This window comes from Enterobacter sp. H2G27, from assembly GCF_054403075.1.
In genome coordinates, this window is sequence record NZ_JBSVSI010000001.1 from 226,784 (window position 1) to 284,454 (window position 57,671).

Sequence of the window (57,671 nt, forward strand, 5' to 3'; positions counted from 1 at the left end):
ACAACTCTCACTTTGCCCGCGAGCTGCGCGCTATTCCAGGGTTTGTAGCTAAACTTATCATTGTCGAGAATCAATTCTCCCCGGTCAGCAATGCCGACTGGCGGTACACGTTGTCCTTTTTCAATGTTGTGAGCGGAAGCCCACAGAGGCAGCAGCAGGCAGGCTGCTGCAAGGATATTACGTAGGGTCATGGCGTTTCCTTATTGTTTGCAGGTGATCCGACCACTTGGTCTTACGCTTTAATCATAAGTGCGATCAATGTGGTTTTCCCGCAATCCCGATGCCAGTTTGCGGGTGAACGCACATATCCATGAAAAAACGACGGCTTATACTGCGCCCGGTCACGCTTTGCAAAGATTATTCTGAATAATTGTAATCAAACGGTAAATAAACTTATGCACACTGGGTAACACCGTAGTTCTGGTCTATAGTCATTGGGCATTAAAATTTGCGCTCAGGACAGTCGGGCCGATTGTGGCACCGCAAGAGCGTATGATTCGCAGGAGATACAAGAATGAAAATTTTCCAACGCTACAACCCGCTTCAGGTGGCGAAGTACGTGAAGATCCTGTTCCGTGGACGGTTGTATATCAAGGATGTTGGCGCTTTTGAGTTTGATAAGGGCAAGATCCTTGTCCCAAAAGTGAAGGACAAACAGCACCTGTCTGTGATGTCCGAAGTCAACCGTCAGGTTATGCGTCTGCAAACTGAGATGGCTTAACCAACGTGCTACGCAGTAGTTAAAAAAACGGCTCCCAATGGGAGCCGTTGATGTTTGTGGAGGCTGGAACCTTACGCCGATACCTTCTCTTCCGCATCCGGCAGCTTCGGAACCAGTACGGTCGGTTTGTTGTCGATGCGCGTCACCAGCAGCTGGTCGATGCGGTAGTTATCAATATCCACCACCTCAAACTTGTAGCCGGAGAACTTCACCGAGTCGGTACGTTTCGGGATTTTACGCAGCATAAACATCATAAAGCCGCCGATGGTCTCGTAGTTACCGGACTGCGGGAACTCGTCGATATCCAGCACGCGCATCACGTCTTCAATCGGCGTGCCGCCATCAATCAGCCATGAATTATCGTCACGCTGAACAATCTGCTCTTCCAGCCCCTGGCCAACCAGGTCGCCCATCAGCGTGGTCATCACGTCGTTCAGGGTGATAATACCCACCACCAGGGCGTATTCGTTCATGATAACCGCGAAGTCTTCCCCGGCGGTTTTGAAACTTTCCAGCGCTTCTGAGAGCGTCAGAGTGTCCGGCACAATCAGGGTGTTGCGGATCTGCACGCCGCTGTTGAGCGCCAGGCTCTGGTTTGCCAGTACGCGGTTCAGCAGGTCTTTGGAGTCGACGTAACCGATGATGTGGTCGATATCTTCATTACAGACAAGGAACTTAGAGTGTGGATGCTGCGCCACTTTGTTCTTCAGGCTCTGCTCATCTTCATGTAAATCGAACCAGATAATGCTTTCACGGCCCGTCATGGAAGACGGTACGGTACGGGATTCCAGTTCGAACACGTTCTCAATCAGCTCGTGTTCCTGCTTGCGCAGCACCCCGGCCAGCGCGCCGGCTTCCACTACCGCATAGATGTCGTCAGACGTGATGTCGTCTTTACGCACCATAGGCAGCTTAAAGATGCGGAAAATCACGTTCGCCAGGCCGTTGAAGAACCACACCAGTGGACGAAACACGTACAGACAGAAGCGCATCGGGTTGATGATACGCAAAGCCACAGCTTCTGGCGCAATCATACCGATGCGTTTCGGGGTCAGGTCTGCAAAGAGGATGAACAGGCCGGTTACCAGCGAGAAGGAGAGGATAAAGCTGAGCTGTTCGGCCAGTTCAACGGACATGTACTTAACAAACAGGCTGTAAAACGCCGGAGAAAACGCCGCATCACCCACGATACCGCCGAGTATGGCGACCGCATTGAGGCCAATCTGCACCACGGTGAAGAACATGCCAGGGTTTTCCTGCATTTTCAGGATGCGGGTGGCATTGATGTTGCCTTCATCGGCAAGCAGCTTCAGTTTGATTTTACGGGACGCGGCCAGCGAGATCTCAGATATCGAGAAAAATGCGCTGACGGCAATCAGACAAAGTATTACTAAAATACTGTTTAACATAGTTTATCCGGCTTCTCGCCAGATCCTCGGAAGGGAAGTTGATACCATTTGTGTGAAAACACATTGAACGTCAGCTCGTAGCGTTGAGCCGATTATTTCAGCGGGTAGTATAGCGTAAAGAGATGTAAATCTGCCAGAGGTCACATTTTGACGAAGATAGCCGGAGGGGGCGGCCACGCGTGGTGGCTATGTTATGAGACAACGCTGTCGCTGCCGTGTGCGCCACGCTGCTCGCGTGGCGCTGGAACGGAAATCAGGCCAGCTGTGGCGGCAGGCAGACGCCGATGCCCCCGATACCGCAGTAGCCGTACGGGTTTTTATGCAGATACTGCTGGTGATCGTCTTCCGCATAGTAGAATGGTTTCGCGGTTGTGATTTCCGTCGTCACCTCGCGCGTGTCGCCCGCTTCACGCATGGCCTGCTGGAAACGCTCAAGGCTGGCGCGCGCGGCGGCATCCTGCTCCGGCGTGAGCGGATAAATGGCCGAGCGATACTGTGTGCCGTGGTCGTTGCCCTGACGCATGCCCTGCGCCGGGTCGTGGTTCTCCCAGAAGACCTGCAGCAGCTGCTCGTAGCTGATTACCGCAGGGTCATAGACCACGCGCACCGCTTCCGCATGCCCGGTTTCGCCGGAGCAGACTTCGCGATAGGTAGGATTCGGCGTGTAACCGCCCGTGTAGCCAGCCGCCGTGCTGTAAACGCCGGGGAGTTGCCAGAAGAGGCGCTCAACGCCCCAGAAACAGCCCATGGCGAACAGGGCGATTTCCATTCCCTCCGGCACGTTGGTCATGGAGTGGTTATTGACGGCGTGTAAGGTCGCCACAGGCATAGGGGTGTTGCGTCCCGGTAATGCATCAGCTTGTGAAACCAGATGCTTTTTGTCGAATAAACTCACGATGGGGCCTCCCGGGGTGCGATGTTTCAGTTAAGGTTGTCACGAAGCGTTTAATTGAACACAATAAATGCGCTGAATCAGTCTAGATTTAATCATAAGAAATATTTGGGTGTTACACCCATTTTCAACCCGCGATTCGGGTTTTTGGCCACAGGCCGTATTTTGCCGCGGAGCGGCACTTCATTTGCTTCCAGGGTGGAAACAGGGATATTCAGGAGAAAACGTGACAAAAATCCGCCAGTTATGTTTAGTCAGTGTGTTGCTGACAAGCGGGATTGCCAGCGCGGCGAATGTCCGTTTGCAGGTTGAGGGGTTATCCGGGGCGCTACAAAAAAACGTGCGTGCGCAGTTGTCGACCATCCAGAGTGATGAGGTGACGCCGGACCGGCGTTTTCGCGCGCGCGTAGATGATGCGATCCGTGAAGGGCTGAAAGCGCTGGGGTATTACGAACCCACCATTGATTTTGACCTCCGTCCGCCGCCAAAGAAGGGGCGCCAGGTCCTTATTGCCCGCGTTTCGCCGGGTGAGCCGGTACTGATTGGCGGTACGAACGTCATCCTGCGCGGCGGGGCGCGTACCGACCGGGATTATCTGGACCTGCTCAGCACGCGGCCGAAAATCGGTACCGTACTTAACCACGGTGACTACGACCATTTCAAAAAAGAGCTGACGAATGTTTCCCTGCGTAAGGGCTACTTTGACAGCCAGTTCAATAAAAGCCAGCTGGGCATTGCGCTGGAGAGACGTCAGGCCTTCTGGGATATCGACTACGACAGTGGAGAGCGCTACCGCTTTGGCGACGTGACGTTTGAAGGTTCGCAAATTCGCGAAGAGTACCTGCAAAACCTCGTGCCGTTCAAAAAAGGGGATTACTACCAGTCGAGCGATCTCGGAGAGCTGAACCGACGCCTCTCCGCTACCGGCTGGTTTAACTCCGTAGTTGTCGCACCGGAATTTGATAAGTCTCGCAAAACCAAGGTGTTGCCGCTGCATGGCGTTGTCTCGCCGCGCACCGAGAACACCATTGAGACCGGTGTTGGCTACTCGACGGATGTTGGGCCACGCGTGAAAACCTCGTGGAAAAAACCGTGGATGAACTCGTACGGTCACAGCCTGACCACCAGCCTGAGCCTCTCTGCGCCCGAGCAGCAGCTGGATTTCAGCTACAAAATGCCGCTGCTGAAAAATCCGCTTGAGCAATATTACCTTCTGCAGGGCGGTTTTAAGCGCACCGATTTAAACGACACCAAGCAGGACTCCACGACGCTTGCGGTCTCCCGCTTCTGGGATCTCTCCAGCGGCTGGCAGCGCGCCATTAACCTGCGCTGGAGCCTGGACCACTTTACCCAGGCCAACGTCACCAATACCACCATGCTGCTTTATCCGGGCGTCATGATCAGCCGAACCCGCTCGCGCGGGGGGCTGATGCCGACCTGGGGCGACTCACAGCGCTACTCGATCGATTATTCCAACTCCGCCTGGGGCTCCGACGTGGACTTCTCCGTCCTGCAGGCGCAAAACGTCTGGATCCGCACGCTGTATGACAAACACCGCTTTGTGATGCGCGGCAATCTCGGCTGGATTGAAACGGGAGACTTCGAGCGCGTTCCGCCGGATCTGCGCTTCTTCGCCGGGGGCGACCGCAGCATTCGTGGGTATAAGTACAAATCGATCTCACCTGAGAACGAAAAGGGCCAGCTAACCGGTGCGTCAAAACTGGCGACGGGATCGCTGGAGTATCAGTACAACGTCAGCGGAAAGTGGTGGGGCGCCATGTTTGTTGACGGCGGTGAAGCGGTGAACGATATCCGCCGCAGCGACTTTAAAACCGGCGCGGGCGTGGGCGTACGCTGGCAGTCACCCGTCGGACCCATCAAGCTCGACTTCGCCGTGCCTGTCGGCGACAAAGATGAACACGGATTACAGTTTTACATCGGTCTGGGGCCTGAATTATGAGTTTATGGAAGAAAATAAGCCTCGGGGTGCTGATTTTTATCGTGCTGCTGCTCGGTACGGTGGCGTTTCTGGTAGGAACGACGACCGGGCTGCATTTGCTGTTTAACGCCGCGAACCGCTGGGTGCCGGGGCTGGAGATTGGTCAGGTGACGGGTGGCTGGCGCGATCTGCGTCTGAAGAATATCCGCTACGAGCAGCCGGGCGTGGCGGTGAACGCCGGGGAGTTCCATCTCGCGGTGAAGCTGGGCTGTCTGCGTGACAGTAGGCTCTGCGTCAACGACCTGTCGCTTAAAGACGTCAACGTGGCGATAGATTCGAAAAAAATGCCGAAGTCTGCGCCGGTCGAGGAAGAGGACAGCGGCCCGCTGAATCTCTCCACGCCTTACCCGATCGCGCTCTATCGGGTGGCGCTCGATAACGTCAATATCAAAATCGACGACACCACCGTGTCCGTGATGGATTTCACCTCCGGCCTGCGCTGGCAGGAGAAAAACCTGACCCTGACGCCCACGTCGTTGCAGGGCTTGCTGATCGCGCTGCCGAAGGTGGCCGACGTGGCGCAGGAAGAGATCGTCGAGCCGAAAATTCAGAACCCGCAGCCGGAAGAGAAGCCGCTGGGCGAAACGCTGAAAGATCTCTTCTCGAAGCCTGTCCTGCCGGAAATGACCGACGTTCACCTGCCGCTGAACCTCAACATTGAGGAGTTCAAAGGCGAGCAGCTGCGCCTGACCGGCGATACCGATCTGACGGTCTACACCATGCTGCTGAAGGTCAGCAGCATTGACGGCAACATGAAGCTCGACGCGCTGGATATCGACACCAACCAGGGCTCGGTGAATGCGTCAGGGAATGCCCTGCTGCGCGATAACTGGCCGGTAGATATTACGCTGAACAGTGCCCTCAACATCGATCCGCTGAAAGGCGAAAAGGTGAAGGTTAAAGTGGGCGGGGCGCTGCGCGACAAGCTCGATGTCGGGGTGAATCTCTCCGGCCCGGTGGACATGGTCCTGCGCGCGCAAACCCAGCTGGCGGAAGCCGGGCTGCCGCTCAATCTTGAGGTGGTCAGCAAGCAGCTTTCCTGGCCGTTCACCCGCGAAAAACAGTTCCAGGCCGATGACCTGAAGCTGAAGCTGAGCGGCAAGATGACCGACTACACGCTTTCGTTCCGCACCGCGGTGAAGGGGCAGGGCGTGCCGCCCGCGAACATCATCCTGGATGCGAAGGGCAACGAACAGCAGGTCAACCTCGACAAGCTGACCGTCGCGGCGCTGGAAGGTAAAACCGAGCTGACCGCTCTGCTCGACTGGCAGCAGGCGATCAGCTGGCGCGGCGAGCTGAAGCTGACGGGCATTAATACCGCCAAAGAGGTGCCGGACTGGCCGTCGAAGCTGGATGGCCTGATCAAAACCCGCGGCAGCCTGTACGGCGGCACGTGGCAGATGGACGTGCCGGAAATTAAGCTCACCGGGAACGTGAAGCAGAACAAGGTGAACGTTGAAGGCTCGGTGAAAGGCAACAGCTATCTGCAGTGGGTTATCCCGGGGCTGCACGTAGCGCTGGGCCGCAACACGGCGGATATCAAAGGCGAGCTGGGGGTGAAAGATCTCAATCTGGACGCCACCATCGACGCGCCGAATCTGGATAACGCCCTGCCGGGGCTTGGCGGCACGGCAAAAGGACTCGTGAAGGTTCGCGGCACGGTAGACGCGCCGCAGCTGCTGGCGGATATCACCGCCAATAACCTGCGCTGGCAGGAGCTGAGCGTTGCCCGCGTCCGCGTGGAAGGGGATGTGAAATCCACCGATCAGATTGGCGGTAACCTGAACCTGCGCGTGGAGCGCATTTCTCAGCCGGACGTGAACATTAGCCTTGTCACCCTGGACGCGAAAGGGAACGAGAAGCAGCACGATCTCCAGCTGCGCGTGCAGGGCGAGCCGGTCTCCGGCCAGCTTCACCTGACCGGCAGCTTCGACCGCAAAGAGGAGCGCTGGAAAGGTACGCTGGATAACACCCGTTTCAATACGCCGGTCGGGCCGCTGGCGCTCTCGCGCTCCATCGCCCTGGACTACCGCAACGCCGAGCAGAAGATCAGCATTGGGCCGCACTGCTGGACCAACCCGAATGCGGAACTGTGCGTGCCGCAGACCATCGATGCGGGCGCGGAAGGGCGGGCGCAGATCAACCTCAACCGCTTCGATCTGGCGATGCTGAAGCCGTTTATGCCGGATACAACACAGGCGAGCGGCGTCTTCAGCGGAAAAGCCGATGTCGCCTGGGACACCACCAAAGAGGGGCTGCCGCAGGGCAGCGTCACGCTGTCCGGGCGTAACGTGAAGGTGACGCAGGAGGTCAACAACGCGCCCCTTCCGGTAGCGTTCGATACTCTGAACCTGAGTGCCGATCTGCATAACAATCGCGCACAGCTGGGGTGGACAATCCGCCTGACCAACAACGGCCAGTTGGATGGGCAGGTCCAGATTACCGATCCGCAGGGACGGCGTAATCTGGGCGGTAACGTCAACATCCGTAACTTCAACCTGGCGATGGTGAACCCGATTTTCGCCCGCGGGGAAAAAGCCGAGGGCATGCTGAACGCTAACCTGCGCCTGGCCGGCAACGCGCAAAGCCCGCAGCTGTTCGGTCAGATGCGGCTTAGCGGCGTGGATATTGACGGCAACTTTATGCCGTTTGACATGCAGCCCAGCCAGATCGCGATGAATTTCAACGGCATGAGCTCGACGCTGAGCGGCTCGGTACTGACGCAGCAAGGGCAAATCAACCTGAGCGGTGACGCGGACTGGAGCCAGCTCGATAACTGGCGCGCGCGTATTGCCGCGAAAGGCAGCAAGGTGCGCATCACCGTACCGCCGATGGTACGCCTGGACGTCTCGCCTGATGTGGTCTTTGAAGCCACGCCAAGCCTCTTCACGCTTGACGGACGCGTCGACGTGCCGTGGGCGCGCATCGTGGTTCACGACGTGCCGGAAAGCGCGGTCGGCGTCTCAAGTGATGAAGTTATGCTCAATGAAAATCTGAAACCTGTCGAACAGAAGAGCGCGGGCATACCGATCAATAGTAACCTTATCGTGCACGTGGGGAATAACGTGCGGTTGAATGCGTTTGGGCTGAAGGCGAGGCTCACGGGCGACCTGAAGGTGGCGCAGGATAAACAAGGGCTTGGCCTGAACGGGCAGATCAATATTCCTGAAGGGCGTTTCCACGCCTATGGTCAGGACCTGATTGTGCGCAAAGGCGAGCTGCTGTTCTCCGGTCCACCGGATCAGCCTCTGTTGAACATCGAAGCGATTCGTAACCCTGAAGCGACGGAAAACGACGTTATTGCTGGCGTACGCGTTACCGGTTCCGCCGACGAACCGAAGGCGGAGATCTTCTCTGACCCGGCGATGTCGCAGCAGGAAGCCCTCTCTTATCTGCTGCGTGGACAAGGCCTGGACAGCGGTCAGAGCGACAGCGCGGCGATGACCTCGATGTTAGTGGGTCTGGGGGTTGCACAAAGTGGGCAGGTTGTGGGTAAAATCGGCGAGACGTTCGGCGTAAGCAATCTGGCGCTGGACACCCAGGGCGTGGGTGACTCCTCGCAGGTGGTGGTCAGCGGCTATGTACTGCCGGGTCTGCAGGTAAAATATGGTGTGGGGATCTTTGACTCACTGGCAACACTCACGTTACGCTATCGCCTGATGCCTAAGCTATATCTGGAAGCAGTGTCCGGCGTAGACCAGGCACTTGATCTGCTCTATCAGTTTGAGTTTTAGCAATGCGAATATTTGTCTACGGCAGTTTACGAACCAGGCAAGGCAACAGTCACTGGATGACCAATGCCCAGCTACTGGGGAATTACGATATCGAGAACTACCAGTTGTACAGCCTGGGCCACTATCCAGGCGCGGTTCCGGGCGAAGGAACAGTACAGGGTGAAGTTTATCGTATTGATAACGCGACACTTGCCGAACTTGATGCCTTGCGCACCAGGGGCGGTGAATACGCACGCCAGTTGATCCAGACGCCGTACGGAAGCGCGTGGATGTATGTCTATCAGCGTCCGGTCGAAGGGTTAACGCGGATTGTAAGCGGTAACTGGTTAGACAGAGACCAGTACTGAAAAAAAACAGCGCCACCGTGAGGTGGCGTTGTTTTTTTGCACTTTCAATTCTCTTCTGTATCCCTGCGTCGGGTTAAAAACAGAGGAACAAACAGCATGATGTATGGGGCAATAAGCCATAAAAAACACAAGGCGCGTGAACGGCCATAGTAGTTTATGCACCGCGTATTGCTTGATATGACGGGCAGGAAAAACAGTAAAAACAGCAGAATCGCATAATCGCTTCGATAAGGGATCCATAAGTAAAACAAAAACCAGGCAAGCTGGAATGTCATGATGCAGAGATACTGCCATTTACTGTCTTTACCGTAACAGTCAAACGCCTTTATGTAGCCCATCTTTATGCTTTGAAGAAAGAAACTTAGCATGTATAACGCTCACGATCGCGACGGTCAGGAGTGTGCTCATCAGCAACGCCCCTAAAAAATAGCTGTGGGTGATATCAGTAGCACCCGAGCCTAAAGTATGCAATTTACTATAACCTCTATCTACTGCAACAAAAAGCGTATATAGCCCTATGTTAATAAAGAATTGCAGAAGACAAGAAAAGAAGATATTTCTGGGAATTGTTTTTAATAGAGAGAGTAACGCATAAATAATGCTTGATGATAGCGCGAAGTAAAGTCCGTTAAGTAAACCAGATAGTAATGCGCTATTTATTTGACTGAATATTAAATGATCGCTTCCATAGTACCATGACAGATATTCAATATAAGTACTTCTGCCAAAGACAAAGGAGGCAATAATAAGGACGAATAGGCTCATGGCATGGCTTTTCTTACTCATAATTTTGCTCCCTTAGATAGCAGCTCCTTCATCGTTTTACTGGCTTCAAGCTGATCTTTGATTATGGCAAGGTCACGAGTATTGTGGTTATATTTTGCAATAGCGGTTGGTGTACCCTTACCACCATTATCCATAAAGAAGACTATATCCTTACGACCATAAAGAAGGACTTGTGGGATGGGATCACGCCCATAACTCACCGCCTGTGGAAGGGAGTGGATAGACTCTGTCGTGAGGAAGCGAGGAATATTTTCATGCTCAATATTACCTAAAGGCGTGGTGGCAACAAGGGAGCCGATAAAATCGGTCGTATACACTAACGCATCTGTATCCTTGGTCGTTACTTTTGAACCCGTAATATATTTTATCTGTTGCCAAAGGGTAATATCTTTGGGGTAACCTTAACACCATCCATAAACATATCCTGCTTGCGTTTTAGCTGAATGACAGTACGGTGCACCTGTGTCAAAGAGGGGCTGATTTCCCCAATAGAAGGCATAAAACCATCGCGGGAATACAACCGTTCAATGATAAAATAAATTCCAGTTGGGCGGGCAACATCAATGTTAATGGATGACATATGAATCCTGTACTGAATGGGGATTAATGATCATCATGACAGTATGTTGTGAACAGCCAGGCTATTCAACCACTCCCACTATAAATGATAGGGTGTCATTTTTGTTTTTAATATTCAAAACAAAAGTAATGGGATTATTCTTAAAAATTAAGTTTGTACTACTCTCAACCAGGGAAATAAAAAAGCCCCGACTCGCGGGGCCTTCATTAACAGCGGTAAGAATTACTTCTTAGCAGCGCGTTCGAAAGAGGAGATGATTTCCGCTTTCGCTGCTTCTGCGTTGTCCCAGCCGTCAACTTTAACCCACTTGCCTTTTTCGAGGTCTTTGTAGTGCTCGAAGAAGTGAGTGATCTGCGCTTTCAGCAACTCTGGCAGGTCGTTCACATCTTTGATGTGATCGTACTCTTTGCTCAGCTTGGTGTGCGGTACCGCAACCAGCTTCGCATCTTCACCGGATTCGTCGGTCATTTTCAGCACGCCAACTGGACGGCAGCGAATGACGGAGCCTGGCTCCAGTGGGTACGGCGTTGGGACCAGCACGTCAACCGGGTCACCGTCCAGAGACAGGGTATGGTTGATGTAACCGTAGTTGCACGGATAGAACATCGCGGTAGACATGAAACGGTCTACGAACAGGGCGCCGCTCTCTTTGTCCACTTCGTATTTGATCGGATCTGCGTTAGCCGGGATTTCGATAACTACGTAGATGTCTTCTGGCAGTTCTTTACCCGCTGGGACGTTGAGTAAGCTCATGTCGGTGTCCTTTAAAATGGATGGTAAACAAGTGGCAGGTATTATAGCCAACTCGCGCTGAATGTCTCCGCCTGTTTTCGCCTTCTCTCCACGTTCTTCCCACTTTTCAGACCGATTCCATGACAGAAAAATCCATAAACTCAGCCGCATTTTTCATGGAGAAATGAAAGCGATTACAAACTTGTGATTAACGTTTTATTCACTTTTCTGAAGTGTGATGTAACGCAATTCGTTACATATTTCATGGGCTATAGTCATTCCGCAGAACATCTTTTAACCAACAATAACTCACCCTACGAGGACGTTCATATGTGGAAGCGCTTACTCCTGGTCACAGCAGTTTCGGCAGCCATGTCGTCTATGGCGATGGCCGCTCCCTTAACCGTAGGTTTTTCGCAGGTCGGCTCTGAATCTGGCTGGCGAGCGGCAGAAACCAACGTGGCGAAAAGCGAAGCTCAGAAACGCGGTATTACCCTGAAAATCGCCGATGGTCAGCAAAAACAAGAGAATCAGATCAAAGCCGTGCGCTCCTTTATCGCCCAGGGCGTGGATGCCATCTTTATTGCACCCGTCGTGGCAACCGGCTGGGAACCCGTCCTGAAGGAAGCGAAAGACGCTGAGATCCCGGTCTTCCTGCTCGACCGTTCCATCGACGTCAAAGACAAATCCCTTTATATGACAACCGTCACCGCTAACAACGTGCTTGAAGGGCAGTTGATTGGCGACTGGCTGGTGAAACAGGTCGACGGCAAGCCGTGTAACGTCGTTGAGCTGCAGGGCACCGTCGGCGCGAGCGTGGCCATCGACCGTAAAAAAGGCTTTGCTGAAGCCATCGCGAAAGCGCCAAACATCAAGATCATCCGCTCTCAGTCCGGCGACTTTACCCGTAGTAAAGGTAAAGAGGTCATGGAGAGCTTCATTAAGGCTGAAAACAACGGCAAGAATATCTGCATGGTTTACGCCCACAACGATGACATGGTAATCGGCGCGATTCAGGCAATTAAAGAAGCGGGCCTGAAGCCGGGCAAAGATATCCTCACCGGCTCTATCGACGGCGTGCCGGATATCTACAAAGCGATGATTGACGGCGAAGCCAACGCCAGCGTGGAGCTGACGCCAAACATGGCGGGCCCGGCATTCGACGCGCTGGAGAAATTCAAGAAAGACGGCACGATGCCGGAGAAAGTGACGGTTACCAAATCCACGCTCTACCTGCCTGACACGGCGAAAGAAGAGTTAGAGAAGAAGAAAAATATGGGCTACTAAGCCTGTCTGAACATGCCGGGTGGCGCTGCGCCATCCGGCTTGATGCAGGGGGAAACCATGACCACTGAACAACACCAGGAAATCCTCCGCACAGAGGGCTTGAGTAAATTCTTCCCCGGCGTAAAAGCGCTGGATAACGTTGATTTTAGCCTGCGGCGTGGGGAGATCATGGCGCTGCTGGGCGAGAACGGCGCGGGAAAATCGACGCTGATTAAATCCCTGACCGGCGTTTATCACGCCGACCGCGGCACCATCTGGCTGGAAGGCAACGCCATTTCGCCAAAAAATACCGCCCATGCCCAACAGCTGGGGATCGGGACGGTCTATCAGGAAGTGAACCTGCTGCCTAATATGTCGGTGGCGGATAATCTGTTTATTGGCCGTGAGCCGCGACGCTTTGGCCTGCTGCGCCGCAAAGAGATGGAGGCGCGGGCGACAAAGCTGATGGAATCCTACGGCTTCTCCCTCGACGTCCGCGAGCCGCTGAACCGCTTTTCCGTGGCGATGCAGCAGATCGTTGCCATTTGTCGCGCGATCGATCTCTCCGCGAAGGTACTCATCCTGGACGAACCCACCGCCAGCCTCGATACCCAGGAAGTGGAGATGCTCTTTACCCTGATGCGCCAGCTGCGCGATCAGGGCGTAAGCCTGATCTTCGTTACCCACTTCCTCGATCAGGTATATGAGGTGAGCGATCGCATTACGGTGCTGCGCAACGGCAGCTTTGTTGGCTGCCGCGAAACCCGCGAGCTGCCGCAGATCGAGCTGGTGAAAATGATGCTGGGTCGTGAGCTGGAAACCAACGCCCTCCAGCGCGCAGGGCGCACGCTGCTGAGCGAGAAACCGGTCGCCGCGTTCAGCGATTACGGCAAAAAAGGAGTGATATCGCCGTTTAACCTTGAGGTGCGGCCGGGCGAAATTGTCGGGCTGGCGGGCCTGCTAGGCTCGGGCCGAACCGAAACCGCCGAGGTGATCTTCGGGATCAAGCCCGCGGACAGCGGCAGCGCGCTGATCAAGGGCAAACCGCAAACCCTGCGATCGCCGCATCAGGCCTCCTGTCTGGGCGTTGGATTCTGCCCGGAAGATCGGAAAACGGACGGTATCATTGCCGCGGCCTCGGTGCGGGAGAATATCATTCTGGCGCTGCAGGCCCAGCGCGGCTGGCTGCGCCCGATCCCCCGTAAAGAGCAAAACGCCATAGCCGAGCGCTTTATCCGCCAGCTCGGCATCCGCACCCCGAACGCGGAACAGCCGATCGAGTTCCTCTCCGGCGGCAACCAGCAGAAGGTGCTGCTGTCGCGCTGGCTGCTGACCAAACCGCAGTTCCTGATCCTCGACGAACCGACCCGCGGCATTGACGTGGGGGCGCACGCCGAAATTATCCGACTTATCGAAACCCTGTGTGCAGACGGTCTGGCCCTGCTCGTCATTTCGTCCGAGCTGGAGGAGCTGGTAGGTTATGCCGATCGCGTCATTATCATGCGCGATCGCAAGCAGGTGGCAGAGATCCCGCTGGATAAGCTGTCCGTTCCGGCGATCATGAATGCCATTGCGGCATAAGGAGTGAATCGTGATGTCCCGTTCGCTTACGCAAACCGGTGAGTCAAAGCGCCGCTTCAGCTGGCCAACCGGCACGCCGCAAATCGCGGCGCTGCTGGTGGTACTGATGGTTGACAGCCTTGTCGCACCGCATTTCTTCCAGATTATCGTGCAGGATGGTCGCCTGTTTGGCAGCCCGATAGACATCCTGAACCGTGCTGCGCCCGTGGCGCTGCTGGCCATCGGGATGACGCTGGTCATTGCCACCGGCGGGATTGATCTCTCCGTCGGCGCGGTGATGGCTATCGCCGGGGCCACTGCAGCCTCCATGACCGTGGCCGGACACAGCCTGCCGGTGGTACTGCTGGCGGCGTTAGGCACCGGCGTGCTGGCCGGATTATGGAACGGTATTCTGGTGGCGGTGCTGAAAATTCAGCCCTTTGTCGCCACGCTTATCTTAATGGTGGCCGGGCGTGGGGTGGCGCAGCTGATTACCTCCGGCCAGATTGTCACCTTTAACTCCCCGAGCCTGGCGTGGCTTGGTAGCGGCAACCTTCTGTTCTTCCCGACGCCGGTGATTATTGCCCTGGCCACGCTCGTTGTCTTTTGGCTCTTCACCCGTAAAACGGCGCTCGGCATGTTCATTGAAGCGGTTGGGATCAACATTCGCGCCGCGCGCAACGCCGGGGTCAACACGCGGCTGATGGTGATGCTGACCTACGTGCTGAGCGGTATCTGCGCCGCCATCGCAGGGGTGATCGTCGCGGCGGATATCCGCGGAGCCGATGCCAACAACGCCGGGCTTTGGCTGGAGCTGGACGCAATCCTGGCTGTGGTCATCGGCGGCGGGTCGCTGATGGGCGGGCGCTTTAACCTGCTGCTCTCGGTGATCGGCGCGCTGATCATTCAGGGCATGAACACCGGGATCCTGCTCTCCGGTTTTCAGCCGGAACTCAACCAGGTTGTGAAAGCGGTGGTCGTACTCTGCGTGCTGATCGTCCAGTCGCCGCGCTTTGTCAGCATCATTAAGGGGATCCGTGGCCATGATAAAACGTAATTTACCGTTGATGATCACGCTGGGCGTATTTGTGCTGGGGTATCTCTACTGCCTCACCCAATTCCCCGGCTTTGCCTCGACGCGCGTGATCTGCAATATCCTGACCGATAACGCCTTTTTAGGCATCATCGCCGTCGGAATGACCTTTGTGATCCTCTCCGGCGGGATCGATCTCTCCGTCGGCTCGGTGATCGCGTTTACGGGCGTGTTCCTCGCGAAGGCGATCGGCTTCTGGGGGATCTCTCCCCTGGTGGCGTTTCCGCTGGTGCTGGCGATGGGCTGCGCGTTTGGTGCCTTTATGGGGCTGCTGATCGACGCGCTGAAAATCCCGGCGTTTATCATTACCCTCGCGGGGATGTTCTTCCTCCGTGGGGTAAGTTATCTGGTGTCGGAAGAGTCGATCCCGATTAACCATCCGGTGTACGACACGCTCTCCAGCCTGGCGTGGAAAATTCCCGGCGGCGGTCGTCTGAGCGCGATGGGGCTGCTGATGCTGGGCGTGGTGGTGATCGGCATCTTCCTCGCCCACCGTACCCGGTTTGGCAATCAGGTTTACGCCATCGGCGGTAACGCCACGTCGGCAAACCTGATGGGGATCTCCACCCGCAGCACCACCATCCGCATCTATATGCTCTCGACAGGCCTGGCGACGCTGGCGGGTATCGTCTTCTCGGTGTACACCCAGGCGGGCTATGCCCTTGCAGGCGTTGGCGTTGAGCTGGATGCGATTGCTTCTGTGGTCATCGGCGGTACGCTGCTTAGCGGCGGCGTGGGTACGGTGCTGGGGACGCTGTTCGGCGTGGCTATACAGGGGCTGATACAAACCTATATCAACTTTGACGGCACGCTCAGCTCCTGGTGGACGAAGATCGCCATCGGCATTCTGCTGTTTATTTTTATTGCCCTGCAGCGCGGCCTGACTGTGCTCTGGGAGAACCGTCAAAGCTCACCTGTTACCCGCGTAAACACATCGGTAACAGAGCGATAACACGCTGAATTTGCTTAAAGTCTAAACATTTTCCGGTAGCGGCCGATACTCTTTTTTTATGCCCAGAAATATCTCGCTACCGGAAATAATATCATGCTTAAAACGCTATCGATTCGTACCGGCTTGCTCTCTTTACTGGCCGTTATGACCCTTCTGCTGCTGATTGTCAGCGGCATTGGCATTTATGCCCTCACACAGAGTTCTTCTTCGCTGCAGCGCATTAATCACCTTCAGGGTGAGCAGATGGTGCAGCTAAATTCAGGCTATACGCTGATCCTGCGCGCCCGCAATGAAGCGGGTCAGGCCGTCCGCATGATGGAAATCGGCATGCTGGACGATGCGGCCAAAGCGGTAAAAAACATCAATCAGGAAGTTGCCCTGGCCCAGAAAACGCTGAAAGGCGTGATTGACGGCGGCGTGGCTGACGAGCAGGGACAACAGCTGCTCGACAAAGTGTCAGCCAGCCTGGCGACGTATAACCAGCAGGGGATCAACCCGATGTTGAAAACCCTGAACGACCAGAGCGCGGACGGGTATTACGATCTGCTGGAGAAGACGCTGATCCCGGTGGCGAAACAGTTTGATAACGATATGCAGGCGTTTCAGAAATGGAGCGAAGCGCGTGGTCAGGCGGAAGTGAGTGCCGTACAGTCGAGTAAAACCCGCGTGCTGATCCTGATTATCGTCGCAGCGCTGCTGACGGCGGGCATTATCGTGCTCGCGTGGCTGGTGCTGCGCCATATGCTGCTCCAGCCGCTCTCGGCCTCCATTGCTCAGCTGGAGAACGTGGCGGCGGGGGATTTAACCCATACGCTTGCCGCGCCCGCGAGTCAGGAGTTTAACCGCCTCAACGCGGTGATAGAGGAGATGCGACAGTCGCTGATGAACTCGGTAATGCGGGTACGCGATGCCAGCTCGCAAATTGACACCGGCAGCCGCGAACTGACCCTGGGAAACCGCGATCTTGCCGAGCGTACGGAATCCACCGCCACGTCGCTGGAGCAGACGGCGGCCAGCATGGAACAAATCACCGCGACGGTGAAACTCAACGCGGATAACGCCGAGCAGGCGCACCAGCTGGCGAAGTCGGTGTCCGATACGGCCGATCACGGCAGCGAAATGGTCTGCTACGTGATTGAAAAAATGCGCGATATCTCCGGCAGCTCGGCGCGCATCGCCGACATCCTGAGCGTGATCGACGGTATTGCCTTCCAGACCAATATTCTGGCGCTTAACGCCTCCGTGGAAGCGGCGCGTGCGGGCGAGCAAGGGCGTGGTTTTGCCGTCGTCGCGGGCGAGGTGCGAAACCTTGCCAGCCGCAGCGCCGACGCGGCGAAAGAGATCCGATCGCTTATCAGTGATTCGCAGACCCACGTTAACGAGGGCAGCGAACTGGCTCAGCAGGCTGGCGAAACGATGGATGAGATCGCAACAGAAGTGCTGCGCATGACCAAACTGATGCGTGAGATTGCGACCGCGTCCCAGGAGCAGAGCCGCGGCATTGAGCAGGTGAATATTGCGGTGAATCAGATGGACGAAACCGCGCAGCAGAATGCGGCGCTGGTGCAGCAATCCTCCGCTGCGACCCGCTCCCTTGAGGAGCAGTCGCGTCAGCTTATGGAAGCGATGTCATCATTCAAAGTGACGACTCAGACCGCTGCATAATATTACTCAACCCCGGTACGTTCTGTGCCGGGGTTTTATTTTTCCCGGAATTAACTGCCGCAATATTATCGTGAATTTCACCCATTAATATTTCCAGCGAGCTGGTTAAGGCTAACGCTTTTTCCGTCGGTTCAAGATATAAACCTTTTCGGAAAAATAATGGTTCATCAAAGAGTTGATTAAAACGCTTTAAGGCCAGGCTCACCGCGGGGCGTGACATCTCCAGACGCAAAGAGGCTTTTGCCATGCTGCCGCAGCGGACGACTTCAATAAATACAGGGATAAGATTTAAATCAATGCCGGTATTAGCACGGGAATAATTTTTCATTGCGATTCTGCTCCACGAAATATCTATCAAACTGTTATGGAAATAATGCAGGAGCAGTGGTGAATATTAAAGCATGTTTTTTATAAACACTTATACGGTAAAATATATAAATGACCAGGGGAGCCAGAACGGCTCCCCTGTAGAGAGGTATTACGCGTCCGGGTACTCACGGATAAAACGTTCAACGTCTTCAACCATGTGGTTGTTGCCGACGAAGAATGAACGGCGCTGGTGAAGGCTTTCCGGCACGATATCCAGAATACGCTCTTTACCGTCGCTCGCCTTGCCGCCCGCCTGTTCGGCGAGGAATGCCATCGGGTTGCACTCGTACAGCAGACGCAGTTTCCCGTCCGGATGGCTGGCGGTGCTTGGGTAGAGGTAGATACCGCCTTTCAGCAGGTTACGGTGGAAATCAGCGACCAGAGAGCCGATATAGCGGGACGTGTAAGGGCGCTGGGTCGCTTTATCTTCTTCCTGGCAGAATTTAATGTACTTCTTCACGCCGTTCGGGAATCGGATGTAGTTGCCTTCGTTGATGGAGTAGGTGTTGCCCTTTTCCGGGAAGCGCATGCGTTCCTGGCTCAGACAGAAAACGCCCAGTGAAGGATCGTACGTAAAGGCGTGAACCCCGCATCCGGTGGTATACACCAGCATGGTGGACGAGCCATAAACGACGTAACCGGCAGCAACCTGATTAATGCCAGGCTGCAGGAAATCTTCTTCGGTCACCGGCGTGCCAACAGGCGTGACGCGGCGGTAGATGGAGAAAATGGTACCGACAGAAACGTTAACATCAATGTTGGAGGAGCCGTCGAGCGGATCCATCAGAACAACGTATTTCGCGTGTTCACACCCTTCGAAAACAACAATTTCATCTTCTTCTTCGGAGGCGATACCCGCAACGATGTCGCGCGCGCGCAGTGCAGCTTTCAGTTTTTCATTTGCGAACAGATCGAGTTTCTGTTGAACCTCGCCCTGAACGTTCTCGGCACCGCTGGCACCCAGGATATCGACCAGACCGGCCTTGTTGATATCACGGTGGATGATCTTAGCGCCCAGCTTTATTGCCGACAGCAAAGCAGTGAGTTCACCGGTAGCATGAGAGAACTCGTGCTGCTTTTCGACAATAAATTCACCTAACGTTTTCATAACACTTTCCCTGCATCTTTGTGAGTAGAGCGATTGTATGTTCACTAAAACGACTAAAGCCCAACAATCTTAACAAATATTCAAATAGTAGCGCAGAGGTGAATCGCGCCAGCAACATACGGATTTACCTGAAATGCGTTTCACAGCCGCTAACATGTGAGTAAAATGTGCGCCACATTGAAGAAGGATAGTGACGTATGCGCATTCATATATTGGGGATTTGTGGCACTTTCATGGGCGGACTGGCAATGCTGGCGCGCTCGCTGGGCCATGAAGTGACAGGTTCGGACGCCAATGTGTATCCGCCAATGAGCACACTTCTGGAAAAACAGGGCATCTCTTTAATTCAGGGCTACGATGCCAGCCAGCTGGATCCCGAGCCGGATCTGGTGATCGTTGGTAACGCGATGACCCGCGGCAATCCGTGCGTCGAGGCGGTACTGGAACGCAATATTCCGTTCATGTCCGGCCCGCAGTGGCTGCATGACTTCGTCCTGCGCGACCGCTGGGTGGTTGCCGTTGCCGGTACTCATGGCAAAACCACGACCGCGGGCATGGCAACCTGGATCCTCGAAGCCTGCGGCTACAAGCCGGGCTTCGTGATCGGCGGCGTACCGGGTAATTTCGACGTTTCTGCGCGTCTGGGTGACAGCCCGTTCTTCGTGATCGAAGCCGACGAATACGACTGCGCGTTCTTCGACAAGCGCTCCAAGTTCGTGCATTACTGCCCGCGCACCCTGATCCTCAACAACCTTGAGTTCGACCATGCGGATATTTTTGACGATCTGAAAGCGATTCAGAAACAGTTCCACCATCTGGTGCGCATTGTTCCAGGTCAGGGGCGCATCATCCTGCCGGAGAACGATATCAACCTGAAGCAGACTCTGGCGATGGGCTGCTGGAGCGAGCAGGAGCTGGTGGGCGAGCAGGGCCACTGGCAGGCGAAGAAACTCAACGCCGATGCCTCCGAGTGGGAAGTGCTGCTCGACGGTGAAAAAGTGGGTGAGGTGAAGTGGGGCCTGGTGGGCGAACACAACATGCACAACGGCCTGATGGCAATCGCTGCCGCACGCCATGTGGGCGTTCAGCCTGCGGATGCGGCGAATGCGCTGGGCTCGTTTATCAATGCCCGCCGCCGTCTGGAGCTGCGCGGTGAAGCCCACGGCGTCACCGTGTATGACGATTTCGCGCACCACCCAACGGCCATTCTGGCGACGCTTGCCGCCCTGCGTGGCAAAGTTGGCGGTACCGCGCGCATTCTGGCGGTGCTGGAACCGCGCTCGAACACCATGAAGATGGGCATCTGCAAAGACGATCTCGCGCCGTCATTAGGACGCGCCGATGAGGTCTTCCTGCTGCAGCCGCAGCATATTCCGTGGCAGGTGGCGGAAGTGGCCGATGCCTGCATCCAGCCTGCGCACTGGAGCGCGGACGTGGATGCGCTCGCGGATATGGTGGTGAAAGCCGCTCAGCCCGGCGACCATATTCTGGTGATGAGCAACGGCGGTTTTGGTGGGATCCATCAGAAGCTGCTGGACGGTCTGGCGAAGAAAGCGGAAGCGGCCGCCGAGGCGTAAAAAAAAGCCCGGTGGCGCTCACGCTTACCGGGCCTACGTTCTTTTCTCCCTCGCCCCTCCGGGGTGAGGGGAACGAATTACTCTTCGTTCTCAGACAGCTCGCGCAGATACTGGAAAATCAGGCGCGCGGACTTCGGCGGCTTATTCCCTTCTTTCTCTTTCTTCGCGTTGCGGATCAAGGAACGCAGCTGCTGGCGGTCGGCATCCGGCCACAGGTTCAGCACTTCCGGCACGGCATCATCACCCTGTTCAATCAGACGATCGCGGATCTGCTCCAGCTTATGAAACAGCGCAACCTGCTGGTTGTGGCGGTTTTTCAGCTTGTCCAGCGCCTGGCGGATCGGATCGACGTCGCGCTGACGCAGCATTTTCCCGATAAGCTGAAGCTGGCGACGACGACCTTCTTTTTTGATTTTCTGTGCCAGTTCAATGGCATCGCGCAGATCCTGGTCGAGCGGGATCTTGTCCAGCGCGTTTTTGCCCAGCTCTACCATTTCCGCGCCAAGCTGTTTTAACTCTTCGGCGTCACGTTTAATTTCACTTTTACTGACCCAGATGATCTCATCATCTTCGTCTTCGATGTCATCACCGGGAACGTCGTCGAGCCAGTCTTCGGGCTGCTTAGTCATGTCAGGCTCCTTAAAAAAAGAGGCTAATGTTACCAGTTAAGACGCGCACTGAAAAACGGTTCTCTGTTAGACTTCAGATAACTCTCTCTTACAGTATGGCATTTGCGATGAAAGTAACCTCACAAGTTGAAGCGCAGCGTAAGATTCTTGAAGAAGCCGTCTCCACCGCGCTGATGCTTGCTTCAGAAAAATCAGATGGCGCCGAAGTGGCGGTCAGCAAAACCACCGGCATCAGCGTGAGTACCCGCTATGGTGAAGTGGAGAATGTAGAATTCAACAGCGATGGCGCGCTTGGGATCACGGTGTATCACCAGAATCGCAAAGGCAGCGCGTCATCCACCGATCTCAGCCCGGATGCCATTGCCCGTACGGTGCAGGCGGCGCTGGATATTGCCCGTTATACCTCTCCGGATCCTTACGCAGGCGTGGCGGATAAAGATCTGCTGGCGTTTGACGCGCCGGATCTCGATCTGTTCCACCCGGCGGAAGTGACCCCGGACGAAGCGATCGAGCTTGCCGCGCGCGCCGAGCAGGCTTCCCTGCAGGCCGACAAGCGCATCACCAATACCGAAGGCGGCAGCTTTAACAGCCACTACGGCATCAAAGTCTTCGGCAACAGTCACGGTATGCTGCAGGGCTACTGCTCTACCCGTCACTCGCTCTCCAGCTGCGTCATCGCCGAAGAGAACGGTGACATGGAGCGCGACTACGCCTATACCATTGGCCGCGCGCTGGGGGATTTGCAGTCTCCGGAGTGGGTGGGTAAAGAGTGCGCCGAACGCACGCTGTCTCGCCTGTCGCCGCGTAAACTCTCCACCATGAAAGCGCCGGTTATCTTTGCCAACGAAGTGGCGACCGGTCTGTTTGGCCATCTGGTGGGCGCTATCGCGGGCGGCTCCGTTTACCGTAAATCGACCTTCCTGCTCGACTCGCTGGGCAAGCAGATCCTGCCGGAATGGCTGACCATCGAAGAGCATCCGCACCTGCTGAAAGGCCTGGCCTCCACGCCGTTCGACAGCGAAGGCGTGCGCACGGAGCGTCGTGACATAGTGAAGGACGGCATTCTGACCCAGTGGCTTCTGACCAACTACTCCGCGCGCAAGCTGGGGCTGAAAAGCACCGGGCACGCTGGCGGCATCCACAACTGGCGCATCGCCGGACAGGGCCTTAACTTTGAGCAAATGCTGAAAGAGATGGGCACCGGTCTGGTGGTCACCGAGCTGATGGGCCAGGGCGTAAGCGGCATCACCGGAGACTACTCTCGCGGCGCGGCGGGCTTCTGGGTGGAAAACGGCGAAATCCAGTATCCGGTGAGCGAAATCACCATCGCTGGCAATCTGAAGGATATGTGGCGCAATATCGTTACGGTCGGTAACGATATTGAAACACGCAGCAATATACAGTGTGGTTCTGTATTACTCCCGGAAATGAAAATCGCCGGACAATAGAGATAGCGTTTTGTTAATAATAAAAAAGGAAGTGAGCAATGCGTAAACATCTGTTAGCGATCGTCGCGGCTTCAACGCTGGTTCTTGGCTCTTCTGCGTTTGCTGCCGATCTTGAAGACGACATGGGCATCCTCGGGCAAAACCTGAAGGTGGTGCAGAAAACCGACAATGCGGCGGAAATGAAAGACGCGCTGACCAAAATGCGTGAAGCGGCGCTGGACGCACAAAAAGCGACGCCTCCTAAACTGGAAAGCAAAGCGGCAGACAGCGCAGAGATGAAAGACTACCGCCACGGCTTTGACGTGCTGGTCGGCCAGATCGACGGCGCGCTGAAGCTCGCTAACGAAGGCAAAGTGAAGGAAGCCCAGGCGGCGGCCGAGCAGTTTGTGACGACCCGTAATACGTATCACAAGAAATACCGTTAACCGATCGCGCATCTGACAAACAACCAGCGGGGGCCAGCGGCCCCCGTTTTTTTTACGCGGTAATAAGTAAACCCTATCGCCATCACATTTTTGCGTCACCACGCCTGAACGTTTCGTTTCCCCGGCGCGCGTTTTGCCGCTGGAATACGTGATATTCATCACGCGAATACCGTCATTAATTCAGATTCACCGCATTTATGTGGCACAGATCACTGCTGCGGCTCGCCTTTCCACTTCGAAGTGGAAAACAACTCGCTACAAACAATTCCCCCCCAACGTTAGTTTTATTCCAGAGCCATTAACGGGGTAAGACCAGTGATTAACGGAGCGGTAATGAACGACGTTGGGGAACAGGCGGAGCAAACAGAACAGCTCGCGAACACCATGCTGCAGCAGGTTTATGCCCTGCTGGCCCGGAACAACATCATCCCCAATGCGGTACAGGAGCAGATGCTCACCTCCCACGTGCGCGCCATGGCGCACCGGTCCGTGACCGGCGAGCCGCTGCCGGAGGTTGAAGCAGAGCTGTTTGACGAAATTTCACCGGATTCAATGCGGCTCGCCCGTGAAGTGGTCGCGCAGTTTGGCAACCTTCCTGATGAAGAAGCCTGGCTGCTCTCCGTTCACTTTGAAGTCGCGAAAGACAACCTTTAAGGAGCAACACATGGAACAGATTACAGTCGTGATTGGCGATCGCCTGGGTAAAGGTCAGAAAGTGGCTGCCGGTGTGGAAAAAGCAGGTGGACGCGCGGTTGTCGTACCGGGCATGGCGGCGGACATGAAGCTCGGCGACATGATGAAAGCGGAAAACGCCACCTTCGGTATTTCCTTTTGCGGCAGCGGCGGCGCGGGTGCCATCACCGCCCAGACCAAATACGGCTACAAGGCCAAATACGGCATGCGTTCCGTGGAAGAGGGCGTGACCGCCATCAACGAAGGCTGCAACGTGCTGGGCTTCGGCTTTATGGATAAAGAAGAGCTGGGCGAGCGTCTGGTACAGGCGTGGCAGAAGAAATACGGCGCATAAGCATGAAAGAACAGTTCACAACCACGGTGAGAGTGAAGGGGAAGGGCGACGCCAAAGCGCGCGCCTTTGCCGACGCGCTCAACCACGTTCAGGCCGCGGTGATGAAAGCCTCACCGCATATCTTACTGCGTATTGAGCCACAGGATGTGCAGGTCGTTCAGGCGCAAGAAGCGGTGCGTAAAGAAGCGTTTCTGTTCTTCTTTCTGCGCCGGGAAAGACGCACCTACAGCGTGGAGCTGGATGTGACCGTCAACGTGACCGCTATCAATCTTGACCAGGTGGATTTCGTCACGCAACGCTGATTATTCATAAAAGGGCAGACTGATGTTCTTAATTATATTAATAAAATCGCTCATCATTGGCGGCCTGGTTGGCGTCGGTGTCGGAGCCGGGGCTGCACGCATGTTTCATGCGCCTACCACTCAGGGTATGGGCGCGTTTCGTACGTTGGGGGAACTGAACTCCTGTGAAGGGGATCCGGCGTCCCACTTCTCCTTTGGGTTAGGTTTCTTCTTTAACGCCTGGGCCTCTTCCGTGGCCGCAGGTGCCTTCACACAGGACGTTGACCACCGCATCATCCCGAACTGGGGTGCTGCTGCACTGATGATCAAAAACCGTAACGTCGGCGAAACGCTGCACGACCCGCGCAAAATGGCGATTGCCTGCGGCCTGATCGGCATGATTGTCGTGACCTTCCTTAACCTTACCGCCTCCTCCGTGCCGGCTGCCCTTCAGGTCACCGCCGTGAAGGTGCTGGTGCCGGCGGCAAACCTGCTGGTGAACACCGTGATGCCGGTGATCTTCTGGCTGGCGGCTATCGACGCGGGTAAAAAATCGGGCTTCTGGGCCACCATTTTTGGCGGCGCGGCGCAGCTGATCATGGGCAACGCCGTACCGGGCCTGGTGCTGGGGATCCTGATCGGGAAAGGCGTGGAAGAGAGCGGCTGGAACCACGTCACCAAAGTGATGATGGCGGCGATCGTCCTGCTCTTCGTGCTGAGCGGCTTCTTCCGCGGCTTCGACATGAAGATGATCGAATCCTTCCATCTGACCGTGCCGAACTGGCTCGACATGATCCACAACTCGCTCAGCGGTAAATAACAGGAGCCTCTAAATGGAACAGAATAAAGGTTTTTGGTATGCCGACTGGTCGTTCCCGATCTTCGTTGGCCTGCTCTCCTCCGGCGTGTTTGCCGGGACGCACATGTACTACCTCTACGGCATCGGCGCGTTTAACGAAGTGGCCTTCGTGGCGATGCTGAAAGCGGGCATTGATACCGGCGTTTACGGCGCGGTGGCGGCGTTTGGCGCGAGCTTCCTGTTCGCCCGTATTATCGAAGGGTCGCTGGTTGGTATTCTCGACATCGGCGGCGCGATCCAGACCGGCGTGGGCCTTGGTGTTCCGGCGCTGCTACTGGGCGCGGGGATCATGTTCCCGGTGACCAACTTCATTGCTTCGCTGATCACCGGCCTGGCGATTGGCCTGGCGATTGGCTACGTCATCATCCTGGCGCGTAAGTTCACTATCAACCAGAGCAACTCCACCTACGGCGCAGACGTGATGATGGGCGCGGGCAACGCCTCCGGCCGCTTCCTCGGGCCGTTGATTATCCTCAGCGCCATGACCGCCTCCATTCCTATCGGCGTCGGTTCCCTGCTGGGTGCGCTGGTGTTCTACATCTGGCAGAAGCCGATTACCGGTGGCGCCATTCTCGGCGCGATGCTGTTGGGCTGGCTGTTCCCGGTCGCCCTTTAATACCCGCGGGCGCTCAGGCGCCCGCCTTATCAGGAGATCCTCATGTTTGATTTACTCCTGCGCCGTGCACGCCTTGCCGACGATACCCTGACCGATATCGCCATTCAGGACGGGAAAATCGCGGCGCTGGGCGAGATTGTCGCCCCCGCGCATAAAACGGTTGAGCTGAACGGCGACGTGTTCGTCAGCGCAGGCTGGATTGACTCCCACGTTCACTGTTACCCGAACTCCCCGATTTACCACGACGAGCCGGACAGCGTGGGTATTGCCACCGGCGTCACCTCCGTAGTGGACGCGGGCAGTACCGGTGCCGACGACGTGGATGATTTCTATAAAATCACCCGCAGCGCCTCCACCGAGGTATTTGCCCTGCTGAATATCTCCCGCGTGGGGCTGATTGCCCAGAACGAGCTGGCCAACATGGCGAATATCGACGCTGACGCGGTGAAGCAGGCGGTGAAGCGCCACCCTGATTTTATCGTCGGCCTGAAGGCGCGCATGAGCAGCAGCGTGGTCGGTGAAAACGGCATCACGCCGCTGGAGCGCGCGAAAGCCATCCAGAAAGAGAACGGCGACCTGCCGCTGATGGTGCACATCGGCAACAACCCGCCGAACCTCGACGAAATTGCCGAGCTGCTGAGCTCCGGCGACATCATCACCCACTGCTACAACGGCAAACCCAACCGCATTCTTACGCCCTCCGGCGAGCTGCGCGCCTCCATCACCTCCGCCCTGAAGCGCGGCGTGCGTCTGGACGTCGGTCACGGCACGGCGAGCTTCAGCTTTGAGGTGGCGAAACGCGCCATCGCGATGGGCATTCTGCCGCACACCATCAGCTCGGACATCTACTGCCGCAACCGCATCAACGGCCCGGTGGGCTCGCTGGCAAGCGTGATGTCGAAGTTTCTCGCCATCGGCATGTCGCTGCCGCAGGTGATTGACTGCGTGACTGCGAACGCCGCCGACGGCCTGCGCCTGGCGCGCAAGGGCCGCATTCAGCCGGGTCTCGACGCCGACCTGACGCTGTTCAAGCTTAAGCGCCAGCCGACGGTGCTGACGGATGCCGAAAACGACAGCCTGCAGGCTGAACACATTCTTGTGCCGCTTGCCGCGATCCGCGCGGGCAAGGGCTACATGACCGAACAAGGGAGCACGGAACATGCCTTCGATTTATGAGAAGTACAACTTAAAGCAGGTGATCAATACCTCCGGCCGCATGACGGCGCTGGGCGTCTCCACGCCGCGCCCGGAAGTGGTGCAGGCGGCGATGGACGGCATGAATCACTATTTCGAGATGAAGGATCTGGTCAATAAAACCGGGGAATACATCGCGAAGCTGCTGGATGTGGAAGGCGCGACGGTGGTTTCCTGCGCGTCGGCGGGCATAGCCCAGTCGGTGGCGGCGGTGCTGGTCAAAGACAGCGACTGGCTGCTGGAAAACCTGCACGTGACCCCGATTGAGAACAACGAAATCGTCCTGCCGAAAGGCCACAACGTAAACTTTGGCGCGCCGGTGGGCACCATGGTGGCGCTGGGCGGCGGCAAGCTGGTGGAGGCGGGCTACGCCAACGAATGCTCTGCCGATCAGCTGGCGGCGGCGATTACCCCGCGCACGGCGGCGATCATGTACATCAAATCTCACCACTGCGTGCAGAAAAGCATGCTCAGCGTCGAGCAGGCGGCGGTTGTCGCACGTAAACACGACTTGCCGCTCATCGTCGATGCCGCGGCGGAAGAAGATCTGCACGTGTACTACCGCGCCGGCGCGGACCTGGTGATCTACAGCGGTGCGAAGGCGATCGAAGGCCCAACCAGCGGGCTGGTGATCGGCAAGACCCAGTACGTTGAGTGGGTGAAGCGCCAGACGGCGGGGATTGGCCGCGCGATGAAGGTGGGCAAAGAGGGGATCCTCGGCCTGACCTGCGCCATCGAACACTACCTGACGGCCACTAAAGAGAGCGGCGCCGAGATGGTGGCGAAAATGACGCCGTTTATCGAGGCGCTCAACACCCTGAACGGTGTGACCGCGCGCGTGGTCTGGGACAGCGCCGGACGCGATATTGCCCGCACCGAGATTAAGTTTGACGAAGTCACGACCGGCGTCGGCACGGGCGATCTGGTGGCGAAGCTCAAGCAGGGCGAGTACGCCATTTACTTCCGTGGCTACAAGGCCAACGAAGGGATAATCGAAGCGGACGTGCGCAGCGTGAATGCTGACCAGCTGAACATCGTGTACCGCCGCATTAGCGAAGTATTAGGACAGGAGAAAAACGCATGAAACTGACCCCCAACTTTTACCGTGACCGCGTCTGTCTGAACGTGCTGGCTGGCTCAAAGACCAACGCCAGCGCCATCTATGAGGCGGCGGAAGGCCACGTGCTGGTGGGCGTGCTCTCCAAAAATTACCCGGACGTGGCGAGCGCTGTTGCTGATATGCGCGAATACGCGAAGCTGATTGAAAACGCGCTGTCTGTTGGGCTGGGCGCGGGCGACCCGAACCAGTCGGCGATGGTGAGTGAAATCTCCCGTCAGGTACAGCCGCAGCACGTTAACCAGGTTTTCACCGGCGTGGCCACCAGCCGCGCGCTGCTGGGGCAGAATGAGTCCGTGGTCAACGGTCTGGTCTCTCCGACCGGCACCGTCGGCATGGTAAAAATCTCCACCGGCCCGCTGAGCAGCAAAGCGCCGGACGGTATCGTGCCGGTTGAAACCGCGATTGCCCTGCTGAAAGATTTCGGCGGCAGCTCCATCAAATACTTCCCGATGGGCGGCCTCAAGTGCCGTGACGAGTACAAGGCGGTAGCGGAAGCCTGCGCCCGCCACGACTTCTGGCTGGAGCCGACCGGAGGTATCGATCTGGAAAACTATGAGGAGATCCTGCAGATCGCCCTCGACGCGGGCGTGAGCAAGATCGTCCCGCATATCTACAGCTCGATTATCGATAAAGCCAGCGGCGATACGCGTCCGGAAGACGTGCGTACGCTGCTGGCGATGACGAAGAAGCTGGTTAAATAAAACTAAACCGCACACACCTGAAGGAGCCACCATGCACACCCGTACCCTGCTTGTCGCTTCACTCTCAATGTTCGCCACCGCCGCTGTCGCCCAGACGCAATACGCCTGGGTGGGCACCTATAATCCGAACGGTGAAGGGCTGTACCGTTTTACTGTTAACCCGCAAACCGGCGCGCTGAACGATAAAACGCTGGTGAGCAAACTGCCGAATGCGGCGCAGTTGACCCTTTCACGGGACGGCAGAACGCTGTATCTGGCAAGCGAAGTGGAGCAGGGCGTGGTGCAGGCGCTGCGCGTCGGCGATAACGGTGAGCTGAGCGAGCTGAATCAGGTGGCCTCCGGCGGTGCGGGGCCGGTGTATCTCTCCCTGACGCCGAACGGCAAGCATCTTCTGGTGGCGAACTACGTCAGCGGATCGATTGCCATTTTACCCGTCAACGCAGACGGCAGCCTGGGTGACGCCACGGACAAACGTCAGGATCAAGGCGAACCGGGCGCGGCGAAGCCGGAAGCTGCCGTCGAGGGCAGTTTCGCGATCAGCGATCATAACGGCCCGCATGCGCACATGATCGCCGCCGATCCGAGCGGGAAATACGTGTTTTCGACCGATCTTGGGCTGGATCGCATCTATCAGTACCGCTTTGACGATCGGACAGGAAATCTGACGCCGAACGATCCGCCGTTTATCAGCTCCTCCTCAAAAGGGGCCGGGCCGCGCCACTTTGTCTTTACGCCGAAGGGCGATGCCCTGTGGCTGATTAACGAAGAGGCGTCTACGCTCACCCATTATACCGTGAACGCCAACGGCACCTTAAAAGAGGGCAAAACAATTTCAGCCCTGCCTGAAGGTTACAAAGGCACCAGCTTTGCTGCCGGTCTGGCGTTAAGCGCCGACGGCAAACAGCTGTATGTGGCTAACCGTTTGCATAACAGCATCGGGCACTTTACCGTAACGGCGGAGGGCACGCTGACGCATCAGGATGACGTGTGGACGCGTGGTGATTACCCGCGCACCCTGACGCTCGATAAGCAGGGACGCTGGCTGTACGTCATGAACCAGCGCAGCGACAACATTACCCGTTTCCGCGTGGCGCAGGACGGGAAATTGAGCTTCGAACCGGACTATACCCCGGTCGGCAGCCCATCCCAGATGGTCATTTCACCTTAAGCCGTAAGAGGACAACGACGTGCGATTTCCGAACCAACGTTTAGCGCAACTTTTCGAACTGTTGCAAAACGAGACGCTGCCGCAGGACGAACTGGCGCAGCGGCTGTCGGTTTCCACGCGAACCGTCCGTGCCGATATCACCGCCCTGAACGCGCTGCTGGCAAGCCACGGCGCGCAGTTTATCTTGAGCAGGGGCAATGGCTACCAGCTCAAAATAGATGATGCCCAGCGCTACCAGCAGCTGCAGGCATCCCACCCGCGCGCGCTGCGTATCCCCCGCACCGGGCCGGAGCGCGTGCATTATCTGGTGGTGCGTTTTTTGACCTCGGCATTTTCTCTTAAGCTGGAGGACCTGGCGGACGAGTGGTTCGTCAGCCGCGCCACGCTGCAAAGCGACATGGCGGAGGTGCGCGAGTGGTTTCATCGCTATAACCTGACGCTGGAAACGCGTCCGCGCCACGGCATGAAGCTGTTTGGCAGCGAGATGTCGACCCGCGCGTGCCTGACCGATCTGCTCTGGGAGCTTGCGCAGCAGGACAGCCTGAATCCGCTGGTGACCGACGTGGCGCTGAATGCAGGCGTGGCGGAGCAGATGGTGCCCGTGCTGCACGAGGCGCTGACGCGTCATCACATCCGTCTGACAGACGAAGGCGAGCTGTTCCTGCGCCTGTACTGCGCGGTGTCGGTGCGGCGCATCAGCGAGGGCTATCCGCTGCCGGAATTCCACGCCGAAGACGTGGAAGAGAACGTGCGCGAGGCGGCGAAGGATATCGCCGTCACTATCCAGCAGCTGGCGGGCAAAGCGCTTTCACCTTCGGAGGAGAGCTGGCTGTGCGTGCACATTGCGGCGCGGCAGATTCAGGAGATTGCCCCGAGCGCAATTAACGCGGATGACGACGAAGCGCTGGTCAACTACATCCTGCGCTATATCAACACCCACTATAACTACAATCTGCTGAGCGACGCGCAGCTGCACGCGGACCTGCTCACGCACATCAAAACCATGATCACCCGCGTGCGGTATCAAATTATGATCCCCAATCCGCTGCTGGATAACATCAAGCAGCACTACCCGATGGCGTGGGACATGACGCTGGCGGCGGTGTCGAGCTGGGGCAAATACACGCCGTATGCGATCAGCGAAAACGAGATTGGCTTCCTGGTGCTGCACATTGGCGTCGGGCTGGAGCGCCACTACAACATCGGCTACCAGCGCCAGCCGCGCGTGCTGCTGGTATGCGACGCCGGTAACGCGATGGTCCGCATGATTGAGGCGGTGCTGCAGCGTAAATATCCGCAGATTGAGGTGACGCGCACGCTCACCCTGCGCGAGTACGAGGTTGCGGAAACCATTGGCGAAGACTTTGTGATAGCCACCGCACGCGTCAGCGAAAAGTCGAAACCGGTAGTAACGATCGCCCCGTTCCCGACCGACTATCAGTTAGAACAGATTGGCAAACTGGTGCTGGTGGACCGCACCCGCCCGTGGATGCTGGATAAATACTTCGACGCGGCCCATTTCCGCATTATCGACAAGCCAATCGATCAGCAGACGCTCTTCCGCGAGCTGTGTGAACAGCTTGAAGCAGAAGGCTTTGTCGGCGCGGAGTTTCTGGATTCGGTTGTTGAACGTGAAGCTATTGTCAGCACCATGCTCGGCGACGGCATCGCGCTCCCGCACTCCCTCGGCCTGCTGGCGCAGAAAACGGTGGTCTACACCGTGCTCGCCCCGAACGGCGTTCAGTGGGGCGACGAAACCGCTCACGTCATCTTCCTGCTCGCCATCAGCAAAAGCGAATACGAAGAGGCGATGGCGATTTACGATATCTTCGTCACCTTCCTGCGTGAACGGGCGATGTCGCGGCTCTGTAGCTGCAGTGACTTTGCCGAATTTAAGGCGGTGGCGATGGAGAGTTTGAGTCGGTTTTGAGGTAAGGGCGGATGGATAACATCCGCCTTTGATCAACGCAAATGATGTACAACCTGGTTACTGCTGCCGCGCCAGATCAAAGCCGGGTCTTTTAAATCCTGCACGAACTTGCCGTCGACCAGCACGTTAATCAGATCCACCACTTCCATCTGCTGCGTATTCAGTTCATCCAGCCTGTAGCCTGTCCAGACCCAGATATCTTTTCCCGCACACTCTGCACGAATGCGCTTCACCAGCTTCAGGATATCCGGCACGTTTTGCGGGTGCAGCGGATCGCCGCCGGAGAGCGAAATTCCCTGGCGGTGAATGCGCGTGTCGTTCAGGTCGCTGATGATTTTATCTTCCATCTCCGCGGTGAACGGCATGCCGGAATTGAGTCGCCAGGTGCTTTTGTTGTAGCAGCCGGGGCATTCGTGGATGCAGCCTGAAACAAACAGGGTGCAGCGGGTGCCGGGGCCGTTGACGATGTCGACAGGGTAGTACTGGTGATAGTTCATAGCGAATAACCACGCCGGGTGGCGCTGCGCTTACCCGGCCTACAAAAGAGAGCGGTCCGTAGGCCCGGTAAGCGCAGCGCCACCGGGCATTAACGTGGCTGAGGATTAACCGATCTGCCCGTTCCCCAAATGCTTGACGCGACGCTTCACCTCTTCCTGCTTCCCGGCGTTAAACGGACGCGCGTCCGGGCTACCGAGATAGCCGCACACGCGACGGGTCACGGAGACGCGAGCAGCATCGTGGTTGCCGCATTTCGGGCAGGTAAAGCCTTTACTGGTACATTCAAACTCGCCGGTGAAGCCGCACTCGTAACACTCATCAATTGGCGTGTTGGTCCCGTAATACGGCACGTGCTGGTAGCTGTAATCCCACACGTCTTCCAGTGCCTTCAGGTTGTGCTGAATGTTCGGGTATTCGCCGTAGCAGATGAAGCCGCCGCTGGCGATCGGCGGATACGCCGCTTCGAAGTCGATCTTGTCGTACGGGTTGACCTTCTTCTCGACGTCGAGGTGGAAGCTGTTGGTGTAGTACCCTTTGTCGGTCACGCCTTCCACAATCCCGAACTCGGCGGTGTCCAGACGGCAGAAGCGGTCGCACAGGTTCTCGCTCGGCGTGCTGTAGAGGCTAAACCCGTAGCCGGTTTCCTCTTTCCACTGGTCTACCGCGTCGCGCAGGCGCTGAACGATGGCGATCCCTTTTTCGCGCAGGGCTTCGCTGTCGTACATGTGCGTGTCGCCAAACAGCGCGTTGATGGTTTCGTGAATGCCGATGTAGCCCAGCGAAATGGACGCGCGACCGTTTTTGAAGATCTCGGATACGTCATCGTCCGCCTTCAGGCGCACGCCGCAGGCCCCTTCCATATAGAGGATCGGCGCGACGCGGGCTTTCACCCCTTCCAGACGGGCGATACGGGTCATCAGCGCTTTGCGCGCCAGCTGCAGACGTTCATCCAGCAGTTTCCAGAACTCAGCTTCATTACCTTTCGCCTCCAGCGCGATGCGCGGCAGGTTGAGGCTGATGACGCCCAGGTTGTTGCGCCCGTCGTGGATCTGCTCGCCGTTTTCATCCTCGTACACGCCGAGGAAGCTGCGGCAGCCCATTGGCGTTTTAAACGAACCGGTCACTTTCACAACCTGGTCGTAGTTCAGGATGTCCGGATACATGCGCTTGCTCGCGCACTCCAGCGCCAGCTGTTTGATGTCGTAGTTCGGATCGCCAAACTTGTGGTTTAGGCCGTCGCGAATGGCAAACACCAGTTTTGGGAACACCGCGGTTTTGCGGTTTTTACCGAGGCCGGAAATGCGGTTGCGCAGGATGGACTGCTGAATCAGGCGCGATTCCCAGCTGGTGCCCAGGCCAAAGCCGAAGGTCACAAACGGCGTCTGGCCGTTGGCGGTGTGCAGCGTGTTCACCTCATATTCCAGCGACTGGAAGGCGTCGTAGCATTCTTTCTCGGTGCGGGAATGGGCGTAGCCGTCAGCGTCCGGGATCTGCCACTCTTCGGCCGTTTTACGGTGCTTGTTGAAGCTTGCCGTCACGAACGGCGCCAGCACTTCATCAATACGGTTAATGGTGGTGCCGCCATAAATATGGCTGGCGACCTGGGCGATAATCTGCGCCGTGACCGCGGTGGCCGTGGAGATTGATTTTGGCGGTTCAATCTCGGCGTTACCCATTTTAAAACCATGGGTCAGCATGCCTTTCAGGTCTATCAGCATGCAGTTGAACATCGGGAAGAACGGCGAATAGTCGAGATCGTGGTAGTGAATTTCGCCGCGCTCGTGCGCCGAGACCACGTCGCGCGGCAGCAGGTGCTGACGGGCATAGTGTTTGGCGACGATACCGGCCAGCAGGTCGCGCTGGGTCGGGATCACTTTACTGTCTTTGTTGGCGTTTTCATTGAGCAGGGCAGAGTTGGTCTGCTCTACCAGACCACGGATCTCCTGGTTCAGACGACCGCGCTTCTCGCGCTGCACGTCACGATCGTGACGGTACTCAATGTAGGCGCGTGCCAGCTGCTTGTAAGGCCCCGCCATCAGCTGGTTTTCAACCGCGGTCTGGATCTCATTGATATCGACCTGGCTGCGTTCGTTCATCTGGCTGCTAACGACTTCTGCGACGGTGGCGCAGTAATCTGCGTCATCGACTCCCGCTGCTTTAGCTGCACGCAGAATGGCTTCCTGGATGCGCTCTGATTTAAACGGCACTTTACAGCCATCACGTTTCATCACATGCGGTGTCATGATCACTCCATTTTTTGAAAACAGGTTATCCACAGAGGTGGAGAAGACTTCTCCGGGCGTATTCCCCGCCAGGCCAAAGACTTCCCGCGTTCCCAGCTCGTGTTATCCACAGTTCCGGCCAGCGTAAGCGCCGTCTTGTTGTTGGAATAGTAGACGATAAATACAAGATGTTGGGTCGGCGTGCATTTTAAGTTCTACATATAGTGATTTGCATCAAACATGTTTGCGATTTATTTGATTCAGAACAAAGTAAAAAGACGAGAGTACAAACGACGGGCGCTTCAGCGATTGTAAAGGCGCGAGAGAAAAATCTGATTAATTATTTAGCAAAAACAAGCGCTCAGCACAGTGTGTGCCGAGCGCTATTCGGTTAACTTAACCCGCTGGCCCAACTCAATCCTGCCTGCAGAAAGGCTGCGGTAGCGATACTGCCCAGAATGAGCGGAATGAGGAAGGTATTTTCGGAGGGCTCATCCTCGTTCGGCGGCTCTTCCGTATTCAGTGCGGACATTACCTCTTCCCGTGTGCGTGCCGCCAGAATCTGCTCACGCACCCGGTCTTCCGTTAATAAACAGGTCAACGTCGTCAGCAATTGCATATGGGTACTGCCTGCTTCCGCTGGTGGAATGGCGAGCAGGAAGACCATTCTCACCTCTTCATCACCTTCCAGACCTGGCCAGCGTATCGGTTCATCGAAGAGTGCCAGACAAAACGCCGCCTGCTGCACCGCCTGGGCTTTTCCGTGTGGGACAGCGAGCGCCTCACCCAGCGCGGTAGGACCTTCACTTTCGCGTTGTAATACGCTCTGGATAAACGTCTCTCGATCGCTGATAATTTTTCGCTTTGCGAGCGGCTCGGTGAGCCAGCGTATCAGCGCTTCAGGCGTACGGTATTGCGGGTTGATAAAAACCAGATCGGGATGCGTCAATGCAAGCAAGTTCATATTAAGCCTCAATTAAAAAATCGCAGGTCGCGGAAGGGAGGATCGCCGTTACCGGTTGTACGGGCTCTTCCAGATAGTTGATCTGACGAAGCCCCGCCAGACTTGCCGGGACCGGAACGGGCTTCTTGCCGGCGTTAAATACGCGGACGACCGTACCTGGCGACTGCTGCGCATGGGGCAGGGCAGAGAGAATGAGCGGCTCCGGCAGGTTCAATAATGAGAATTCTGCCGGAAGCCTTCGGTCGGGCAGATGCAACGAAAAGCGCTCAAGACGGTGATCGAGCGTGTGCAGCGTCTGACGTTGATAGGTGAAGGGCTGTCCGGCCGCCTGATTTTCCAGCTGGCGAAGCGTAAGATGCCCGGCGTTGTCGGCCAGCGCGACGGTGAATGAAAAGCTCAGCGGTTTCAGCAGCTGGGCATCGGGGGTCTCAACCACCGTATTATTAATGCCGGACGCCCGGCCCGGTCGCCATTGGAGATCGCTGCGTCCCAGCACGCCCGTTGATTTAAACAAGGTCAGGGCGATCGCCGCTGGTTCACTGCCGATAATTTGAAATTCCTTCATACCGCGGCTGTTCACTACCAGCGCTTTGCCCGCTTCCGCGACAGCAATAATGCCCTCGGTGGTTTCGATATCCACGGGCATCTCGCGATAGCGCTCCTGCCAGTTTTCACCTGCACACCCTGTTTCGCGCTGAATTATCGCGAATGGCTGTGAAGCGATCGCGTGACGGGTATGAATATCGCTGCCGATCAGTAAACGAAGTCGGTGATCGCAGTGGTTGTTTTCCAGAGAAGCCTCGACATACAGGTTCGGATCGCCATGGCGTAATTCGCAGACGAAACGAATGGATAACGGCGTTCGGGCCGCATCCTGACGGCTGGCGAGATCCTGCGGAAGAAGCATTGTGGCTTTGAAGGTCAGCTTTTCGACAAGCGGCGTTTTCACGCCGCTGAGGAGCGTAAAATACGAACAGCGCGTCGGCGTGTCGCCCGCAAGCGGTGAAAAATCGTAGCTGTCGCCCGCGTCCGCACAATCTTCGAGAGTAAAGAAAGAGGGGATGCGTCTGCCGCTGCGTTTGTCTTCCAGGATAAGCGTTCCGGCGTCAAGTGTCAGTCGATAATGCGCATTCTCTATCTCGCTGCTCTTTGTCTGCTCAGGCTCCCGTAGAGGCGCACGGCCATCTTCAACATTAACGCTGAGATAGCCGAGCGGCGGAAGAACCGGTGTCTTTACCGCCACGTGCCAGCGGTAGTAAGGGGGAAGGGATGTCTCACGCTCGCCTTCGGCGGTAAGAGAGATCGCCGTTCCGCCGGGCAGAATGTCCTTTTTCAGGACGTCGAAGGGGATGGGCTGCCCCTGATACGTCAGGGCGATATTATCAGCCCGGCTATACAGGGTGGTTATCACCACGCGCTGCGTTGGGATGGCCAGCGGGTTGAAAATCAGCAGGTCGCCTTCCCGAGCGCAGGCGGCGGCCAGCATTTTCACCACCAGATTCCACAGGCTGTGGCACAGCTGTTCGGTTTGCTCCAGCCGATGCAGTATGTCGCGGTTGGTGGCATCGCTATTACAACCGCCGATGGAGTCGTGGGCATGGCTTCGCAAAAGCTTTTTCCAGAGCGTATCGACGAGTGAGAGATTGACCGGGATCCCCTGATGACGCGCCATTGCGATTGTCGGCTCCAGCTGTCGCAGGATAAACTGCTCAACCTCATCATTTTTCTTTTTGATGTCATAGCGCACGGAGCCGATCGTTTTATGGATGCGGGTGTAGCGCGGCGATTTCAGCTCCCCTTCCCAGCGTTCAAACTGCTCACGCTGCGCACGCAGAATGTCGACGTAGCGCTCCAGCGAGCTGATGACGTAGCGGTCCTGGTCCGGGGAGCTTGCGCTGGCGACCTGCAGGATTTTTGGCAGTGCCGGGTCGATGCTGACCTGATCGCCGCCGCAGGGCAGGAGCAGGTCGTTGATACCGGCACGTGAACGCAGAAGATTGACCATTGGGTAGATTTTGCCCTGCAGATGGCTCGCTTCGGAATCCATGTTTTTGGCCGCACCATAACCAAACGCCATCGCGCAGGCGATAACGGTCGCCCCTGATGGCGCGCGCCAGAGGAACTGGCTGCTTTTAGCTTGTTTGTCGTGATCGATACCGCGCCAGAAGACGATGTTGTCGATATTGCAGCCCTGCAAAATCGTGGGCATCTGCGCATTTTGGCCGAAGGTATCAGGAAGATACCCGACCTGCATGGCGTGCCCCAGCTTCCGAGCGGCGAAGATGCCGTACTTAAGATTGCGGATAATGGATTCGCCATGCACGTTGTAGGTGTCCGTCTGGGTATACCATGGTCCCACAAAGATCCTTTTCTCTCTGACCAGCGTTTCCAGCCTGACGCGATAATCGGGATTGATGGCGAGAAAATCCTCCACTACCGCCATCTGTCCGTCAAGGTGATAGCAGCTGTAAGCCGGATCCTTCTCCAGCGTGTCGATGACCTCTGCAAAGTTATATGACGCCAGCACCATGCTGTCCTGATGGGTGAAATACCACTCCTGATCCCAATGCGTGTGGGCAATGACGTGGATCTGATTCATGACGTTCCCCTTACCCGGCGTTCTTTGGGCTGACATAAAGCACGCCCAGGGCGCAAATCAGTGCGCCAACAAAAACGCTCGCCAGGTAGCCCACCACATTGGTTGCCAGTGGCCAGCCCCAGATGGCCGGCAGAGGCAGCGTCTGCTTCACGCCGAGTGCAATGGCGACCAGCGCGCCGGCAACGGCACCGGTCATGAACACCGGGATCAGGCGTGGATTTTTCAGGATAAATGGGATCGCGCCTTCGGAGATCCCAATCACGCCCAGCAGCAACGAGGTACTCCCGACGGTTTTTTCTTCCCGGCTGAAGACATCCGGTAATCCAAAGCGGCCGTTGAGAAACGCCGCAAAGCCGACGCCAATTGAGGGGATCACGATGGAGAGTTCGCGGGCGGTGAGATCAAACGTTTCGCTCATGCCATTCAGGCCGAGCGCGACCGAGCCTGCCGCCTTGTTGACCGGACCACCCAGGTCGAACGCGGTGCCTGCGGCGATCATCGCGGAATAGAATCCGCGCCCGGTGTCACCTGCTGAGGTAAAAAAGACCACCATCAGCTGGTTAAGCGAGCCAAATATGGGGTTAATCAGGTATTCCATGACCATCACCAGCGTAATGCCGGTGATCAGCGGGACGACCAGCATGGTTTTAATGGTGGTGAGCTGCTGGCGGACGTGAATCGAATCATTGAGCCAGCGCACCAGATAGCCCACAAAAAAGCCAATGCCAATCGCGCCGAAAAAGCCGGACGGCATAAAGCCTTCGATATCAAAGAAGCGCTTGTAGACTTCGTCGGACATGATGCCGCCGATAAGCCCAGGGATCAGCGCCGGTTTACCGGCAATCGAAAACGCCAGAAACATGGCGAAGACCGGGTACATGAACTTGATGGTCATAAAGCCCACTTTATCCAGTACGCTGAATGGCGAATGCTCAATGTTAATAAACTGGCCGGTAATTTTGGCCGCTGCCATCATCAGCCCACCCATAACCACCACCGGCAGCATGTAGCTGATGGCCGCCATGATATGGCCGATAAAGACCTGGTAAGCCGAACGCGGAATATCGTCTTCGTCTGTTACGCAGGTCGAGGTGACGTTTTTTTCCATGGCTAGCGCCTGACGCAGATAGCGATCGGTATGCTTGATGAGATCTTGTGTTCGGGTCTGAAGGTGGGGAATGTTTTCAAAACGCTCGGCATCCTGAATGGGGACGTCGGTTGCCAGAATAATGGCCGTGGCGGAGGCGATATCCTGCTTTGTTAAGCGGTTTTTAACGCCGTCGCTGCCCTGCGTTTCGACCTTTACCTCGATATTGTGTTCTTTAGCCCACGCAATAATTTTATTCGCCGCCATAAAGGTGTGTGCAATACCTGTCGGGCAGGCCGTTACCGCGACAACTTTTCGTTTCGTCATTGTCATAATTCCCTGGATGTGAAAACAGGGAAAGTATAAAGAGAACATAAAGCAGTTTTTAACGTATTGCTAATACTAATTACGTATCGTGATACGCGTAAATGCAATGTGTGAAGCGCCTTCCAGAGACTATTTTTCTGCTGTGCTAATATCATGCCGGGATTAAACAGGGCGTAATTTATGAATTCATTTCAGGGAAGTGAACGTTTGATATTTGAATACATTCAACATCACGCGGGTAATATTTCTAATATATCGGCAAAAGAGATAGCCCGTGATACCTATACTACGACAACATCCGTTAATCGTGTGTGTAAAAAAATGGGGTATAAAAGTTATACCGAACTTCGGTATCGTTTTTTGCGCGATCATTTTACACCCGTGCCTTCAGCATCCGGCGTAGGGACACAGGCGGACGATATTGTGGCGGAGGTGTCAAGGTTGCTCACCCATTCCAGCCATATCTATCTGTACGCACGGGGTGCCTCGCTCACCAGTCTCAACTACCTGTCGCGTTTTTTATCGCTGGCGAGCCTGCCGCACCTTATTTTGAATGACATGCACCAACTGACACGAGTATCGAAGGGAACACTGGTGCTGATCAGTAAATCCGGGGAGACGCAGTCGCTGATTGAAATGGCGCGTAACGCGCTGCGCAAAGGGTTAAAGATTATTGCGATTACCCGCGAAGGATCGACGCTTGCTGCAATCTCAACGTTATGCTGGCCGTTACCGATCGACATTAACGCGGTATCGCTGTATCAGCGGGAAGGGCAGCTTGAACTGTTAAGCGCCGTGGACCGCATCGGCTGCAGGCTGCTGCAGCACGATACGGTGTAGTCAGGCTGTCAGAGCTGCTTCACTATCCCCAGACGTACGGCATAGTCATTTTCATGATTGCCATCAGCAGTGATGTACGTTTTATCCAGAGAAACCAGTTCGACGTAAGGCGTCCAGCCCTCGTCGAGTTTGTAGTTGAATGCGATAGTGTGTTCCCAGTAGGTGTCATCCCCGGTTCCCTGATCGACGTTATCCTGCCAGCGGAAGCGCGGATTGTAGGACATACCGAATTTGCCGATGTTATACGCGAACCAAATGTCGAACTGGTGTGACTCGCGGCGGGTATAGCCGTTGCCGTCTAGTTTTCTGTCACTGTGCGCATCGTTTACGGTGTTATAACGATAGCGGGCAGAAAGGTTCAGCCCATTATCGAACGCTTTCCAGCCCTGAATGAAAGGGCGGTAATGCGTGTTGCTGGCAGTGAAAACCGTCACCAGGCCCGGCGCAACCGCGAAGCCGTTTCCGAGATCGAAGCGCCAGCGCGTTTCGATCTCCTGGGCTGCCTCTGTTACCCCTTTGTCGTTGGGATTGTATCTGTCATTATCACCAAAAAAGGTATCGTTGTGGTTTTGTGCGGCTTCGACGGAGAAGTAAAAACCGTTGTTCGCCTGATGCATGACCTTAATACGTGAATCATTTACGTCTGAGCGCGTATTATGACCAAAACGAAGATCGACGGACGTATTTCCGCACCATCCCTGTGAGCTTAATAATAATGTGCTAATACACGTTGCTTTAATAATTGTCTTTTTCATAATATCCTGCCGAGGTTATTTGATTGGCAGGGCTATTTTTATTTTGGGTACGCCGCGATGTAAAAGTTATCGTCGTACATTTAGCGTATCGCTAAACATAAAAAAGGAGATACAGCATGCCGTATCTCCTGACGTTTATTCCTGCACCCACCAGATGGCTTCAAACGGACGCAATAGCAGCGCATCGGGACGGGAGGAGACTTCCTCGTAGTTGCTGAGTGCGACCCGCCACACTCCTGTCACCGGGTCGGGTTGCCACTGCTGGCGCTCGTGACTCAGGTTTGCCGCAACAATCAGCGTCTGCCCCTGCCAGTGACGGCGGTAACACCAAAGAGAAGGATGTTCCGGCAGGAGATCCTCATAATCCCCCCACGTCAGCACCGGGAGGGTTTTGCGCAGACGAATCAGCGACTGATAGGTGTAGAACACTGAATCCGGGTCGTCCAGCGCCGTACGGGCGTTCACGGTTTCGTAATTACCGCAGACGCCAATCCACGGTTCGCCCTCGGTAAAGCCCGCGTTGTGCGACGCGTCCCACTGCATTGGGGTTCGCCCGTTATCGCGGGATTTACTCGCCAGAATCGCCAGTAATTCATCCGGCTCGCGGCCGCTGGCACGCAGTTCCGCGAACATGTTCAGGCTCTCCACGTCGCGGTAATCGGTGATGCGGCTGAAGTGTGGGTTGGTCATCCCCAGCTCCTCCCCCTGGTAGATATACGGCGTGCCCTGCATGCCGTGCAGCACCATGCCGAGCATCTTCGCGGCGTGAACGCGGTATTCTCCTTCGTCACCGAAGCGCGACACAATGCGCGGCTGATCGTGGTTACACCAGAACAGCGCGTTCCAGGCTTTGTTGTGCATCCCCTGCTGCCAGTGGCGGAAGAGGGTTTTGAGCGCCACGAAGTCCGGCTTCGCCAGCGTCCATTTTTCGCCGCCCGGGTAGTCCACCTTCAGGTGGTGGAAGTTAAAGGTCATCGACAGCTCGCGCCCGTCGAGCGACGCGTACTGCTGGCAGTTTTCCAGCGAGGTCGAGGACATCTCGCCCACCGTCATCAGGTTGCGCGGGGTGAAGACGTCGCGGCTCATTTCCTGCAGATATTCGTGGATGCGCGGGCCGTCCGTGTAGAAGCGGCGGCCGTCGCCTGTGTTATCGTCAGGGAAATCCTGATCTTTCGAAATCAGGTTAATGACGTCGAGGCGCAAGCCGTCGACGCCGCGGTCGGCCCAGAACTCGCACACCTTTTTCAGCTCGCCGCGCACCGCCGGGTTTTCCCAGTTGAGGTCCGCCTGCTCTGGCGCGAACAGGTGCAGGTAATACTGCTCGCTCTCCGCGTGCCAGCGCCAGGCGTTGCCGCCAAACTTGGAGCGCCAGTTATTGGGCAACTGCTCCGGCGTGCCGTCTCGCCAGATGTAGAACTGGCGGTACGGGCTCGCTTTGTTCAGCGACTCGCGGAACCAGGCGTGCTGCGTGGAGGTGTGGTTAAACACCATGTCCAGCACGATGCGAATGCCGCGCGCGTGCGCCTCAGCGACCAGCTCGTCGAAATCATCCAGCGTGCCGTAGGCCGGATCGATGGCGGTGTAGTTTGCCACGTCGTAGCCGTTGTCCACCTGCGGGGAGATATAAAACGGCGTCAGCCAGATGGCGTCGATACCGAGGGTTTTCAGGTAGTCCAGACGCTTCGTCACGCCGCGCAGATCGCCGGTGCCGCTGCCGGTGGTGTCCTGGAAACTCTTTGGGTAAATCTGATAGATGACGCCGTTCTGCCACCAGTGAGGAAGGGTATTCATAATGCGTTCCTGCAAATGCGAAGGGGCGCAACTGCGCCCCGAAAGAAAAAGTTAAACAATCTGCAGCGAGCCCTGACGGAACTTACGCTGGTAAATCACGGTGGTGAGCGCCATTGGGACGATAATGGCGATGGCCATTGCGAGGGCGAACACCTGCCAGTAAGCGGGCTGGATGGAGAGGATGCCCGGCAGGCCGCCGACGCCAATCCCGTTTGCCATTACGCCGTTCAGTCCGCACACCAGGCCAGCCAGACCGGAACCGATCATCGCGCAGAGCATCGGGAAGCGGTATTTCAGGTTGATACCGTACATCGCCGGTTCGGTGACGCCGAGGTAGGCGGAGATGGCCGCCGGAACGGAGATCTCGCGTTCGTTGTGCTTGCGGCTGACGATAATGATGCCGGTCACCGCTGACGCCTGAGCAATGTTAGACAGGGCGATAATCGGCCAGACCGGTGTGCCGCCGAGGCTCTGGATCATCTGCATATCAATGGCCAGCGTGGTCTGGTGCACGCCGGTGATTACCAGCGGGGCGTACAGGAAGCCAAACAGCGCGGCACCGATTGGCGCGAAGCTGCCGGTCATCAGGTGACGCACCGCGAAGGCCACGCCGTCGCCAATCATGCGGCCAAACGGACCGATAAAGGCGTGCGCCAGAAACACCGCCAGGATCAGCGAGCAGACCGGCACCACCACCAGATAGAGGTAATCCGGCACGATGCGTTTCAGGCGCGTTTCAATAAAGCCCAGCGCCAGGCCCGCCAGCAGGGCCGGAATGACCTGAGCCTGATAGCCCACTTTGGCGATGGTAAACAGGCCGAAGTTCCACACCTCAGGCACCTGCTGACCAAGTAAGTAAGCGTTCATTAACTGTGGAGAGACCAGCGTGACGCCCAGCACGATTCCGAGAATCGGCGTGCCGCCCATTTTACGCACCGCGGACCAGCAAATCCCGACCGGCAGATAGAAGAAGATCGCCTCGCCAATCAGCCACAGGAAATCGTAAACGGTTTTCAGCGCCGGATACATCTGCGCCAGGGTTTTACCGTCGCTCATCGGCACATCGCCGATGACGTTACGGAAGCCTAAGATCAAGCCTCCGCTGATCAGCGCGGGCAGCAGCGGGAAGAAAATTTCCGCGAAGTGGGAAATCAGCTGCTCGTGCCACTTCATGTTCTGGCGCGCGGCCTTCTTCGCCTGCTCTTTATCGGCGGAGGAGTGCCCGGTTGTCGCCAGCAGAGCCTGATAGTAATCGCCCACTTCGGTACCAATCACGACCTGGAACTGACCGGCGTTGGTGAAGCAGCCTTTGACCATGGAAAGTTCTTCAATGGCCTTCGGGTTGGCTTTGGCCGGATCGTTCAGCACGAAGCGCAGGCGGGTAATGCAATGGCTGACGGTGGCGATGTTTTCGCGGCCGCCGACCAGGACGATCAGCCGATCGATATCTGCTTGTTTGACTTTACTCATCATGAAACCTCATGACAGATGGTGAGGGGGGTAATGACCTGAGCGCAAGCCTACTCCTTCAGCGTGGCGGCGAAAATGGGAACGTTCCCGAAATCGGGCGAAGATCACAATAATCTGTTTTATGGCGATTACGAAAGGTGAGCGGGAATGACGATCTGCCGCGGCTCAGCGCGCCCGTTGATCTGCTCGATCAGCTGCGCGGCGGCCTGTCTGCCGGATTCGGCGTAGCCCGGATCGACGGTGATGATCTCCGGGTGCAGAAACTTCATCAGCGGCGTGCTGCCGACGCTCGCCACCTGCAGGTTATCGATACGCTGCTCCTGCAGATATTTGCTGGCACCCAGTGCAAGGGTATCCGTGGCGCACACCAGCGCGGTGGTCTGCGGCGTCAGTACGCTGGCGACCTGCTCGTAGCCCTGCTTCATGCCCAGACCCGGCAGGGAGGCCACGGCGGAAAGATTGTGCTTTTTGCAAAAGGCCAGGTAGGCCTCATGACGACGCTTGCCGGTGGTGACGTCCGCGTGCGGGACGCCGAGGAAGCTGATGTGGCGATGGCCTTCGTCAAACAGGCGCTGCATCAGGGTGATAATCGCGCCCTCGTCGTCATAGCAGACGGAGGCAAACCCGTGGGCATCGCGCGCCAGCAGCACCAGCGACGGCTGCCAGGGTTTTAGCATCTCGTCTTTGATGCCGGTAAAGCCGAACAGCACCACGCCGTCAATGTTGCGCCGCTGGAGCATGCCCAGATGCTCTTCCACCAGCTGTGGCGAGAACTGGCTCTCCATCATGATCGGATCATATCCCTGCTCGTAGAAGGCGGGCAGCATCGTCTGCACGGCGAGGTTTTCAGACAGAGAGTCCAGACGCGAGACAATGATGGCGACGACTTTGTCACTCTGCCCGCGCATGGCGCGCGCGGAGCGGGAAGGGGAAAAACCGTGCTGATTCATAACCGCCTCGACGCGCTCGCGGGTGCGTTCGCTGACGCCGCTTTCGTTATTCAGCACGCGTGAGACGGTCGATTTCCCCACGCCGCTTAAACGCGCGATGTCTTTAATCGTAAGACGGTTCTGCATGCTGTATTCCCTGTAACAACGACGATGTAGTGAATTGAGCCTAATGCTATAGCGCGATTTCGCTATGGGCAAAGTCTGGTTTACGTTCGGTTTATTTGCAGGGGGGTATAATACCGCCCGAATCGTCATAAAGGGTATGCCTAAATCCCTGGACTGCGCGGCGACACCCTGTTTTTTACTTACCGGAGGCTTCATGGATCCCGATCCCACACCTCTCCTGAACGGGAGAATGCGTTCTTTCCGGTAAGCCAGCTTTTGCTGTCTCACCGGCGTGAGGCAGCAACGTCTTAAACGTTCCTGCTTGAAAAATTAAGTGCCTCTCAGGTACGGCTTTGCCACGCCTGAAGGAATTGCTGCGTCCGCATTCGCGGATGCGGAGGAATGACTATGTTTAAAAATATCACCCGGCAGCTGCAGGCCCTGCTGAGCCGCCACCTGCCACACCGTCTTGTTCAGCGCGACCCGCTGCCTAATGCCAAAAACATGGCGGGGGCGGCGATCCCCGCGTCCCTGACCGAACGCTGCCTGAACGTGGCGGCGATGGATGAAAACGAAGTCTGGCGCGCCTTTGGCGGACACCCGGAAGGGCTGAACGCGTCAGAAGTGGAAAAAATCCGCGCCGTGCATGGCGATAACCTCATTCCGGCGCAAAAGCCGTCTCCGTGGTGGGTGCACCTGTGGCTCTGCTACCGCAACCCGTTCAACCTGCTGCTGACCGTGCTCGGCCTCATCTCCTACGCGACGGAAGATCTGTTTGCCGCAGGCGTCATTGCCCTTATGGTCGGTATCTCCACGCTGCTGAACTTTATTCAGGAAGCCCGCTCTACCAAAGCGGCTGACGCCCTGAAGGCGATGGTCAGCAACACCGCGACCGTCTCGCGCGTGATTAACGATCTCGGCGAAAACGCCTGGGTGGAGCTGCCTATCGACCAGCTGGTGCCGGGCGATCTGGTGAAGCTGGCCGCGGGGGACATGATCCCGGCGGATTTACGCATCATCCAGGCGCGCGATCTTTTCGTCGCGCAGGCCTCCCTTACCGGGGAATCCCTGCCCGTTGAAAAGGTGGCGCGCAGCCGCGACCCGCAGCAGATGAATCCGCTCGAGTGCGACACCCTGTGCTTTATGGGCACCACGGTGGTCAGCGGTACGGCGCAGGCGATTGTCACCGCCACCGGGGGCAACACCTGGTTTGGACAGCTTGCCGGGCGCGTCAGCGAGCAGGAGAGCGAGCCAAACGCCTTCCAGAAAGGAATTGGCCGCGTCAGCATGCTGCTGATCCGCTTTATGATGGTGATGACGCCGATCGTGCTGCTGATCAACGGCTACACCAAAGGAGACTGGTGGGAAGCGGCGCTGTTTGCGCTCTCTGTGGCGGTCGGCTTAACGCCGGAAATGCTGCCGATGATCGTCACCTCCACGCTGGCGCGCGGTGCGGTGAAGCTCTCTAAACAAAAAGTGATCGTTAAACACCTCGATGCCATTCAGAACTTTGGCGCGATGGACATCCTTTGTACCGATAAAACCGGCACCCTGACGCAGGACAAAATCGTGCTGGAGAACCACACCGATATCTCCGGCAAAACCAGCGAGCGCGTCCTTCACAGCGCGTGGCTGAACAGCCATTATCAGACCGGGCTGAAAAACCTGCTCGACGTTGCGGTGCTGGAAGGGGTGGATGAAGAGTCCGCCCGCACGCTCTCCGGCCGCTGGCAGAAGGTGGATGAAATCCCGTTCGACTTTGAGCGCCGCCGCATGTCGGTGGTGGTGAGCGAGCAGACGGACGTCCACCAGCTGATCTGCAAAGGCGCGCTGCATGAGATCCTCAACGTGTCGACGCAGGTTCGCTATAACGGCGACATCGTGCCGCTGGACGACACCATGCTGCGCCGCATCAAGCGCGTCACCGACAACCTGAACCGTCAGGGGCTGCGCGTCGTGGCGGTCGCGAGCAAGTTCCTGCCCGCGCGCGAGGGTGATTACCAGCGTATTGACGAATCCGATCTGATCCTTGAGGGCTACATCGCCTTCCTCGACCCGCCGAAAGAGACCACCGCACCGGCGCTGAAGGCGCTGAAGGCGAGCGGTATTACCGTCAAAATTCTCACCGGCGACAGCGAGCTGGTGGCGGCTAAAGTGTGCAATGAAGTGGGGCTGGACGCGGGCGACGTGGTGGTGGGGAGCGATATTGAACATCTCTCTGATGACGAGCTGGCGAAGCTTGCCCAGCGTACCACGCTGTTTGCCCGCCTGACGCCGATGCACAAAGAGCGCATCGTCACCCTGCTCAAGCGCGAAGGGCACGTGGTGGGCTTTATGGGCGACGGCATCAACGACGCGCCCGCGCTGCGTGCGGCGGATATCGGTATTTCCGTCGACGGGGCGGTGGATATCGCCCGCGAAGCGGCGGATATCATTCTGCTGGAAAAAAGCCTGATGGTGCTGGAGGAGGGTGTCATTGAAGGGCGCCGTACCTTTGCCAATATGCTCAAGTACATCAAGATGACCGCCAGCTCCAACTTCGGTAACGTCTTCAGCGTGCTGGTGGCGAGCGCGTTTCTGCCGTTCCTGCCGATGCTGCCGCTGCACCTGCTGATCCAGAACCTGATGTACGACGTGTCTCAGGTGGCGATTCCGTTTGATAACGTGGACGACGAGCAGATCCAGAAGCCGCAGCACTGGAACCCGGCAGATCTCGGGCGCTTCATGCTGTTCTTTGGCCCGATCAGCTCCATCTTCGACATCCTGACCTTCTGCCTGATGTGGTTTGTGTTCCATGCCAACACCCCGGAACATCAGACGCTGTTCCAGTCCGGCTGGTTCGTGGTAGGCCTGCTGTCGCAGACGCTAATTGTGCATATGATCCGCACCCGCCGCATTCCGTTCATCCAGAGCCGTGCCGCGTGGCCGCTGATTGTGATGACGGGGATTGTGATGGCGCTCGGCATCGCGCTGCCGTTCTCACCGCTGGCGAGCTACCTGCAGCTGCAGGCGCTGCCGCTGAGCTACTTCCCGTGGCTGGTGGCGATCCTCGCCGGTTATATGGTGCTGACCCAGATGGTGAAAGGGTTCTATGCGCGTCGGTATGGGTGGCAGTAATTTTTTACCCTCACCCTAACCCTCTCCCTGGAAGGGAGAGGGGACCGCTCGGTGCCGCCTTTCCCCCTCGCCCCTTTGGGGAGAGGGGACTGGCTTTCCTCCCAAATTCAACAACCTGTGATCTCCGTCGGCGCATTCGCTTGACGACAAATTGAGCGCATGTTAACAGAATGTTTTGCCTTTATTTGGCCCGTCAGATAAGGAACATTCATGTTACGGTACAGTCTCTTAACCGCCGGGCTGATGCTCGGCGCCTCTGCCTTTGCCGCCCCGGCAGGGGATCTCCCCTTAATGCCCTGGCCTGCGAAGGTCGAACGCCCGACGACTCAGGGCACGCTGGTGCTCAGCAACAACGTATCCATTAGCGTCAGCGGGGACGATCTCGGTGACGCCGTCAGCCGCCAGCGCCAGCGTATCGCCCTGCAAACCGGCTGGACGCTGCAGCCGCAGGCTGAAAAGCCGGACAAACCGACTATCCGCATCGCGGTTGCCAAAAAGGTCAAGCCGCAGCCGCTGCCGGACAGCGATGAAACCTATAAGCTCACGGTGGACGCCAACGGGGTGAATATCTCCGCCAACACCCGCTTCGGCGCGCTGCGCGCTATGGAAACCCTGCTCCAGCTGATGCAGAACGGGGCGGAAAAAACCTCTCTGCCGTGGGTTACCATTGAAGATTCGCCGCGCTTCCCGTGGCGCGGGCTGCTGCTCGATTCGGCACGCCACTTTATCCCGCTGCCGGATATCAAACGCCAGATCGACGGCATGGCTGCGGCGAAGCTCAACGTGCTGCACTGGCACTTAACCGACGATCAGGGCTGGCGCTTCAGCTCGAAGCGCTACCCTAAGCTGACGCAGCTTGCCAGCGACGGGCTGTTCTACACCCCAGATCAGATGCGCGAGGTGGTGCGTTACGCCGCCGAACGCGGTATCCGCGTGGTGCCGGAGATCGATATGCCGGGTCACGCCTCGGCGATTGCCGTGGCCTACCCGGAGCTGATGAGCGCCCCGGGGCCGTACGCCATGGAGCGCCACTGGGGCGTGCTGAAGCCGGTGCTGGATCCCACAAAAGACGCAACTTACGCTTTTGCCGACGCGATGGTCAGCGAACTGGCGGCGATCTTCCCCGATCCGTATCTGCATATCGGCGGTGACGAGGTCGACGACAGCCAGTGGAAAGCGAATACCGCGATCCAGAATTTCATGCGCGACAACAGGCTGGCGGACAGCCACGCGCTGCAGGCCTATTTTAACCGCAGGCTGGAAACGATCCTCGAGAAGCATCACCGCCAGATGGTCGGCTGGGATGAGATCTACCATCCCGATCTGCCGAAAAGCATTCTGATCCAGTCCTGGCAGGGGCAGGACGCGCTGGGGCAGGTGGCGCAGAACGGCTACAAGGGCATTCTCTCCACCGGTTTCTATCTCGACCAGCCCCAGTCCACCGCCTATCACTACCGCAACGAGATCGTCCCGCAGGGGCTGAACGGCGTGGACGTGATAGCCGACACCGACAGCGCCCAGAGCTGGGCCTTCTCCATGCCGCGCCTGAAGGGCAAGCCGGTGGAGGGGAGCTTCACGCTGGTGAAAGGGGACGCAGGCTGGCGCGGATTTATTGATTTTGCCGGGAAATCCCGCCGCGCGGTGCAGGATATTGAATGGCGCAATGACAGTCAGGTGACCTTTACCGTCGATACGTGGATGGGCGAGACGCGCCCGGTGGTCTCCGTTGATAACGACAAGCTTACCGGCTATTTCCTGGTGGGGAATTCGCGTTACCCAATCAGCGGCACGCGTCTGGACGCGGTGCCGAAAGGCATTCCTCCCGTCGTGCCGGACGTGGCGAATCAGGCCAACCTGCTCGGCGGGGAAGCCGCGCTGTGGGCGGAAAACGTGGTGGCGCCGGTTCTGGATATCCGCCTGTGGCCGCGCACCTTCGCGGTGGCGGAGAGGCTGTGGTCCGCGCAGGACGTCAACGACGTCGATAACATGTACACTCGCCTGCAGGCGATGGACAGCTGGTCGACGGTGTCGGTCGGGCTGCAGCAGCATACCCAGCAGCAGGTGCAGTTCACGCGCCTTGCCGGTAATGCCGACACGCTGCCGCTGCAGATCCTCGCTCAGGCGGTAGAGCCCGCGCAGTATTACACCCGCCAGCACCTGAAGTTCCAGGCGGGAAACTATCATCAGTTCGAACCGCTCAACCGCTTCGCCGATGCGCTGAACGTCGAAAGCGCCACCGTGCGCCAGATGAACAAATGGGCGGACCGCCTGGTGAGCGATGCGGAAGACGCGGAAAGCGCCGACGCGCTGCGCCACGTCTTTAACCGCTGGCAGAGCAATACCAGCGACGCGCTGGCGTTAAGCGAAAACAGCTATCAGCTGAAGGCGATGAGGCCGGTGATCCAGGAGGTGGATAAGCTGGCCTCCATTGGCCTGAGGCTGACGGATCTGGTGGCGCGCCAGGGCACGCTGGATGATAAAGAGATAGCCTCGATTCAGAGCGAGCTGGATAACGCGGCGAAGGTTCAGGACGAGGTGGTGATTGCGGCGGTCTATCCGCTGGAGACGCTGCTCAGGGCGACGAGGAATCAGTAGCAAGCAACAAAAAAGGCAGCCCGGGCTGCCTTTTTTATCGCCAAAACGAATTAGCGACGTACCGCAATCGCTTCGATTTCAATTTTCACGTCTTTTGGCAGACGAGCCACTTCCACGCAGGAGCGCGCCGGGAAAGAGGCGTTATGCTCGGTGAAGAACGCTTCGTAAGTGGCGTTAACGGTGGCGAAATCGTTCAGATCTTTCACGAAAACGGTGGTTTTCACGATATCGCCCACTTTCAGGCCTGCGGATTCCACGATCGCCTGCACGTTTTCCAGCGACTGACGCGCCTGCGCCGCTACGTCGGCTGGCACTTCACCGGTCTTCGGGTTCACCGGGATCTGGCCAGAGGTAATAATCATGCTACCCAGATCAACGCCCTGAACGTATGGGCCGATAGCCGCTGGTGCATTTTCCGTCGCGAGTACTTTGGTCATGATTTCTCCAGAATAACAGCTGATTTAAGAGTCCCGGCCATTATAGGGAGGCCGGGATCCTTTACCAACCTCAATTAGTTGGCCAGCACCACATAATGAGAAAACTCTTTTTCGCAGTATTTGCATTTGAGTGCGATGTCATCGGCGCGTTTTTTCACTGCGAAGCTGGAGGAAACCGGCTCCGCGTGGCTGATGCAGTTGCTGTTCGGGCAAACCAGCACGCTCTCAATCCGCTCCGGCAGGCTTGGGCGTGATTTTCCCACCACGTCGTAATCGTCGATGCGGTTCACCGTGGCGTCCGGCGCGTAAAGCGACAGCTGGTTAACCTGCTCGTCGGTCAGGAAGGTATTCTCGATCTTGATCAGGTCCTTGCGGCCCATTTCGCCTGACGGCAGGTTCAGGCCAATGGTGATGCGCTGGTCGGTTTCGGTCAGTTTGAACAGCGTCAGCAGCTTAAAGCCGACCTGCGCAGGGATGTGGTCAATCACGGTGCCACGTTTGATGGCTTCAACCTGGAGTTTGTTATCGTGTGTCATTGTCGTTTCCCCTTACAGAGCCAATTCGCGATTCAGAACCAGTGCCAGTAACGCCTGGCGGGCGAAGATGCCGTTTCCGGCCTGCTGGAAGTACCAGGCGTGCGGCGTTTTATCCACGTCTGTGGTGATCTCATCGATGCGCGGCAGCGGGTGCAGCACCTTCATGTTGTCGCGCGCGCCCTCGAGGTCGCTGGCGCGCAGCACAAACTGCGCCTTCACGTTGGCGTACTCGGACGGATCCAGACGCTCTTTCTGCACGCGGGTCATATACAGAATATCCACGTTGCCCATCACCTCTTCGATGCTGGCGTGCAGGCTCCACGGGATGCCTTTTTCGTCCAGCATGTCGAGAATATACTGCGGCATCGCCAGCGCGTCCGGGGCGATGAAGAAGAAGCGGTTTCCGTTGAATTTCGCCAGCGCCTGGGTCAGGGAGTGAACCGTGCGGCCATATTTCAGGTCGCCGACCATGGCGATGTTCAGGTTTTCCAGACGGCCCTGGGTCTCCTGAATGGTGAACAGATCCAGCAGGGTTTGCGTCGGGTGCTGGTTGGCGCCGTCACCGGCGTTCAGCACCGGGATACCGCCGGAAAACTCGGTCGCCAGACGGGCCGCGCCCTCCTGCGGGTGGCGCATTACAATCGCGTCAACGTAGGTGCTGATCACTGAAATGGTATCCGCCAGGGTTTCGCCTTTTTTACCCAGCGACGTGTTGCTGCTGTCTGAGAAGCCCACCACGCTCGCGCCCAGGCGGTGCATGGAGGTTTCAAAGGAGAGGCGGGTGCGGGTCGAGGCTTCAAAGAAGCAGCTCGCAATCACCTTGTGCTTCAGCAGCTCCGGTTGCGGATTGGCCTTCAGTTTTGCCGCGGTTTCCAGAACCAGTTCCAGCTCTTCGCGGCTGAGGTCGTTTATGGAAATGATGTGTTTTTGATAAAGCGGATTCATGTTTATCTCCTGACGCCGGGCAAAAAAAAGCCCCTCAAATGAGGGGCTCTGGGAATAGGTTTAGCAACGGGAAGAAAAACGGCAGGCCAGCGTCTGATTTCAGACGCGGTAAGACGTTATGTCGAACACGCTTGACCATGCTTCCTCCCGGCAAATTGTCGGGCATTATACGCACCCCGATGTCCGGATCAAGCAATTTAATGCACGCTTTACTCAATGCAAACGGTTCTTTATGAATATTAATGCGTTCTGAGTAAATAATTAATTTGCTTATGCACCAGCGCGGTACGCTTCACCACCCGGGGGGCGACCCAGACAATACTGCTTCCGGCAACCACGCCTAAAATTTCCGGTAACTGGTGATAATCCAGAATGCGCGCCACCGCGCGGCCATATCCGGCCACGGTATGAATAAGGATAAATTCGCTATTATGCTCCACGCTGACCACCATTTCGGAAACGGTACGCGCGGCGTCGGGGGCAGGGCGCAGAAGAGGATTCAACGAATAAATCTTTAGCCCTTTGGCATTTCGAATTTTTATGACACCAAGCAACTTGAGCAGACGTGAAACGGTGGACTGGCTGATGGTCTCAAAACCACGCTCCTGCAAATCGCGGCGAATCTCTTCCTGGGAGAGATAGCTCTTTTCCGCGATCAGACGCTGGCACACCGTAAGCTGCAGTTGCTCTTTGGGAGAGTACTCTTCGTAATCCATCATAGTTCCCATATTAGTTCCCGAAATAACCGGTGGCACCGCACCGATCCGTAGGCCGGATAAGCGCAGCGCCATCCGGCAAATTACAACAATGCCCCCAGACTTAACGCCACCATGATCACCACCGTCAGGATCGCCAGCAGCGGCGCCACCCATTTCAGGTAGCGCACGTAGGGCACGCGGGCGATAGCCAGCCCGCCCATAACCACCGCGGAGGTGGGCGTCACCAGGTTAACGATACCGGAGGCTGACTGGTAAGCCGTGACTACCAGGTCGCGGTTGACGTTAGCGAAATCGGCAAGCGGTGCCATGATCGGCATCGTCAGAACGGCCAGGCCGGATGAAGAAGGCACAAGAAACGACAGCACCACCTCCAGCCAGTACATCACGTTGATAAACGCCACCGTGGACAACCCGCTGACCAGCCCTTCCGCGCTGTGTAAAATGGTGTGGGTAATCATGCCCTTATCCATGATGACTACGATACCGCGGGCAATACCGATAATCAGCGCGACGCCCAGCAAATCTCGTGCGCCGTTGATAAACGTCGAGGTCAGCTCCTCTTCACTCATGCGGGCGATCAGGCCGACGATAATGGCGCTGGCGAGAAACACCGCCGAGATCTCCGCCATCCACCAGCCCAGCACCGCCACGCCGTAAATCATCACCGCGAAGGCGAGGGCGAAAATCACCAGGATGATTTTGCGCACCGGGGTAAATTCCAGCGACTGTTCCCCCTTGTTGCCAAGGAAATGGGCGCGGTTCTCTTCCTGTTTGTCTGCGACGATGGAGAGAGACGGATCCTGGCGCACCTTACGGGCGTAACGCATTACCCACGCCACGCAGATGATCCAGCCGATGACCAGCAGCGCCACGCGCAGGGCGATCCCGTTGGTGAAGGGGATCCCGGCGGCGTTGGCGGCGATCACCGTGGCGAAGGGGTTGATGGTGGAGCCGAGTGTGCCGATCCCCGCGCCGAGCAGCACGGTGGAGGCCGCGACAACCGGATCAAAACGGGCGGCCAGCATTACCGGCACCAGCAGGGTGTAGAACGGCAGTGACTCTTCGGCCATGCCGTAAATGGTCCCACCTGCGGCGAACAGCGCCATCAGGATCGGGATCATCCACTCTTCACGCCCGCGTAATCGCGTGGTGACGCGCTCGATCCCGGCGTCGATCGCCCCGGTTTTAGTGACGATCCCGAGAAATCCCCCGATGATCAGGATAAACAGCGCCACGTCGATCGCCCCGGCCTGGCCGGACTCCGGATCGTACAGCCCGGCAATGGGAGCCATCAGGACGGAAACCAGCCCCTGCGGGTGGGCCGCCACGTGCGCGTAGGTTCCGGCAACCGGCACATCCTTGCCGAGCGCCTCGTTCATTGCCATATGGTACTGCCCGGCCGGCACAATCCACGTCAGCACGGCCACGACGGCAATCAGAAAAAAGAGAATGGTGTAAGCGGAGGGAAACTTAAACTTGCCCATGATGTTCTCCTGAACCCCGGCGCACCCCGTGGCGCGCCGGGCGGTGATTAGTCGCCGAGTGTCGCCACCATGACGGCTTTTATGGTGTGCATACGGTTTTCTGCTTCGTCGAAGACAATAGAGTTTGGTGATTCAAAGACCTCTTCCGTCACCTCCAGCCCCTTCAGCCCGTAGGCCATCTCGATTTCGCGGCCCACCTTAGTGTGCTCGTTGTGGAATGCCGGCAGGCAGTGCATGAATTTGACGTTCGGGTTGCCGGTGGCCTTCATCACCTGCGCGTTAATCTGATACGGCTTCATCAGGCTGACGCGCTCGGCCCAGGCTTCCTTCGGCTCGCCCATGGAGACCCACACGTCGGTGTAGAGGAAATCGGTCCCCTGCACGCCTTCTTCCACGTCGTCGGTGAGGGTGATGCGCGCGCCCGTCTCTTTCGCGATGGCGCGGCATTGTTCAACCAGCCCCGCTTCCGGCCAGAAGGATTTCGGCGCGACGAGGCGGATATCCATCCCCATCTTGGCCGCGCCTACCATCAGGGAATTGCCCATGTTGTTGCGCGCGTCGCCGAGATAGGCAAAGCTCAGCTCCGGCAGGGTTTTGCCCGGGGAGTGCTCCAGCATGGTCATCAGGTCGGCGAGAATTTGCGTTGGGTGGAACTCGTCGGTCAGGCCGTTCCACACCGGCACGCCCGCGTACTCGCCCAGCTCTTCGACGATGGCCTGACCATAGCCGCGGTATTCGATGCCGTCGTACATGCGGCCCAGCACGCGGGCGGTGTCTTTCATCGACTCTTTATGGCCAATCTGCGATCCGCTTGGGCCGAGATAGGTCACCTGCGCGCCCTGATCGAACGCGCCCACTTCAAAGGCGCAGCGGGTGCGGGTGGAGGTTTTTTCAAAGATCAGGGCGATGTTTTTCCCGACCAGGGTCTGCTTCTCGCGCCCGGCTTTTTTGGCGGCCTTGAGCTCGATGGCGAGGTCAATCAGGTACTGGATCTCCGCCGGGGTATAGTCCAGCAGTTTGAGGAAGTTGCGGTTTTTCAGGTTGATGGTCATGGGTAAATCCTTTTTAAAATGAGTGTTCAGTTACGAATCAACGTGCCTTTCTCGCCCGCGAGGATCTCCGCGCCGTCGGCCAGCGCGCCGATCCCGGCAATGCCGTTACAGGCTTCAACGAACTCGCGGCAGGCGGCCACTTTTGGCCCCATCGATCCGGCGTCGAACTGCATGCCTCTGAGCAGCGCCGGCGTCACCTGCGCCAGCGGGCGCTGGGTCGGTTTGCCCCAGTCGAGGTACACCGCGTCGGCGTCGGTGAGGATCAGCAGGGCATCGGCTTCGATCTGGCGCGCCAGCAGGGCGGCGGAGAGGTCTTTGTCGATCACTGCCTCAATGCCGCGATAGCCGTTGGCGTGTTCCACCACCGGCACGCCGCCGCCGCCGTTGCAGATCACCAGGTGATCTCGCTGGATCAGCGCCGTGATGGCGTCGCTCTCGACGATGCGTTTCGGCTGCGGTGACGGCACCACGCGGCGGACGTAGCTCCCGTCGGCCTTAAACACCCAGCCTTTTTCTGCGGCCAGCGTTTTTGCCTGGGCTTCGCTGTACACCGGGCCGATGTATTTGGTGGGGTTGCTGAAGGCCGGGTCGGCGGCGTCCACTTCCACCTGGGTGAGCAGGACGCTCACCTCGCGCTGCGGCAGATTGTTTTTCAGCGCCTGCTGAAGCATGTAGCCGATCATTCCCTGGCTTTCGGCACCGAGAACGTCCAGCGGGTAGGGTGTGACTTTGTCGTAGGCGCTGTTCTGCAGCGCCAGCAGCCCGACCTGCGGCCCGTTGCCGTGCACCAGCACCACGCGCCACTGTTCTGTTAATCCGGCGATGGTGAGCGCGGCCTGCTCGATGTTCTGGCGCTGGATTTCGGCTTCCAGCGGCTCGCCGCGCTTGAGCAGCGCGTTGCCGCCAAGGGCCACAACCAGAGTGGGTTTTCGTTCCATGATGGCTCCTTTAAATTCCGTCGCGTTCCAGCGGGCAGCTCATGCAGCGCGC

General features: G+C 57.1%; 53 protein-coding genes (2 of these 53 running past the window's edge). 25 read left to right on the top strand and 28 right to left on the bottom strand.

Annotated features, from left to right (window positions below):
• Positions 1–191, bottom strand: partial view of a YtfJ family protein gene (locus ACW9E7_RS01090; RefSeq protein ID WP_023310161.1) — the 5' portion only. Its footprint begins 367 nt before the window's first position; the window shows 191 of its 558 coding nt (coding positions 1–191); it begins with the start codon at positions 189–191; its stop codon lies off the left edge, out of view.
• A 323-nt stretch (positions 192–514) separates the two neighbouring features.
• On the opposite strand from ACW9E7_RS01090, the gene ACW9E7_RS01095 reads away from it, so the two are divergent.
• Positions 515–721: a DUF1107 domain-containing protein gene (locus ACW9E7_RS01095; protein ID WP_008501430.1), complete on the top strand. Its 207-nt coding sequence runs from the start codon at positions 515–517 to the stop codon at positions 719–721.
• 71 nt (positions 722–792) lie between these two features.
• Here the strand turns inward: ACW9E7_RS01095 and paeA are convergent, their stop codons facing one another.
• Positions 793–2,130 carry a polyamine export protein PaeA gene (gene paeA, locus ACW9E7_RS01100; RefSeq protein ID WP_023310162.1) on the bottom strand — a complete coding sequence of 446 codons (1,338 nt, stop codon included), beginning with the start codon at positions 2,128–2,130 and terminating at the stop codon, positions 793–795.
• Positions 2,131–2,383: 253 nt separating this feature from the next.
• Positions 2,384–3,025, bottom strand: coding sequence for a peptide-methionine (S)-S-oxide reductase MsrA (gene msrA / locus ACW9E7_RS01105; RefSeq protein ID WP_023310171.1), 642 nt, complete (start codon positions 3,023–3,025; stop codon positions 2,384–2,386).
• Positions 3,026–3,248: 223 nt separating this feature from the next.
• Here msrA and tamA point away from each other — a divergent pair, with 223 nt between their 5' ends.
• The 3 genes from tamA to ACW9E7_RS01120 are packed head-to-tail and all read left to right on the top strand — an operon-like array spanning position 3,249 to position 9,102.
• The gene (tamA, locus tag ACW9E7_RS01110; protein ID WP_115876612.1) at positions 3,249–4,982 is read left to right on the top strand and encodes an autotransporter assembly complex protein TamA; all 1,734 of its coding nucleotides are present in this window, start codon (positions 3,249–3,251) and stop codon (positions 4,980–4,982) included.
• Complete coding sequence (tamB, locus tag ACW9E7_RS01115) at positions 4,979–8,755, top strand: autotransporter assembly complex protein TamB (protein ID WP_458727107.1); 3,777 nt, start codon at positions 4,979–4,981, stop codon at positions 8,753–8,755. The genes tamA and tamB overlap by 4 nt, the downstream gene beginning before the upstream one ends.
• A 2-nt stretch (positions 8,756–8,757) precedes the next feature.
• Positions 8,758–9,102: a gamma-glutamylcyclotransferase family protein gene (locus ACW9E7_RS01120; RefSeq protein WP_111965369.1), complete on the top strand. Its 345-nt coding sequence runs from the start codon at positions 8,758–8,760 to the stop codon at positions 9,100–9,102.
• 315 nt (positions 9,103–9,417) lie between these two features.
• On the opposite strand, the gene ACW9E7_RS01125 is transcribed toward ACW9E7_RS01120, so the two are convergent.
• The 4 genes from ACW9E7_RS01125 to ppa all read right to left on the bottom strand — a co-directional run bounded on the left by ACW9E7_RS01125 (position 9,418) and on the right by ppa (position 11,221).
• Complete coding sequence (locus ACW9E7_RS01125) at positions 9,418–9,888, bottom strand: hypothetical protein (protein ID WP_458727108.1); 471 nt, start codon at positions 9,886–9,888, stop codon at positions 9,418–9,420.
• Complete coding sequence (locus ACW9E7_RS01130; RefSeq protein WP_224162589.1) at positions 9,885–10,205, bottom strand: hypothetical protein; 321 nt, start codon at positions 10,203–10,205, stop codon at positions 9,885–9,887. Before ACW9E7_RS01130 ends, ACW9E7_RS01125 begins: the two co-directional genes overlap by 4 nt.
• A 47-nt stretch (positions 10,206–10,252) precedes the next feature.
• A complete protein-coding gene (locus ACW9E7_RS01135; RefSeq protein WP_023326565.1) occupies positions 10,253–10,468 on the bottom strand; it encodes a hypothetical protein in 216 nt (71 codons plus the stop codon).
• 222 nt (positions 10,469–10,690) lie between these two features.
• Positions 10,691–11,221 carry an inorganic diphosphatase gene (gene ppa / locus ACW9E7_RS01140; RefSeq protein WP_111965368.1) on the bottom strand — a complete coding sequence of 177 codons (531 nt, stop codon included), beginning with the start codon at positions 11,219–11,221 and terminating at the stop codon, positions 10,691–10,693.
• 309 nt (positions 11,222–11,530) lie between these two features.
• Here ppa and ytfQ point away from each other — a divergent pair, with 309 nt between their 5' ends.
• From ytfQ to ACW9E7_RS01165, 5 genes are all read left to right on the top strand, one after another.
• On the top strand, positions 11,531–12,487 hold the full coding sequence (gene ytfQ / locus ACW9E7_RS01145; protein WP_014882271.1) for a galactofuranose ABC transporter substrate-binding protein YtfQ: 957 nt from the start codon (positions 11,531–11,533) through the stop codon (positions 12,485–12,487).
• Positions 12,488–12,544: 57 nt separating this feature from the next.
• A complete protein-coding gene (gene ytfR, locus ACW9E7_RS01150) occupies positions 12,545–14,047 on the top strand; it encodes a galactofuranose ABC transporter, ATP-binding protein YtfR (RefSeq protein ID WP_115876610.1) in 1,503 nt (500 codons plus the stop codon).
• A 10-nt stretch (positions 14,048–14,057) separates the two neighbouring features.
• Positions 14,058–15,083 (top strand): galactofuranose ABC transporter, ATP-binding protein YtfT, encoded by a 1,026-nt coding sequence (gene ytfT / locus ACW9E7_RS01155; RefSeq protein ID WP_458727109.1) that lies wholly within the window; start codon positions 14,058–14,060, stop codon positions 15,081–15,083.
• On the top strand, positions 15,070–16,071 hold the full coding sequence (gene yjfF / locus ACW9E7_RS01160; RefSeq protein WP_023293434.1) for a galactofuranose ABC transporter, permease protein YjfF: 1,002 nt from the start codon (positions 15,070–15,072) through the stop codon (positions 16,069–16,071). Before ytfT ends, yjfF begins: the two co-directional genes overlap by 14 nt.
• Positions 16,072–16,164: 93 nt before the next feature.
• Complete coding sequence (locus ACW9E7_RS01165) at positions 16,165–17,736, top strand: methyl-accepting chemotaxis protein (RefSeq protein WP_115876607.1); 1,572 nt, start codon at positions 16,165–16,167, stop codon at positions 17,734–17,736.
• On the opposite strand, the gene ACW9E7_RS01170 is transcribed toward ACW9E7_RS01165, so the two are convergent.
• A complete protein-coding gene (locus tag ACW9E7_RS01170; protein WP_248175271.1) occupies positions 17,708–18,064 on the bottom strand; it encodes a helix-turn-helix domain-containing protein in 357 nt (118 codons plus the stop codon). The genes ACW9E7_RS01165 and ACW9E7_RS01170 overlap by 29 nt on opposite strands.
• 150 nt (positions 18,065–18,214) lie before the next feature.
• Positions 18,215–19,213, bottom strand: a complete 999-nt coding sequence (fbp, locus tag ACW9E7_RS01175; protein ID WP_023310178.1) for a class 1 fructose-bisphosphatase — start codon at positions 19,211–19,213, stop codon at positions 18,215–18,217.
• A 197-nt stretch (positions 19,214–19,410) separates the two neighbouring features.
• On the opposite strand from fbp, the gene mpl reads away from it, so the two are divergent.
• Positions 19,411–20,790, top strand: coding sequence for a UDP-N-acetylmuramate:L-alanyl-gamma-D-glutamyl-meso-diaminopimelate ligase (mpl, locus tag ACW9E7_RS01180; protein ID WP_458727110.1), 1,380 nt, complete (start codon positions 19,411–19,413; stop codon positions 20,788–20,790).
• Between the two features lie 77 nt (positions 20,791–20,867).
• Here the strand turns inward: mpl and yjgA are convergent, their stop codons facing one another.
• On the bottom strand, positions 20,868–21,419 hold the full coding sequence (yjgA, locus tag ACW9E7_RS01185) for a ribosome biogenesis factor YjgA (RefSeq protein WP_008501414.1): 552 nt from the start codon (positions 21,417–21,419) through the stop codon (positions 20,868–20,870).
• Positions 21,420–21,514: 95 nt separating this feature from the next.
• Here yjgA and pmbA point away from each other — a divergent pair, with 95 nt between their 5' ends.
• From pmbA to ACW9E7_RS01245, 12 genes are all read left to right on the top strand, one after another.
• Positions 21,515–22,867 (top strand): metalloprotease PmbA, encoded by a 1,353-nt coding sequence (pmbA, locus tag ACW9E7_RS01190; protein ID WP_008501413.1) that lies wholly within the window; start codon positions 21,515–21,517, stop codon positions 22,865–22,867.
• Positions 22,868–22,905: 38 nt separating this feature from the next.
• Complete coding sequence (gene cybC / locus ACW9E7_RS01195; RefSeq protein WP_008501412.1) at positions 22,906–23,292, top strand: cytochrome b562; 387 nt, start codon at positions 22,906–22,908, stop codon at positions 23,290–23,292.
• Positions 23,293–23,607: 315 nt separating this feature from the next.
• Positions 23,608–23,946 (top strand): glycine dehydrogenase, encoded by a 339-nt coding sequence (locus tag ACW9E7_RS01200; protein ID WP_025911967.1) that lies wholly within the window; start codon positions 23,608–23,610, stop codon positions 23,944–23,946.
• A gap of 10 nt (positions 23,947–23,956) precedes the next feature.
• On the top strand, positions 23,957–24,319 hold the full coding sequence (locus tag ACW9E7_RS01205; protein WP_010427372.1) for an SFCGS family glycine-rich protein: 363 nt from the start codon (positions 23,957–23,959) through the stop codon (positions 24,317–24,319).
• A 2-nt stretch (positions 24,320–24,321) separates the two neighbouring features.
• Positions 24,322–24,621 carry a DUF4312 family protein gene (locus ACW9E7_RS01210; protein ID WP_006810338.1) on the top strand — a complete coding sequence of 100 codons (300 nt, stop codon included), beginning with the start codon at positions 24,322–24,324 and terminating at the stop codon, positions 24,619–24,621.
• 22 nt (positions 24,622–24,643) lie between these two features.
• Positions 24,644–25,420, top strand: a complete 777-nt coding sequence (locus ACW9E7_RS01215) for a DUF4311 domain-containing protein (RefSeq protein ID WP_024907277.1) — start codon at positions 24,644–24,646, stop codon at positions 25,418–25,420.
• A 13-nt stretch (positions 25,421–25,433) separates the two neighbouring features.
• A complete protein-coding gene (locus ACW9E7_RS01220; RefSeq protein WP_458727111.1) occupies positions 25,434–26,075 on the top strand; it encodes a DUF4310 family protein in 642 nt (213 codons plus the stop codon).
• 42 nt (positions 26,076–26,117) lie between these two features.
• A complete protein-coding gene (locus tag ACW9E7_RS01225) occupies positions 26,118–27,251 on the top strand; it encodes an amidohydrolase/deacetylase family metallohydrolase (RefSeq protein ID WP_458727112.1) in 1,134 nt (377 codons plus the stop codon).
• Positions 27,235–28,353: a DgaE family pyridoxal phosphate-dependent ammonia lyase gene (locus ACW9E7_RS01230; protein WP_458727113.1), complete on the top strand. Its 1,119-nt coding sequence runs from the start codon at positions 27,235–27,237 to the stop codon at positions 28,351–28,353. The genes ACW9E7_RS01225 and ACW9E7_RS01230 overlap by 17 nt, the downstream gene beginning before the upstream one ends.
• Positions 28,350–29,090 carry a 2-dehydro-3-deoxy-phosphogluconate aldolase gene (dagF, locus tag ACW9E7_RS01235; protein WP_458727114.1) on the top strand — a complete coding sequence of 247 codons (741 nt, stop codon included), beginning with the start codon at positions 28,350–28,352 and terminating at the stop codon, positions 29,088–29,090. The genes ACW9E7_RS01230 and dagF overlap by 4 nt, the downstream gene beginning before the upstream one ends.
• 31 nt (positions 29,091–29,121) lie before the next feature.
• On the top strand, positions 29,122–30,258 hold the full coding sequence (locus ACW9E7_RS01240; protein WP_458727115.1) for a lactonase family protein: 1,137 nt from the start codon (positions 29,122–29,124) through the stop codon (positions 30,256–30,258).
• A gap of 19 nt (positions 30,259–30,277) precedes the next feature.
• Complete coding sequence (locus tag ACW9E7_RS01245) at positions 30,278–32,188, top strand: BglG family transcription antiterminator (RefSeq protein ID WP_458727116.1); 1,911 nt, start codon at positions 30,278–30,280, stop codon at positions 32,186–32,188.
• Positions 32,189–32,220: 32 nt separating this feature from the next.
• Here the strand turns inward: ACW9E7_RS01245 and nrdG are convergent, their stop codons facing one another.
• The 5 genes from nrdG to ACW9E7_RS01270 all read right to left on the bottom strand — a co-directional run bounded on the left by nrdG (position 32,221) and on the right by ACW9E7_RS01270 (position 39,885).
• Complete coding sequence (nrdG, locus tag ACW9E7_RS01250) at positions 32,221–32,685, bottom strand: anaerobic ribonucleoside-triphosphate reductase-activating protein (RefSeq protein ID WP_271368990.1); 465 nt, start codon at positions 32,683–32,685, stop codon at positions 32,221–32,223.
• A gap of 105 nt (positions 32,686–32,790) precedes the next feature.
• Positions 32,791–34,929, bottom strand: coding sequence for an anaerobic ribonucleoside-triphosphate reductase (gene nrdD / locus ACW9E7_RS01255; protein ID WP_008501397.1), 2,139 nt, complete (start codon positions 34,927–34,929; stop codon positions 32,791–32,793).
• A gap of 370 nt (positions 34,930–35,299) precedes the next feature.
• Positions 35,300–35,872 (bottom strand): fructose PTS transporter subunit IIA, encoded by a 573-nt coding sequence (locus ACW9E7_RS01260; RefSeq protein ID WP_458727117.1) that lies wholly within the window; start codon positions 35,870–35,872, stop codon positions 35,300–35,302.
• Between the two features lies 1 nt (position 35,873).
• A complete protein-coding gene (locus ACW9E7_RS01265; RefSeq protein ID WP_458727118.1) occupies positions 35,874–38,471 on the bottom strand; it encodes a glycoside hydrolase family 38 N-terminal domain-containing protein in 2,598 nt (865 codons plus the stop codon).
• Positions 38,472–38,481: 10 nt separating this feature from the next.
• Entirely contained in the window at positions 38,482–39,885 is a 1,404-nt protein-coding gene (locus tag ACW9E7_RS01270) for a fructose PTS transporter subunit IIB (RefSeq protein ID WP_248175279.1), read from the bottom strand.
• A gap of 180 nt (positions 39,886–40,065) precedes the next feature.
• Here ACW9E7_RS01270 and ACW9E7_RS01275 point away from each other — a divergent pair, with 180 nt between their 5' ends.
• The gene (locus ACW9E7_RS01275) at positions 40,066–40,725 is read left to right on the top strand and encodes a MurR/RpiR family transcriptional regulator (RefSeq protein WP_133293658.1); all 660 of its coding nucleotides are present in this window, start codon (positions 40,066–40,068) and stop codon (positions 40,723–40,725) included.
• Positions 40,726–40,733: 8 nt separating this feature from the next.
• Here ACW9E7_RS01275 and ACW9E7_RS01280 read toward each other — a convergent pair whose 3' ends face one another.
• The 4 genes from ACW9E7_RS01280 to treR all read right to left on the bottom strand — a co-directional run bounded on the left by ACW9E7_RS01280 (position 40,734) and on the right by treR (position 45,817).
• A complete protein-coding gene (locus tag ACW9E7_RS01280) occupies positions 40,734–41,480 on the bottom strand; it encodes an oligogalacturonate-specific porin KdgM family protein (protein WP_133293659.1) in 747 nt (248 codons plus the stop codon).
• Between the two features lie 135 nt (positions 41,481–41,615).
• Positions 41,616–43,271 (bottom strand): alpha,alpha-phosphotrehalase, encoded by a 1,656-nt coding sequence (treC, locus tag ACW9E7_RS01285; RefSeq protein WP_458727119.1) that lies wholly within the window; start codon positions 43,269–43,271, stop codon positions 41,616–41,618.
• A gap of 51 nt (positions 43,272–43,322) precedes the next feature.
• The gene (gene treB / locus ACW9E7_RS01290) at positions 43,323–44,741 is read right to left on the bottom strand and encodes a PTS trehalose transporter subunit IIBC (protein ID WP_458728360.1); all 1,419 of its coding nucleotides are present in this window, start codon (positions 44,739–44,741) and stop codon (positions 43,323–43,325) included.
• 128 nt (positions 44,742–44,869) lie between these two features.
• A complete protein-coding gene (treR, locus tag ACW9E7_RS01295) occupies positions 44,870–45,817 on the bottom strand; it encodes a trehalose operon repressor TreR (protein ID WP_032651468.1) in 948 nt (315 codons plus the stop codon).
• Between the two features lie 387 nt (positions 45,818–46,204).
• Between treR and mgtA the strand changes: the two genes are divergently transcribed.
• Positions 46,205–48,913, top strand: a complete 2,709-nt coding sequence (mgtA, locus tag ACW9E7_RS01300) for a magnesium-translocating P-type ATPase (RefSeq protein ID WP_458727120.1) — start codon at positions 46,205–46,207, stop codon at positions 48,911–48,913.
• 210 nt (positions 48,914–49,123) lie between these two features.
• Positions 49,124–51,508, top strand: a complete 2,385-nt coding sequence (locus ACW9E7_RS01305; RefSeq protein WP_458727121.1) for a beta-N-acetylhexosaminidase — start codon at positions 49,124–49,126, stop codon at positions 51,506–51,508.
• Between the two features lie 50 nt (positions 51,509–51,558).
• Here ACW9E7_RS01305 and ridA read toward each other — a convergent pair whose 3' ends face one another.
• The 9 genes from ridA to arcA all read right to left on the bottom strand — a co-directional run.
• On the bottom strand, positions 51,559–51,945 hold the full coding sequence (gene ridA, locus ACW9E7_RS01310) for a 2-iminobutanoate/2-iminopropanoate deaminase (RefSeq protein ID WP_006810315.1): 387 nt from the start codon (positions 51,943–51,945) through the stop codon (positions 51,559–51,561).
• A gap of 74 nt (positions 51,946–52,019) precedes the next feature.
• Entirely contained in the window at positions 52,020–52,481 is a 462-nt protein-coding gene (gene pyrI / locus ACW9E7_RS01315) for an aspartate carbamoyltransferase regulatory subunit (RefSeq protein ID WP_014830457.1), read from the bottom strand.
• A 12-nt stretch (positions 52,482–52,493) separates the two neighbouring features.
• Entirely contained in the window at positions 52,494–53,426 is a 933-nt protein-coding gene (gene pyrB, locus ACW9E7_RS01320) for an aspartate carbamoyltransferase (RefSeq protein WP_014830458.1), read from the bottom strand.
• Between the two features lie 34 nt (positions 53,427–53,460).
• Positions 53,461–53,565 (bottom strand): pyrBI operon leader peptide, encoded by a 105-nt coding sequence (locus ACW9E7_RS01325; RefSeq protein ID WP_022646880.1) that lies wholly within the window; start codon positions 53,563–53,565, stop codon positions 53,461–53,463.
• A 100-nt stretch (positions 53,566–53,665) separates the two neighbouring features.
• The gene (locus tag ACW9E7_RS01330) at positions 53,666–54,145 is read right to left on the bottom strand and encodes an arginine repressor (RefSeq protein ID WP_043951733.1); all 480 of its coding nucleotides are present in this window, start codon (positions 54,143–54,145) and stop codon (positions 53,666–53,668) included.
• An 80-nt stretch (positions 54,146–54,225) separates the two neighbouring features.
• Positions 54,226–55,629, bottom strand: coding sequence for a YfcC family protein (locus ACW9E7_RS01335; protein WP_063412732.1), 1,404 nt, complete (start codon positions 55,627–55,629; stop codon positions 54,226–54,228).
• A 47-nt stretch (positions 55,630–55,676) separates the two neighbouring features.
• Positions 55,677–56,681: an ornithine carbamoyltransferase gene (gene argF / locus ACW9E7_RS01340; RefSeq protein WP_008501386.1), complete on the bottom strand. Its 1,005-nt coding sequence runs from the start codon at positions 56,679–56,681 to the stop codon at positions 55,677–55,679.
• A gap of 26 nt (positions 56,682–56,707) precedes the next feature.
• On the bottom strand, positions 56,708–57,619 hold the full coding sequence (gene arcC / locus ACW9E7_RS01345; protein WP_458727122.1) for a carbamate kinase: 912 nt from the start codon (positions 57,617–57,619) through the stop codon (positions 56,708–56,710).
• Between the two features lie 10 nt (positions 57,620–57,629).
• Positions 57,630–57,671, bottom strand: partial view of an arginine deiminase gene (gene arcA, locus ACW9E7_RS01350; protein WP_008501384.1) — the 3' end only. 1,179 nt of this gene lie beyond the right edge of the window; 42 of the gene's 1,221 nt are visible here — the last part of the coding sequence; the start codon falls outside the window, past its right edge; it ends in the stop codon at positions 57,630–57,632.

Excerpts from the sequence above, each read along its gene's own strand:
- ACW9E7_RS01095 (WP_008501430.1), top strand. The coding sequence starts at position 515 with ATGAAAATTTTCCAACGCTACAACCCGCTTCAGGTGGCGAAGTACGTG.
- paeA (WP_023310162.1), bottom strand. The coding sequence starts at position 2,130 with ATGTTAAACAGTATTTTAGTAATACTTTGTCTGATTGCCGTCAGCGCA.
- tamB (WP_458727107.1), top strand. The coding sequence starts at position 4,979 with ATGAGTTTATGGAAGAAAATAAGCCTCGGGGTGCTGATTTTTATCGTG.
- ACW9E7_RS01120 (WP_111965369.1), top strand. The coding sequence starts at position 8,758 with ATGCGAATATTTGTCTACGGCAGTTTACGAACCAGGCAAGGCAACAGT.
- ACW9E7_RS01125 (WP_458727108.1), bottom strand. The coding sequence starts at position 9,888 with ATGAGTAAGAAAAGCCATGCCATGAGCCTATTCGTCCTTATTATTGCC.
- ACW9E7_RS01135 (WP_023326565.1), bottom strand. The coding sequence starts at position 10,468 with ATGTCATCCATTAACATTGATGTTGCCCGCCCAACTGGAATTTATTTT.
- ppa (WP_111965368.1), bottom strand. The coding sequence starts at position 11,221 with ATGAGCTTACTCAACGTCCCAGCGGGTAAAGAACTGCCAGAAGACATC.
- ytfQ (WP_014882271.1), top strand. The coding sequence starts at position 11,531 with ATGTGGAAGCGCTTACTCCTGGTCACAGCAGTTTCGGCAGCCATGTCG.
- ytfR (WP_115876610.1), top strand. The coding sequence starts at position 12,545 with ATGACCACTGAACAACACCAGGAAATCCTCCGCACAGAGGGCTTGAGT.
- yjfF (WP_023293434.1), top strand. The coding sequence starts at position 15,070 with ATGATAAAACGTAATTTACCGTTGATGATCACGCTGGGCGTATTTGTG.
- ACW9E7_RS01165 (WP_115876607.1), top strand. The coding sequence starts at position 16,165 with ATGCTTAAAACGCTATCGATTCGTACCGGCTTGCTCTCTTTACTGGCC.
- ACW9E7_RS01170 (WP_248175271.1), bottom strand. The coding sequence starts at position 18,064 with ATGAAAAATTATTCCCGTGCTAATACCGGCATTGATTTAAATCTTATC.
- fbp (WP_023310178.1), bottom strand. The coding sequence starts at position 19,213 with ATGAAAACGTTAGGTGAATTTATTGTCGAAAAGCAGCACGAGTTCTCT.
- mpl (WP_458727110.1), top strand. The coding sequence starts at position 19,411 with ATGCGCATTCATATATTGGGGATTTGTGGCACTTTCATGGGCGGACTG.
- yjgA (WP_008501414.1), bottom strand. The coding sequence starts at position 21,419 with ATGACTAAGCAGCCCGAAGACTGGCTCGACGACGTTCCCGGTGATGAC.
- pmbA (WP_008501413.1), top strand. The coding sequence starts at position 21,515 with ATGGCATTTGCGATGAAAGTAACCTCACAAGTTGAAGCGCAGCGTAAG.
- cybC (WP_008501412.1), top strand. The coding sequence starts at position 22,906 with ATGCGTAAACATCTGTTAGCGATCGTCGCGGCTTCAACGCTGGTTCTT.
- ACW9E7_RS01205 (WP_010427372.1), top strand. The coding sequence starts at position 23,957 with ATGGAACAGATTACAGTCGTGATTGGCGATCGCCTGGGTAAAGGTCAG.
- ACW9E7_RS01210 (WP_006810338.1), top strand. The coding sequence starts at position 24,322 with ATGAAAGAACAGTTCACAACCACGGTGAGAGTGAAGGGGAAGGGCGAC.
- ACW9E7_RS01215 (WP_024907277.1), top strand. The coding sequence starts at position 24,644 with ATGTTCTTAATTATATTAATAAAATCGCTCATCATTGGCGGCCTGGTT.
- ACW9E7_RS01220 (WP_458727111.1), top strand. The coding sequence starts at position 25,434 with ATGGAACAGAATAAAGGTTTTTGGTATGCCGACTGGTCGTTCCCGATC.
- ACW9E7_RS01225 (WP_458727112.1), top strand. The coding sequence starts at position 26,118 with ATGTTTGATTTACTCCTGCGCCGTGCACGCCTTGCCGACGATACCCTG.
- ACW9E7_RS01230 (WP_458727113.1), top strand. The coding sequence starts at position 27,235 with ATGCCTTCGATTTATGAGAAGTACAACTTAAAGCAGGTGATCAATACC.
- dagF (WP_458727114.1), top strand. The coding sequence starts at position 28,350 with ATGAAACTGACCCCCAACTTTTACCGTGACCGCGTCTGTCTGAACGTG.
- ACW9E7_RS01240 (WP_458727115.1), top strand. The coding sequence starts at position 29,122 with ATGCACACCCGTACCCTGCTTGTCGCTTCACTCTCAATGTTCGCCACC.
- nrdG (WP_271368990.1), bottom strand. The coding sequence starts at position 32,685 with ATGAACTATCACCAGTACTACCCTGTCGACATCGTCAACGGCCCCGGC.
- nrdD (WP_008501397.1), bottom strand. The coding sequence starts at position 34,929 with ATGACACCGCATGTGATGAAACGTGATGGCTGTAAAGTGCCGTTTAAA.
- ACW9E7_RS01260 (WP_458727117.1), bottom strand. The coding sequence starts at position 35,872 with ATGAACTTGCTTGCATTGACGCATCCCGATCTGGTTTTTATCAACCCG.
- ACW9E7_RS01265 (WP_458727118.1), bottom strand. The coding sequence starts at position 38,471 with ATGAATCAGATCCACGTCATTGCCCACACGCATTGGGATCAGGAGTGG.
- ACW9E7_RS01270 (WP_248175279.1), bottom strand. The coding sequence starts at position 39,885 with ATGACGAAACGAAAAGTTGTCGCGGTAACGGCCTGCCCGACAGGTATT.
- ACW9E7_RS01275 (WP_133293658.1), top strand. The coding sequence starts at position 40,066 with ATGAATTCATTTCAGGGAAGTGAACGTTTGATATTTGAATACATTCAA.
- ACW9E7_RS01280 (WP_133293659.1), bottom strand. The coding sequence starts at position 41,480 with ATGAAAAAGACAATTATTAAAGCAACGTGTATTAGCACATTATTATTA.
- treC (WP_458727119.1), bottom strand. The coding sequence starts at position 43,271 with ATGAATACCCTTCCTCACTGGTGGCAGAACGGCGTCATCTATCAGATT.
- treB (WP_458728360.1), bottom strand. The coding sequence starts at position 44,741 with ATGAGTAAAGTCAAACAAGCAGATATCGATCGGCTGATCGTCCTGGTC.
- treR (WP_032651468.1), bottom strand. The coding sequence starts at position 45,817 with ATGCAGAACCGTCTTACGATTAAAGACATCGCGCGTTTAAGCGGCGTG.
- mgtA (WP_458727120.1), top strand. The coding sequence starts at position 46,205 with ATGTTTAAAAATATCACCCGGCAGCTGCAGGCCCTGCTGAGCCGCCAC.
- ACW9E7_RS01305 (WP_458727121.1), top strand. The coding sequence starts at position 49,124 with ATGTTACGGTACAGTCTCTTAACCGCCGGGCTGATGCTCGGCGCCTCT.
- ridA (WP_006810315.1), bottom strand. The coding sequence starts at position 51,945 with ATGACCAAAGTACTCGCGACGGAAAATGCACCAGCGGCTATCGGCCCA.
- pyrI (WP_014830457.1), bottom strand. The coding sequence starts at position 52,481 with ATGACACACGATAACAAACTCCAGGTTGAAGCCATCAAACGTGGCACC.
- pyrB (WP_014830458.1), bottom strand. The coding sequence starts at position 53,426 with ATGAATCCGCTTTATCAAAAACACATCATTTCCATAAACGACCTCAGC.
- ACW9E7_RS01325 (WP_022646880.1), bottom strand. The coding sequence starts at position 53,565 with ATGGTCAAGCGTGTTCGACATAACGTCTTACCGCGTCTGAAATCAGAC.
- ACW9E7_RS01330 (WP_043951733.1), bottom strand. The coding sequence starts at position 54,145 with ATGATGGATTACGAAGAGTACTCTCCCAAAGAGCAACTGCAGCTTACG.
- ACW9E7_RS01335 (WP_063412732.1), bottom strand. The coding sequence starts at position 55,629 with ATGGGCAAGTTTAAGTTTCCCTCCGCTTACACCATTCTCTTTTTTCTG.
- argF (WP_008501386.1), bottom strand. The coding sequence starts at position 56,681 with ATGACCATCAACCTGAAAAACCGCAACTTCCTCAAACTGCTGGACTAT.
- arcC (WP_458727122.1), bottom strand. The coding sequence starts at position 57,619 with ATGGAACGAAAACCCACTCTGGTTGTGGCCCTTGGCGGCAACGCGCTG.